Annotated in this window: 59 protein-coding genes, 1 tRNA gene and 1 pseudogene (2 of these 61 cut by a window edge); 34 read left to right on the top strand and 27 right to left on the bottom strand. The window is 63.4% G+C overall.

The features are described 5' to 3' along the window. A protein-coding gene (locus tag ACP7AX_RS09750; RefSeq protein WP_426226285.1) for an SDR family oxidoreductase crosses the window boundary here: on the bottom strand, positions 1 to 592 show its 5' portion. The gene continues 182 nt to the left of window position 1, outside the view; the window shows 592 of its 774 coding nt (coding positions 1-592); it begins with the start codon at positions 590 to 592; its stop codon lies off the left edge, out of view. Positions 593 to 633: 41 nt separating this feature from the next. Beyond that, complete coding sequence (locus tag ACP7AX_RS09745; protein WP_426226284.1) at positions 634 to 1,242, bottom strand: TetR/AcrR family transcriptional regulator; 609 nt, start codon at positions 1,240 to 1,242, stop codon at positions 634 to 636. A gap of 150 nt (positions 1,243 to 1,392) precedes the next feature. Between ACP7AX_RS09745 and ACP7AX_RS09740 the strand changes: the two genes are divergently transcribed. The 4 genes from ACP7AX_RS09740 to ACP7AX_RS09725 are packed head-to-tail and all read left to right on the top strand — an operon-like array spanning position 1,393 to position 7,779. Further along, the gene (locus tag ACP7AX_RS09740; protein WP_426226283.1) at positions 1,393 to 2,730 is read left to right on the top strand and encodes an ABC transporter substrate-binding protein; all 1,338 of its coding nucleotides are present in this window, start codon (positions 1,393 to 1,395) and stop codon (positions 2,728 to 2,730) included. After that, complete coding sequence (locus ACP7AX_RS09735) at positions 2,727 to 3,737, top strand: carbohydrate ABC transporter permease (RefSeq protein WP_426226282.1); 1,011 nt, start codon at positions 2,727 to 2,729, stop codon at positions 3,735 to 3,737. Before ACP7AX_RS09740 ends, ACP7AX_RS09735 begins: the two co-directional genes overlap by 4 nt. Next, entirely contained in the window at positions 3,734 to 4,651 is a 918-nt protein-coding gene (locus ACP7AX_RS09730; RefSeq protein ID WP_426226281.1) for a carbohydrate ABC transporter permease, read from the top strand. The genes ACP7AX_RS09735 and ACP7AX_RS09730 overlap by 4 nt, the downstream gene beginning before the upstream one ends. Then, on the top strand, positions 4,651 to 7,779 hold the full coding sequence (locus ACP7AX_RS09725; protein WP_426226280.1) for a glycoside hydrolase family 2 TIM barrel-domain containing protein: 3,129 nt from the start codon (positions 4,651 to 4,653) through the stop codon (positions 7,777 to 7,779). The genes ACP7AX_RS09730 and ACP7AX_RS09725 overlap by 1 nt, the downstream gene beginning before the upstream one ends. Before the next feature lie 109 nt (positions 7,780 to 7,888). Here ACP7AX_RS09725 and ACP7AX_RS09720 read toward each other — a convergent pair whose 3' ends face one another. The 5 genes from ACP7AX_RS09720 to ACP7AX_RS09700 are packed head-to-tail and all read right to left on the bottom strand — an operon-like array spanning position 7,889 to position 12,818. Next, a complete protein-coding gene (locus ACP7AX_RS09720; protein ID WP_426226279.1) occupies positions 7,889 to 9,220 on the bottom strand; it encodes an MFS transporter in 1,332 nt (443 codons plus the stop codon). Next, on the bottom strand, positions 9,217 to 9,762 hold the full coding sequence (locus ACP7AX_RS09715) for a winged helix-turn-helix transcriptional regulator (protein ID WP_426226278.1): 546 nt from the start codon (positions 9,760 to 9,762) through the stop codon (positions 9,217 to 9,219). Before ACP7AX_RS09715 ends, ACP7AX_RS09720 begins: the two co-directional genes overlap by 4 nt. A gap of 52 nt (positions 9,763 to 9,814) precedes the next feature. Then, entirely contained in the window at positions 9,815 to 10,975 is a 1,161-nt protein-coding gene (locus tag ACP7AX_RS09710; RefSeq protein WP_426226277.1) for a cystathionine gamma-synthase, read from the bottom strand. A 31-nt stretch (positions 10,976 to 11,006) separates the two neighbouring features. Beyond that, positions 11,007 to 12,392: a cystathionine beta-synthase gene (locus tag ACP7AX_RS09705; protein ID WP_426226276.1), complete on the bottom strand. Its 1,386-nt coding sequence runs from the start codon at positions 12,390 to 12,392 to the stop codon at positions 11,007 to 11,009. 36 nt (positions 12,393 to 12,428) lie between these two features. Next, entirely contained in the window at positions 12,429 to 12,818 is a 390-nt protein-coding gene (locus ACP7AX_RS09700; protein WP_131682952.1) for a VOC family protein, read from the bottom strand. Between the two features lie 151 nt (positions 12,819 to 12,969). Between ACP7AX_RS09700 and ACP7AX_RS09695 the strand changes: the two genes are divergently transcribed. From ACP7AX_RS09695 to ACP7AX_RS09685, 3 genes are all read left to right on the top strand, one after another. Then, positions 12,970 to 13,953, top strand: coding sequence for a DNA-3-methyladenine glycosylase family protein (locus tag ACP7AX_RS09695; RefSeq protein ID WP_426226275.1), 984 nt, complete (start codon positions 12,970 to 12,972; stop codon positions 13,951 to 13,953). 96 nt (positions 13,954 to 14,049) lie between these two features. Then, positions 14,050 to 15,018, top strand: coding sequence for an ATP-binding cassette domain-containing protein (locus ACP7AX_RS09690; RefSeq protein ID WP_131682954.1), 969 nt, complete (start codon positions 14,050 to 14,052; stop codon positions 15,016 to 15,018). Beyond that, positions 15,018 to 15,824 carry an ABC transporter permease gene (locus ACP7AX_RS09685; protein ID WP_131682955.1) on the top strand — a complete coding sequence of 269 codons (807 nt, stop codon included), beginning with the start codon at positions 15,018 to 15,020 and terminating at the stop codon, positions 15,822 to 15,824. Before ACP7AX_RS09690 ends, ACP7AX_RS09685 begins: the two co-directional genes overlap by 1 nt. A 16-nt stretch (positions 15,825 to 15,840) precedes the next feature. Here ACP7AX_RS09685 and ACP7AX_RS09680 read toward each other — a convergent pair whose 3' ends face one another. After that, positions 15,841 to 17,541: a LuxR C-terminal-related transcriptional regulator gene (locus ACP7AX_RS09680; RefSeq protein WP_131682956.1), complete on the bottom strand. Its 1,701-nt coding sequence runs from the start codon at positions 17,539 to 17,541 to the stop codon at positions 15,841 to 15,843. Positions 17,542 to 17,692: 151 nt separating this feature from the next. Here ACP7AX_RS09680 and ACP7AX_RS09675 point away from each other — a divergent pair, with 151 nt between their 5' ends. Together ACP7AX_RS09675 and ACP7AX_RS09670 are read left to right on the top strand one after the other, a co-directional pair. Next, positions 17,693 to 18,115: an ester cyclase gene (locus tag ACP7AX_RS09675; protein ID WP_426226274.1), complete on the top strand. Its 423-nt coding sequence runs from the start codon at positions 17,693 to 17,695 to the stop codon at positions 18,113 to 18,115. A gap of 65 nt (positions 18,116 to 18,180) precedes the next feature. Further along, positions 18,181 to 18,459 carry an antibiotic biosynthesis monooxygenase gene (locus ACP7AX_RS09670; protein ID WP_131682958.1) on the top strand — a complete coding sequence of 93 codons (279 nt, stop codon included), beginning with the start codon at positions 18,181 to 18,183 and terminating at the stop codon, positions 18,457 to 18,459. Between the two features lie 89 nt (positions 18,460 to 18,548). Here ACP7AX_RS09670 and ACP7AX_RS09665 read toward each other — a convergent pair whose 3' ends face one another. Both ACP7AX_RS09665 and ACP7AX_RS09660 read right to left on the bottom strand, forming a co-directional pair. Beyond that, positions 18,549 to 18,977 (bottom strand): thioredoxin domain-containing protein, encoded by a 429-nt coding sequence (locus tag ACP7AX_RS09665; protein WP_131682959.1) that lies wholly within the window; start codon positions 18,975 to 18,977, stop codon positions 18,549 to 18,551. Between the two features lie 107 nt (positions 18,978 to 19,084). Further along, a complete protein-coding gene (locus ACP7AX_RS09660) occupies positions 19,085 to 19,648 on the bottom strand; it encodes a thioesterase family protein (RefSeq protein ID WP_131682960.1) in 564 nt (187 codons plus the stop codon). A gap of 71 nt (positions 19,649 to 19,719) precedes the next feature. Here ACP7AX_RS09660 and ACP7AX_RS09655 point away from each other — a divergent pair, with 71 nt between their 5' ends. Next, positions 19,720 to 20,490 carry an ion channel gene (locus tag ACP7AX_RS09655; RefSeq protein WP_131682961.1) on the top strand — a complete coding sequence of 257 codons (771 nt, stop codon included), beginning with the start codon at positions 19,720 to 19,722 and terminating at the stop codon, positions 20,488 to 20,490. Between the two features lie 393 nt (positions 20,491 to 20,883). Next, on the top strand, positions 20,884 to 21,894 hold the full coding sequence (locus tag ACP7AX_RS09650; RefSeq protein WP_131682962.1) for a LysM peptidoglycan-binding domain-containing protein: 1,011 nt from the start codon (positions 20,884 to 20,886) through the stop codon (positions 21,892 to 21,894). A 126-nt stretch (positions 21,895 to 22,020) separates the two neighbouring features. Here ACP7AX_RS09650 and ACP7AX_RS09645 read toward each other — a convergent pair whose 3' ends face one another. From ACP7AX_RS09645 to ACP7AX_RS09635, 3 genes are all read right to left on the bottom strand, one after another. Then, a complete protein-coding gene (locus ACP7AX_RS09645) occupies positions 22,021 to 22,446 on the bottom strand; it encodes a CBS domain-containing protein (RefSeq protein WP_131682963.1) in 426 nt (141 codons plus the stop codon). Between the two features lie 188 nt (positions 22,447 to 22,634). Next, a tRNA-Tyr gene (locus ACP7AX_RS09640) sits at positions 22,635 to 22,716 on the bottom strand. Between the two features lie 180 nt (positions 22,717 to 22,896). Beyond that, positions 22,897 to 23,208, bottom strand: a complete 312-nt coding sequence (locus tag ACP7AX_RS09635; RefSeq protein ID WP_426226273.1) for a hypothetical protein — start codon at positions 23,206 to 23,208, stop codon at positions 22,897 to 22,899. A 257-nt stretch (positions 23,209 to 23,465) separates the two neighbouring features. Here ACP7AX_RS09635 and ACP7AX_RS09630 point away from each other — a divergent pair, with 257 nt between their 5' ends. Continuing rightward, positions 23,466 to 24,449 carry a DUF2599 domain-containing protein gene (locus ACP7AX_RS09630; RefSeq protein ID WP_426226272.1) on the top strand — a complete coding sequence of 328 codons (984 nt, stop codon included), beginning with the start codon at positions 23,466 to 23,468 and terminating at the stop codon, positions 24,447 to 24,449. Positions 24,450 to 24,772: 323 nt separating this feature from the next. Here the strand turns inward: ACP7AX_RS09630 and ACP7AX_RS09625 are convergent, their stop codons facing one another. The 4 genes from ACP7AX_RS09625 to ACP7AX_RS09610 form a co-directional block, all read right to left on the bottom strand. Next, positions 24,773 to 26,161 (bottom strand): tyrosine-type recombinase/integrase, encoded by a 1,389-nt coding sequence (locus ACP7AX_RS09625; protein ID WP_426226271.1) that lies wholly within the window; start codon positions 26,159 to 26,161, stop codon positions 24,773 to 24,775. Positions 26,162 to 26,274: 113 nt separating this feature from the next. Then, positions 26,275 to 26,850, bottom strand: coding sequence for a hypothetical protein (locus ACP7AX_RS09620; protein ID WP_426226270.1), 576 nt, complete (start codon positions 26,848 to 26,850; stop codon positions 26,275 to 26,277). 337 nt (positions 26,851 to 27,187) lie between these two features. Then, positions 27,188 to 27,766 carry a tyrosine-type recombinase/integrase gene (locus ACP7AX_RS09615; RefSeq protein WP_426226339.1) on the bottom strand — a complete coding sequence of 193 codons (579 nt, stop codon included), beginning with the start codon at positions 27,764 to 27,766 and terminating at the stop codon, positions 27,188 to 27,190. A 7-nt stretch (positions 27,767 to 27,773) separates the two neighbouring features. After that, positions 27,774 to 28,178, bottom strand: a complete 405-nt coding sequence (locus ACP7AX_RS09610; protein WP_426226269.1) for a hypothetical protein — start codon at positions 28,176 to 28,178, stop codon at positions 27,774 to 27,776. A gap of 420 nt (positions 28,179 to 28,598) precedes the next feature. On the opposite strand from ACP7AX_RS09610, the gene ACP7AX_RS09605 reads away from it, so the two are divergent. Beyond that, positions 28,599 to 29,786, top strand: a complete 1,188-nt coding sequence (locus tag ACP7AX_RS09605) for a hypothetical protein (protein ID WP_426226268.1) — start codon at positions 28,599 to 28,601, stop codon at positions 29,784 to 29,786. Between the two features lie 19 nt (positions 29,787 to 29,805). After that, entirely contained in the window at positions 29,806 to 30,342 is a 537-nt protein-coding gene (locus ACP7AX_RS09600; RefSeq protein ID WP_426226267.1) for a hypothetical protein, read from the top strand. A gap of 197 nt (positions 30,343 to 30,539) precedes the next feature. Here ACP7AX_RS09600 and ACP7AX_RS09595 read toward each other — a convergent pair whose 3' ends face one another. The 4 genes and pseudogenes from ACP7AX_RS09595 to ACP7AX_RS09580 form a co-directional block, all read right to left on the bottom strand. Next, positions 30,540 to 32,561, bottom strand: coding sequence for a tyrosine-type recombinase/integrase (locus ACP7AX_RS09595; RefSeq protein ID WP_426226266.1), 2,022 nt, complete (start codon positions 32,559 to 32,561; stop codon positions 30,540 to 30,542). Next, positions 32,558 to 33,679 (bottom strand): tyrosine-type recombinase/integrase, encoded by a 1,122-nt coding sequence (locus ACP7AX_RS09590; RefSeq protein WP_426226338.1) that lies wholly within the window; start codon positions 33,677 to 33,679, stop codon positions 32,558 to 32,560. Before ACP7AX_RS09590 ends, ACP7AX_RS09595 begins: the two co-directional genes overlap by 4 nt. A gap of 154 nt (positions 33,680 to 33,833) precedes the next feature. Continuing rightward, a complete protein-coding gene (locus ACP7AX_RS09585) occupies positions 33,834 to 35,051 on the bottom strand; it encodes an IS256 family transposase (RefSeq protein ID WP_426226337.1) in 1,218 nt (405 codons plus the stop codon). Between the two features lie 119 nt (positions 35,052 to 35,170). Then, positions 35,171 to 35,638: pseudogene (locus tag ACP7AX_RS09580) on the bottom strand (ParB/RepB/Spo0J family partition protein); the annotation flags it as partial. A 615-nt stretch (positions 35,639 to 36,253) separates the two neighbouring features. Here ACP7AX_RS09580 and ACP7AX_RS09575 point away from each other — a divergent pair. From ACP7AX_RS09575 to ACP7AX_RS09565, 3 genes are all read left to right on the top strand, one after another. Beyond that, a complete protein-coding gene (locus ACP7AX_RS09575) occupies positions 36,254 to 37,537 on the top strand; it encodes an IS110 family transposase (protein ID WP_426226265.1) in 1,284 nt (427 codons plus the stop codon). A 178-nt stretch (positions 37,538 to 37,715) separates the two neighbouring features. Then, a complete protein-coding gene (locus ACP7AX_RS09570; protein WP_426226264.1) occupies positions 37,716 to 38,627 on the top strand; it encodes a hypothetical protein in 912 nt (303 codons plus the stop codon). A gap of 18 nt (positions 38,628 to 38,645) precedes the next feature. Continuing rightward, positions 38,646 to 39,164, top strand: coding sequence for a hypothetical protein (locus ACP7AX_RS09565; protein ID WP_131685264.1), 519 nt, complete (start codon positions 38,646 to 38,648; stop codon positions 39,162 to 39,164). A gap of 404 nt (positions 39,165 to 39,568) precedes the next feature. Here the strand turns inward: ACP7AX_RS09565 and ACP7AX_RS09560 are convergent, their stop codons facing one another. Continuing rightward, positions 39,569 to 39,763 carry a hypothetical protein gene (locus ACP7AX_RS09560; protein ID WP_426226263.1) on the bottom strand — a complete coding sequence of 65 codons (195 nt, stop codon included), beginning with the start codon at positions 39,761 to 39,763 and terminating at the stop codon, positions 39,569 to 39,571. A gap of 342 nt (positions 39,764 to 40,105) precedes the next feature. On the opposite strand from ACP7AX_RS09560, the gene ACP7AX_RS09555 reads away from it, so the two are divergent. The 3 genes from ACP7AX_RS09555 to ACP7AX_RS09545 all read left to right on the top strand — a co-directional run bounded on the left by ACP7AX_RS09555 (position 40,106) and on the right by ACP7AX_RS09545 (position 41,472). Further along, the gene (locus ACP7AX_RS09555; RefSeq protein ID WP_426226262.1) at positions 40,106 to 40,312 is read left to right on the top strand and encodes a DUF4190 domain-containing protein; all 207 of its coding nucleotides are present in this window, start codon (positions 40,106 to 40,108) and stop codon (positions 40,310 to 40,312) included. A 152-nt stretch (positions 40,313 to 40,464) separates the two neighbouring features. Beyond that, positions 40,465 to 40,854 carry a hypothetical protein gene (locus ACP7AX_RS09550; protein ID WP_131685267.1) on the top strand — a complete coding sequence of 130 codons (390 nt, stop codon included), beginning with the start codon at positions 40,465 to 40,467 and terminating at the stop codon, positions 40,852 to 40,854. Positions 40,855 to 40,980: 126 nt separating this feature from the next. Continuing rightward, a complete protein-coding gene (locus tag ACP7AX_RS09545) occupies positions 40,981 to 41,472 on the top strand; it encodes a YajQ family cyclic di-GMP-binding protein (protein WP_056344649.1) in 492 nt (163 codons plus the stop codon). A 19-nt stretch (positions 41,473 to 41,491) separates the two neighbouring features. Here ACP7AX_RS09545 and ACP7AX_RS09540 read toward each other — a convergent pair whose 3' ends face one another. Together ACP7AX_RS09540 and ACP7AX_RS09535 are read right to left on the bottom strand one after the other, a co-directional pair. After that, positions 41,492 to 42,601, bottom strand: a complete 1,110-nt coding sequence (locus ACP7AX_RS09540; protein WP_426226261.1) for a tyrosine-type recombinase/integrase — start codon at positions 42,599 to 42,601, stop codon at positions 41,492 to 41,494. Then, positions 42,576 to 43,082 (bottom strand): helix-turn-helix transcriptional regulator, encoded by a 507-nt coding sequence (locus ACP7AX_RS09535; RefSeq protein ID WP_426226260.1) that lies wholly within the window; start codon positions 43,080 to 43,082, stop codon positions 42,576 to 42,578. The genes ACP7AX_RS09540 and ACP7AX_RS09535 overlap by 26 nt, the downstream gene beginning before the upstream one ends. A gap of 106 nt (positions 43,083 to 43,188) precedes the next feature. On the opposite strand from ACP7AX_RS09535, the gene ACP7AX_RS09530 reads away from it, so the two are divergent. The 12 genes from ACP7AX_RS09530 (at position 43,189) to ACP7AX_RS09475 (ending at position 49,149) form a co-directional block, all read left to right on the top strand. Beyond that, positions 43,189 to 43,383: a helix-turn-helix transcriptional regulator gene (locus tag ACP7AX_RS09530; protein WP_426226259.1), complete on the top strand. Its 195-nt coding sequence runs from the start codon at positions 43,189 to 43,191 to the stop codon at positions 43,381 to 43,383. After that, the gene (locus ACP7AX_RS09525; RefSeq protein ID WP_426226258.1) at positions 43,383 to 43,607 is read left to right on the top strand and encodes a hypothetical protein; all 225 of its coding nucleotides are present in this window, start codon (positions 43,383 to 43,385) and stop codon (positions 43,605 to 43,607) included. The genes ACP7AX_RS09530 and ACP7AX_RS09525 overlap by 1 nt, the downstream gene beginning before the upstream one ends. A gap of 14 nt (positions 43,608 to 43,621) precedes the next feature. Next, on the top strand, positions 43,622 to 43,963 hold the full coding sequence (locus ACP7AX_RS09520) for a hypothetical protein (protein ID WP_426226257.1): 342 nt from the start codon (positions 43,622 to 43,624) through the stop codon (positions 43,961 to 43,963). A gap of 5 nt (positions 43,964 to 43,968) precedes the next feature. Then, entirely contained in the window at positions 43,969 to 44,724 is a 756-nt protein-coding gene (locus ACP7AX_RS09515) for a hypothetical protein (protein ID WP_426226256.1), read from the top strand. 163 nt (positions 44,725 to 44,887) lie between these two features. After that, complete coding sequence (locus tag ACP7AX_RS09510) at positions 44,888 to 45,058, top strand: hypothetical protein (RefSeq protein ID WP_426226255.1); 171 nt, start codon at positions 44,888 to 44,890, stop codon at positions 45,056 to 45,058. Beyond that, positions 45,058 to 45,279, top strand: a complete 222-nt coding sequence (locus tag ACP7AX_RS09505) for a hypothetical protein (protein ID WP_426226254.1) — start codon at positions 45,058 to 45,060, stop codon at positions 45,277 to 45,279. Before ACP7AX_RS09510 ends, ACP7AX_RS09505 begins: the two co-directional genes overlap by 1 nt. After that, positions 45,276 to 45,425 (top strand): hypothetical protein, encoded by a 150-nt coding sequence (locus ACP7AX_RS09500; protein WP_426226253.1) that lies wholly within the window; start codon positions 45,276 to 45,278, stop codon positions 45,423 to 45,425. Before ACP7AX_RS09505 ends, ACP7AX_RS09500 begins: the two co-directional genes overlap by 4 nt. 14 nt (positions 45,426 to 45,439) lie before the next feature. After that, positions 45,440 to 46,213: a hypothetical protein gene (locus tag ACP7AX_RS09495; protein ID WP_426226252.1), complete on the top strand. Its 774-nt coding sequence runs from the start codon at positions 45,440 to 45,442 to the stop codon at positions 46,211 to 46,213. A 186-nt stretch (positions 46,214 to 46,399) separates the two neighbouring features. After that, positions 46,400 to 46,744 (top strand): terminase, encoded by a 345-nt coding sequence (locus tag ACP7AX_RS09490; protein WP_426226251.1) that lies wholly within the window; start codon positions 46,400 to 46,402, stop codon positions 46,742 to 46,744. Between the two features lie 259 nt (positions 46,745 to 47,003). Further along, the gene (locus ACP7AX_RS09485) at positions 47,004 to 47,180 is read left to right on the top strand and encodes a hypothetical protein (RefSeq protein ID WP_426226250.1); all 177 of its coding nucleotides are present in this window, start codon (positions 47,004 to 47,006) and stop codon (positions 47,178 to 47,180) included. Further along, the gene (locus tag ACP7AX_RS09480; protein WP_426226249.1) at positions 47,177 to 47,473 is read left to right on the top strand and encodes a hypothetical protein; all 297 of its coding nucleotides are present in this window, start codon (positions 47,177 to 47,179) and stop codon (positions 47,471 to 47,473) included. The genes ACP7AX_RS09485 and ACP7AX_RS09480 overlap by 4 nt, the downstream gene beginning before the upstream one ends. Before the next feature lie 2 nt (positions 47,474 to 47,475). Continuing rightward, positions 47,476 to 49,149 (top strand): hypothetical protein, encoded by a 1,674-nt coding sequence (locus ACP7AX_RS09475; RefSeq protein ID WP_426226248.1) that lies wholly within the window; start codon positions 47,476 to 47,478, stop codon positions 49,147 to 49,149. A 640-nt stretch (positions 49,150 to 49,789) separates the two neighbouring features. Here the strand turns inward: ACP7AX_RS09475 and ACP7AX_RS09470 are convergent. From ACP7AX_RS09470 to ACP7AX_RS09460, 3 genes are all read right to left on the bottom strand, one after another. Beyond that, positions 49,790 to 50,047 carry a hypothetical protein gene (locus tag ACP7AX_RS09470; protein ID WP_426226247.1) on the bottom strand — a complete coding sequence of 86 codons (258 nt, stop codon included), beginning with the start codon at positions 50,045 to 50,047 and terminating at the stop codon, positions 49,790 to 49,792. 230 nt (positions 50,048 to 50,277) lie between these two features. Next, positions 50,278 to 51,147 carry a zinc metalloprotease HtpX gene (gene htpX, locus ACP7AX_RS09465; RefSeq protein ID WP_426226246.1) on the bottom strand — a complete coding sequence of 290 codons (870 nt, stop codon included), beginning with the start codon at positions 51,145 to 51,147 and terminating at the stop codon, positions 50,278 to 50,280. Positions 51,148 to 51,176: 29 nt separating this feature from the next. Further along, positions 51,177 to 52,448: an MFS transporter gene (locus tag ACP7AX_RS09460; RefSeq protein WP_426226245.1), complete on the bottom strand. Its 1,272-nt coding sequence runs from the start codon at positions 52,446 to 52,448 to the stop codon at positions 51,177 to 51,179. 76 nt (positions 52,449 to 52,524) lie between these two features. On the opposite strand from ACP7AX_RS09460, the gene ACP7AX_RS09455 reads away from it, so the two are divergent. Together ACP7AX_RS09455 and ACP7AX_RS09450 are read left to right on the top strand one after the other, a co-directional pair. Continuing rightward, positions 52,525 to 53,319 carry a hypothetical protein gene (locus ACP7AX_RS09455; RefSeq protein WP_426226244.1) on the top strand — a complete coding sequence of 265 codons (795 nt, stop codon included), beginning with the start codon at positions 52,525 to 52,527 and terminating at the stop codon, positions 53,317 to 53,319. A gap of 30 nt (positions 53,320 to 53,349) precedes the next feature. After that, on the top strand, positions 53,350 to 53,688 hold the 5' portion of the coding sequence (locus tag ACP7AX_RS09450) for a Fur family transcriptional regulator (protein WP_426226243.1). It continues 147 nt past the right edge of the window; the window shows 339 of its 486 coding nt (coding positions 1-339); the start codon lies at positions 53,350 to 53,352; its stop codon lies beyond the right edge, outside the window.

Genomic DNA, 53,688 nt, shown 5'->3' with positions numbered 1-53,688 from the left:
GGTTGAGCACGTTCGCCGAAATGCCCAGCGGCCCCAGCTCGCGCGCGGCGGCGATGACGATCCGGTCCAGGGCACCCTTGGACGCGCCGTACGGAAGGTTGAACGCTGTGTGGTCACTGGTCAGCGCTACGATCGCACCGCCGTCGGCCGGTGCCTGCCGAGTGAACGCGGCGATCAGCTGCCAGCTGGCCCGGGTGTTCACGGCGAAGTGGCGCTCGAACGCCTCCAGCGTGGTGTCCAGAATCCCGGAGTCCACGGACTCAGCGTGGCTGAGCACCAGACCCTGCAGCGGCCCGGCGACGCCCGCCGCCTCGGCGAGAAGCCGGTCCGCCGTTTCCGGGTCCTCAAGGTCTGCGGCCAGGGCGTGGACCTGTGCGCCGATCGCTTCCAGTTCGGCGGTCAGGCGTACGACGTCGGCCGGTTCACTTCCCCACGGCATCCGGGCATCGTAGTCTGGCCAGTAGGCGAGGACCAAATCCCAGCCCTCCGCCGCAAGCTGACGGGCAATGCCCGCCCCGATGCCGGCCAGCCTTCCCGCTCCAGTGATGAGTGCGGTGGGCCGGGCCATACTTTCAGGTGGAGTGGATGCCATTGAATCAGCCTAGTGGTGGCGGAATGCGGTCCGTGGCGTCATTAGGGCAGCAGCACCAGTTCCAGGTATCCGCGGAGGCACCCGGCCATGTCCACGCTTCCGGGCGAGAGCAGCCATTGCGTCTGGATTCCGTCCCAGAGGGCGATCAGCGTTGCCGCGGCGGCTTCGGGTTCCACGCCGGGCCGCAGCCGCTCTTCCTCGGCCAGTTCCTTGAACCGCCGCGCGTAGCTGTGCCGGAGCCGGTCAAAACGTTCCGTGAAGTACTCCCGCCCCGGATGGCCGTCCGTGACGGATTCAGCGCACAGCACGGTGTAGAGCTCAATGACCCCGGGGATGTCCTCGTTGAAGCGCGCCTGCCGGATCACGGCGTCCACGAGCTTTTCCTCGGGGTCCGGCGGCGTAGTGCCGTCCCCGGTAATGGAGTCCCGCCAGTTGAGCACGGCAAGCAGCAGGTCGCTTTTGGACGGGAAGTAATGCAGGAGGCTGGTCTGGCTCATGCCTACGCGGTCAGCCACCTCCTGCAGCGAACCACCGCGGTACCCGCGGGCAGCGAAGACGGCGTGGGCCGCGGAGAGGATGGCCTGCCGGCGCTCCGTCGACTTCGCATAGGGTCCCCGCCGGCTGGGCTGGCCCGCCGCTTTTGTGGTCATGGCTTGCAGTGTACAGGCGCCGGCGGGCCGCAGGAATTGAAACTTGAGTGACCACTCGAATTTTGTGTTAGCGTTTCTCCTGACTGATCCCCCGCGTGCCGGACGTCACATTTGCCGGCACACGAACCCGACACGATGAGGTGAAGGCGAATGGCCCGATTCACGCGAAGACAACTTCTGCATGCCGGCCTGGGCACGGCGGCGATGGGACTACTCGCCGGTTGCGCGACCCCCGGCATACGGTCCGTGAACGCAGCTCCGGTGATCCCGCCCGCGGGCGGCGAAAAGATCACGCTGACGTACTGGTCCTGGCTCAAGGATGTCCAGAAAGTGGCGGACATCTGGAACGCCTCCCATCCGAACGTACAGGTGGAGACCGTGTGGATTCCCGGTGGCAACTCAGGTGGCTACCAGAAGCTGTACTCGGCCCTTGCAGCAGGAGGCGGCCCGGACCTCGGCCAGGTGGAGCTGCGCTCGGTCCCCGAATTCATGCTGGTGAACGGGCTGGTTGACCTGGCCCGCTATGGCGCCAACGACTTTGCCCACCTCTACGACGAGACCCTCTGGGGCCAGGTCAGCTTTACGGACGGCGTCTATGGAATTCCCCAGGACTCGGGACCCATGGCCATGTTCTATCAGCCCGCAGTCCTTGACCAGGTAGGCGGCACCAGCCCGGGATCGTGGGACGAATGGGCTGCCCTTGCCCGCGAACTTCGCCGGAAGGATATCTACCTGGACTGCTTCCCCCTGGCCGATGCCTCCGTGTTCACCGCCTTCGCTTCGCAGGCCGGTGCCAACTGGTTCCGCGCCGAAGAAGACGGCTGGGTCATCAACATGACAGATGATGCCACGTTGAAGGTGGCGCGCTTCTTCGATCAGGCCATCGATGAGGACCTGGTCCAGACCGGCTTCGGCGCCTATTCGCCCGGGTGGTTCGCTGCCGCGGCCAGGGGGACCATTGGCTCCGTGGTCAGCGGGAGCTGGGGTGACGCCCTGATCGAAGGCGTCAGCGGCGGCAGCGGAAAATGGCGGGTGGCGCCGATGCCCACCTGGGGGGATTCAGGCTTCGGCTCCACCTTCCTGGGCGGCTCCACCGCTGCTGTGCTGGCCAACAGCAAGCACCCCCGGGAAGCACTCGAATTCGCTGTCTGGATGACCACGTCCAAGGAAGGGATCGACGCCGAAATCAGCAACAGCGGCATCGGATGGTCGCCGTCGCCGGACTTCATCGGCACGCCACGGCAGGCACCCTCCGAGTTCTTCGGCGGCCAGCGCTACCACGAGGAAATTTTCGTTCCTGCGTCCCGGCAGCAGAACCAGGACTGGTCGTGGTGGCCCGTCACCCAGCAGTCCTTCAATATCCTCAGCGACGGCTTCCGGAAGAAGGCCTCCGGAACCAGCCTGGTCGATTCGATCGCCACGGCAGAGCAGCAGATCATGACGGTCTTCAAGAACAAGGGCCTCAGCATCCGAAAGGAAACGGCATGACCACGACGTCACGCCCCGCCCAAGGCGGGCAGGGTCCCAGCGGGCAGAGTCCCACCGGGCAGAGTCCCACCGGGCAGCGCCAGAACGGCAGGCGCCCCGCCGGAACCGGGAAGCACCCACGGGCGACGGGGGCCGCAGCACGGGCACCCTGGTTGCTGCTCGCTCCGTTCCTCATCCTTTTCATCCTGACGTTTATCCTGCCGATTTTCGTCGCCATCCTCTCGAGCTTCACCAAGGTCACCCGCAGCGGGCTCTTTGGCGAGGCCGGGGTGAAAAGTGAATTCGCGGGCTTCAGCAACTACGCCCAGGCCCTGGCGGACGGCAGTTTCGTTGCGTCGATCGGGCGGATGCTGCTGTTCGGCATCGTTCAGGTGCCCGTCATGATCGCCCTCTGTACGGTGCTGGCCCTGATGCTGGAATCGGCGTCGGCCAAGTGGCCTGGCTTCTTCCGGGCGGCGTACTTCCTCCCTTACGGCGTGCCCGGTGTGATTGCCACGATCCTGTGGTCGTTCCTCTACGTTCCGGGGCTCAGTCCCCTGATCGACGTCGCCGGCCTGGTGGGGCTCAAGCCCGATTTCCTCGGGGCGGACACCGTGCTGTGGTCCATCGCGAACATCGTCACCTGGAGCTACACGGGCTACAACATGCTGATCATCGTTGCCCAGCTCAAGGCCATCCCCGGCGAACTGTATGAAGCCGCGAAGGTGGACGGCGCCTCCACCTGGCGTGTGGCCCGCAGCATCCAGCTCCCCCTGATCCGGCCTGCCCTGGTCCTCACCACGGTCTTCTCCATCATCGGCACGCTGCAGCTTTTCTCCGAAGCCCAGGTCCTGAAAACTGTGGCACCGGCCATCGACAGCCAGTACACGCCCAACCTCAGCGCCTACACCACGGCGTTCGCCTACAACGACTACAACGTCGCGGCCGCCCAGGCAGTCCTGATAGCGCTGGCTGCGTTCACCCTGTCCTTCGCCTTCCTCAAATTCACGAACAGGAAGTCATCATGACCGCAACCGTGACCCCGGCGCCCGCCCCAGCTACCAAACCCGGCAAGTCCTCCACCAGGCCCAGGCGTTCCACCGCCACCAGCCGGCCCTCGGTCATCATCGTCACCTCCCTGCTGGTGGTGGTGGCCCTGTACTTCCTCATCCCGGTCTACTGGGTGGTTGTCGCTGCGACAAAATCGACCGAGGACCTGTTCTCCACCCACGGGTTCTGGTTCGCCCCCACTTTCTCGCTCTGGGACAACCTGGGCAAAGTGCTCAGCTACGACGGCGGCATCTTCATCCAGTGGTTCCTGAACTCGGTGCTGTACGCCGGTGTGGGCGCCCTGCTGGCCACGTACTTCGCCGCCGCGGGCGGCTACGCCTTGGCCAAGTACGAGTTCCGCGGCAGGAACCTTGTGTTCGGAACCATCCTGGGCGGGGTGCTGGTGCCCGGAACCGCGACGGCGCTGCCGCTCTTCCTGCTGTTCAGCCAGCTCGGCCTGGCCAACACGTACTGGAGCGTCCTCCTGCCCTCCCTGGTCTCGCCGTTCGGCCTGTTCCTGTGCCGGATCTATTCCCAGGCCACCGTGGACAGCTCACTGATCGAGGCAGCCCGGCTCGACGGCGCCAGCGAACTGCGGATCTTCCACACAATCGGGCTGCGCGTCCTCACCCCGGCCCTGGTCACCGTTTTCCTCTTCCAGCTGGTGGGCATTTGGAACAACTACTTCCTGCCGCTGGTGATGCTCTCCGATTCGGAGCTGTATCCGATCACCCTGGGCCTGAACAATTGGCTGAGCCAGGTTGACCGCCTGCCCGAGTTCTACGAACTGACCACCGGCGGCGTCCTGCTGTCGATCATCCCCCTCAGCATTGCCATGGTTGTCCTGCAGCGCTTCTGGCGCGGTGGGCTGACAGAAGGAGCAGTAAAGTAATGGCCGAGATCACGGCATCCGCACCAGCCGATTCCTCCTACATCACGGACACGGGTCCCGGGTCCGGCCGGCGGACAGCCGCCCGGTCCTGGCTGCACACCGATGCTCCCACCCAGTCACTGAACGGCAACTGGCGTTTCCGGTTGCTTCCCGGCGCCCCCGGAACCCCGGGCGGCCGCGGCGTACTGCCCGCCGGCGAGGCCATAGAGGGCATCGCCGAAGAGACCCTGGACGATTCCTCGTGGGACGAGATCGCGGTCCCTGCCCACTGGGTCCTGGAAGGTGAGGGCCGCTACGGGCGTCCCATTTACACCAACGTGCAGTTTCCTTTCCCCACCGATGCTCCCCACGTCCCCGACGAAAACCCCACCGGCGACTACCGGCGCACCTTCGAGCTGCCCGGGTCCTGGACGGAGGCCGAGCGGATCCTGCTGCGGTTCGACGGCGTCGAATCCCGTTACAAGGTATGGGTCAACGGTGTGCCCATCGGGGTGGGCACCGGAAGCCGGCTGGCCCAGGAGTTCGACGTCACCGAGGCAGTCCGCCCCGGCCCGAACGTCCTCGCGGTCCGCGTGCACCAGTGGTCGGCGTCCAGCTACGTCGAGGACCAGGACCAATGGTGGCTGCCGGGCATCTTCCGCGATGTCACGCTCCAGGCACGGCCGGCCCGTGGCATCGACGACGTCTGGCTGCGCACGTCCTTCAGCGGCTCGGGCGAGTCCGGCGCCGGCGAGATCGACGCTGAGATCACCGCACACGGGGATGCCTTCCCGGTGACGCTTTCGGTGCCCGAACTGGGCGTTGACGTCACATGGAACTCGGCCGCGGACGTTTCCCCGATCGGGATCGACGCAGTGGAACCGTGGTCCGCCGAACTGCCGCGGCTGTACGACGCCACGGTGGCCAGCGCCGGTGAGACCATCTCGCTGCGCCTGGGTTTCCGGACGGTGCAGATTGCCGGGGACCGTTTCCTCGTGAACGGCCGGCGTGTGGTCTTCCATGGCATGAACCGCCATGAGACCCACCCTGACCGGGGCCGCGTCTTCGACGAAGACTTTGCCCGCGCCGATCTGGCCCTCATGAAGCAGTTCAACGTCAACGCCATCCGCACCAGCCATTACCCGCCGCACCCGCGGCTGCTGGACCTGGCCGACGAAATGGGCTTCTGGGTGATCCTCGAGTGCGACCTCGAAACCCATGGCTTCCACGCCCAGGACTGGGCCGGCAACCCCAGCGATGATCCGGCATGGCGCGAGGCCTACGTGGACCGCATGGAACGCACCATCGAGCGGGACAAGAACCACCCGTCCATCATCATGTGGTCCCTCGGCAACGAGGCAGGCACCGGAGCGAACCTCGCAGCGATGGCAGCGTGGGCCCATGCCCGTGACACCGGACGCCCCGTCCACTACGAAGGCGATTACACCGGCGCCTACACCGACGTCTATTCACGGATGTACTCCTCCGTGCCCGAGACCGAGTCGATCGGCCGGGACGGTTCCGGCTCACTGCTCCTCGGCTGTTCAGCGGCCGAATCCGCCCGCCAGCGGACCAAACCCTTCATCCTGTGCGAGTACGTGCACGCCATGGGCAACGGCCCCGGCGCGATCGACCAGTACGAGGACCTCGTGGACCGGTACCCGCGGTTGCACGGCGGCTTCGTCTGGGAATGGCGCGACCACGGCATCCGCACCCGCACCGCGGACGGAACCGAGTTCTTCGCCTACGGCGGCGACTTCGGCGAGGTGGTCCACGACGGCAACTTCGTCATGGACGGCATGGTCCTCTCGGATTCAACACCGAGCCCGGGACTGTTTGAATACAAGCAGATCGTGGCGCCGATCCGTTTGGGCTTCGGTACCGGTTCTGCCCCGGGAACAGCGCCCGACGGCGGCACGCGCCAGTTCATCACGGTCGCCAACCTGAGGCACTCCGCGGACGCGTCCGACGTCGTCATCCAGTGGCGGACCGAGGTGGACGGCGTCCGCAGCGATTCGGGCGAACTGGCAGTAGCAGGGGCGGCCGGCGGGGCGCTCGCCGCAGGCGAATCCGTTGAGGTGGAGCTGCCGAAGGTTACGGCCTCCGCAGGCGGAGAGCACTGGCTCACGGTTGAGGCGGTCCTCCGCAAGGACACCGACTGGGCACCGGCCGGGCACGTGATTTCGGCCGCCCAGCTGGACCTTTCCGTGCCCGCACCACCCGTACAGGCGCCGCGTCCGGTGACTGCGGCCGGCCGGGGCGGCTCCGCGGCGGCAGGCACAACGGCTCTTGGACCTGCTGTCTTCGAGGAGGGCCGCCTCGTATCGCTGGGCGGCCTGCCTGCCGCCGGACCCCGCCTCGAGCTGTGGCGGGCCCCCACGGACAACGACCACGGGGCCGGCTTCGGCAGTTACGACCTCGGCGACCCGTGGCTGAACAACGGAAAGGGTGTGCCCGCTCCGTCATCGGCCGCGGTCTGGCGGAAAGCGGGCCTGGACCGCCTGACCGGCCGCGTGGAATCCGTTTCAGCGGATGCCGGGAGCGTCCTGGTCAGGACGCGGTATGCCGCCGCCGACAAAGCCGGCTCGGTGACTGTTGAGGAGCAGTGGCAGCAGGCCGACGGCGAGCTGTGGCTGCGCCTGGAAATCATCCCCAGTGCAGGTTGGGACATGGTGTTGCCGCGCATCGGCGTCCGGTTCGATTTGCCCGCCTCCGTTGACGGCGCCTCCTGGTTCGGTGCCGGGCCGCGGGAATCGTACCCGGACAGCATGCACGCTGCGCTGGTTGGCCGGTACTCCGCGGCAATCAGTGAACTCACCGTGCCGTATGCGAAGCCCCAGGAGAGCGGGCACCGCAGTGCCCTGCGTTCACTTGAGCTGAACAACGCGGGGGCGCCCTGGCTGAAGATCGACGCCGTCGCGGATGCCCGGGGACGCCGGCCCGGCTTCACGCTTACCCGCCACACGGCCCAGGAGGTCAGCGCCGCTGCCCACCCCCACGAGCTGCCGCCGAGCGGGCACAGCTACCTTTACATCGACGCCGCCCAGCACGGCCTGGGTTCGCGGGCGTGCGGCCCGGATGTCTGGCCGGACTTCGCGCTCCGCCCGGAGGCCCGCACGCTGACGCTGCGCATCGGAAGCGCCGGGTAACCCGCAGGACGGCATTTCGCGCTGGTGCTTCACAGCCGGCAGTGCCGCGAAATGCCGTCCCGGCGGGTTGGGGTCACCGGGCGCGGCGGTCCGCACGACGCACCGCGGGCTACGCGACTGTGGCGGGCACAGGCTCCTTGGCAGCCTTATCCTTGCGGATGGTGGCGCTGATCACGGCGGCGATGGTGCACATGGCGGCCGCGCCGAACCAGGCGTAGGTGTACTGGCCGGTGGCATCGCGGATGGCGCCGGCGCCCAGGGCGGCCGCGGCTGCGCCCAGCTGGTGGGCGGCAAACACCCAGCCGAACACCACGCTGCCGTCAGCGCCGAACGTCTCGCGGCAGATCGCGGCGGTGGGCGGCACGGTGGCCACCCAGTCCAGCCCGTAGATCACCACGAAGACGATCATGCTGGGCTCCACCGTGGCGCTGAGCAGCAGCGGCAGGACCAGCAGGCCGATCCCCCGGAACTGGTAGTACACGGCAAGAAGAACGCGCGGGTTGTAGCGGTCGGTGAGCCAGCCGGAGGCGATGGTTCCCACGATGTCGAAGATTCCGACGACGGCGAGCAGCCCGGCTGCGGTGGTCTGGGGCATGCCGTGGTCATGGGCGGAGGGGATGAAGTGGGTGCCGATCAGCCCGTTGGTGGTGGCCCCGCAGATCGCGAAACCCGCCACCAGCGCCCAGAACGTGCGCACCTTGCTGGCACGCTTGAGGACCTGGAGGGCCCGGACTGCGGCGTTGCTGCTCCGCCCGCTGTCCAAGGCAGCAGCCTGAACCGGCACAGGAGATCCCCCCACAGGCGCCGTTTCGCCATAGGGCAGGGCGCCGACGTCGGCCGGTGAGTTTTTGAGGAACTTCAGCACCAACGGGACCACGGCGAAGGCACCGGCGGCGATCAGCAGTGACGCCTCCCGCCAGCCGGGGTCCTGGGCCAGCATGGCGATGAAGGGCAGGAACACCAGCTGGCCGGCTGCGCTGCCGGCGGTCAGGATGCCGATCACCAGCCCCCGGCTCTTGGAAAACCAGGTGTTGGCGATGGTGGCGGCGAAGACCAGGGCCATGGAGCCTGTCCCGAGGCCGATGAGCAGGCCCCAGGTCAGCAGGATCTGCCACGACTGGTTGACCAGGACGGTGAGCGCGCTGCCCGCACCGATCAGCACCAGCGCGGTGGCGGTAACGGCGCGGATACCGAAGCGTTCCATCAGGGCCGCGGCGAACGGGGCTGTGAGGCCGAACAGGACCAGGTTGATGCTGACGGCCGCGGAAAGCACCGTGGTGGACCAGCCGAATTCCTGCTGCAGTGGCACCATCAGGACGCCGGGCGCGGCGCGGAATCCCGCAGCTCCCACCAGGGCGAGGAAGGCTACCGCTGCGACGATCCACGCGGGGTGGATCCTTTTCCGTCGTCCCGCCGGCGTGGTGGGAGCGGGAGCGCTCATGCTGCGGATCCGTTGTGGAGTGCTGGGGTGGCCTGGAGTGCTGGGGTGGCCTGCAGTGCTGCGGTGGCCAGCGGAACCGGGGCCGGCGTCCGGGTGAGGCTGTGCCAGCTGGTGTTGGCCGCGGTGAGCTGCTCCCCGCAGCCGGTGCAGGTGTCCGCGGAGCCGGTGCGCTGGCCGCAGCCGGAGTGGACCACAAACATATGGGCGGTGTCCGAGGGCGCAGGCAGGTGCTTCTCGGACCAGATGGCGACGGCGTTCAGCACCGGGAGGGTGTCCTCGCCGCTAGGGGTGAGGACGTATTCCTGGCGGGTGCGGCCGCCGTCGTCGTAGGCTCTTTTAGTGAGCAGCCCCGCCTCCACCAGGCCCGTAAGGCGTTTGGTGAGCACCGAGTCCGCCACGGCGAGCCGGGACTTCATGGCATCGAAGCGGCCGTTGCCGAAAAAGACCTCGCGGAGCACCAGGACGGACCAGGGGTCGCCCAGAATCTCGAGGCCGCGGGCCAGGCTGCAGACGCGCTGGGACCAGTCTGAACGAAGAGGCATACCGGGAACCCTAGCTAACTTTCTTGAAGAAAGCCAGAGCTCCCGGCGTGACTTACTTCAAGAAAGTGAAGGCCTTCTCCAGGTCCGCGATCAGGTCCTCCACGTCCTCGATGCCACACGAGAGCCGGAGCAGGTTCACCGGAACAGCAAGCTCCGTGCCCTGAACCGAGGCGTGGGTCATCTCGGACGGGTAGTTCATCAGCGATTCGATGCCGCCGAGTGATTCCGCCAGGGTGAACACCGAGGTGTTTTCAGCCACCGTGCGGGCCGCCGACTCGCCGCCCTTGAACTGGACGGACACCATGCCGCCGAACTTCTTCATCTGCTTTTTGGCCAGCTCGTGGCCCGGGTGGGACGGCAGGCCCGGGTACAGCACCGCTTCCACCTCCGGGCGCTGCAGCAGCCATTCGGCCACCGCCTGGCCGTTCTCGCTGTGCCGGTCCATGCGGACGCCGAGGGTCTTCAAGCCGCGGGTGGTGAGAAACGCGTCCATGGGGCCGGACACCGCGCCCACGGCGAACTGGACGAAGCCGATCTTCTCGGCGAGTTCGGCGTCGTTGACCACCACGGCGCCGCCCACCACGTCGGAGTGGCCGCCGATGTACTTGGTGGTGGAGTGCACCACGACGTCGGCACCCAGGGCGAGCGGGGTCTGCAGGTAGGGCGACGCGAAGGTGTTGTCCACCACCAGGAGGGCCCCGGCGTCGTGCGCGATCTCTGCGAGCGCGGCGATATCGGTGATCTTCATCAGCGGGTTGGAGGGGGTTTCCACCCACACGAACCGCGTCTTGTTCGCGGCCACAGCTGCGCGGACCGCAGCCAGGTCAGCCATGTCCACGGGGGTGTTCCCGATGCCCCAGTCGCCGAGGATCCGGCTGATGAGGCGGTAGGTCCCGCCGTAGGCGTCGTTGCCGAGCACAATGTGGTCCCCCGGGCGGGTGAGGGCCCGGATCAGCGAGTCCTCGGCCGCCAGGCCGGAGCTGAACGAGAAGGCAGCGCTGCCGCCCTCAAGGGCCGCGAGCTGTTCCTGCAGCGCATCCCGGGTGGGGTTGCCGCCGCGGCCGTACTCGTAGCCGCCGCGCAGGTTTCCAATGCCGTCCTGGGCAAAGGTGGAGCTGAAGTGCAGCGGCGGGACCACGGCCCCGGTGCGGGGCTCGAAGGCCTGGCCGGCGTGGACGGCGCGGGTGTTGAAGCCCTGGTTTTCTGCAGACATGGAGTTCCTTTGCAGTTAGTTGCTGAAGCAGTTAGTTGCTGAGGTACGCGAGGAGATCGTGGCGGGTCAGGATCCCCACCGGTGCGCCGACGAATGTCACCATCACGGTGTCCACGTCGGAGAGCAGTTCGCGGGCGGCCGAGATGGTCTCCAGGGAGCCGATGACCGGGAGTTTAGGTCCCATGTGCTCGGAGATCTTGTCCGTCAGTTTGGCCTCGCCCCGGAAGAGCTTGGCGGTGAGGGTCCGTTCATCAACGGCGCCGAGCACCTCGCCCATCACCACCGGCGGTTCCTGCGAGAGCACCGGGATGTGGCTGACGCCGAACTCGTTCATGATGTTGATGACATCGCGGACGGATTCGTTCGGGTGGATGTGGACCAAGTCCGGCATTTCACCGGTCTTGGACTTGATGACCTCGCCCACGGACGCTTCCTCGCCGCCGGACAGGAAACCGTAGGAGCGCATCCACTGGTCGTTGAAGATCTTGGCGAGGTAGCCGCGGCCGGAATCCGGGAGGATGACCACCACCACGGCGCTTTCCGGGAGGTCGCGGGCAACCTTCAGCGCAGCAACCACGGCCATGCCGGACGAGCCGCCCACCAGCAGCCCTTCCTCGCGGGCCAGCCTGCGGGTCATGGCGAAGGAATCGGCATCAGTGACAGCCAGGACCTGGTCCGGGACCGCTTTGTCGTAGTTGTCCGGCCACATGTCCTCGCCGACGCCTTCAACGAAGTACGGGCGCCCCGTCCCGCCGGAGTAGACCGAACCCTCGGGGTCCGCGCCGATGATCCTGACCACACCGCCGTCGGACTCCGGACGGTCCGCGGAGACTTCCTTGAGGTACCGGCCGGTCCCGGTGATGGTGCCACCCGTGCCGGCGCCGATGACGCAGTGCGTGATCCGGCCGTCCGTGTCCCGCCAGATTTCCGGGCCAGTGGTCTCGTAGTGGCTGCGCGGGGCGGCCGGGTTGGAGAACTGGTCCGGCTTGTAGGCGTTCGGAGTTTCCGTCACCAGCCGGTCCGAGACGCTGTAGTAGCTCTGCGGGCTGTCCGGGGCCACGGAGGTTGGCGTTACCACCACTTCGGCACCGTAGGCGGCAAGGACGGCCCGCTTGTCCTCGCCCACCTTGTCCGGGACCACAAAAATGCACTTGTAGCCCTTTTGCTGCGCCACCAGGGCCAGGCCCACTCCGGTGTTGCCGGACGTGGGCTCCACGATGGTCCCGCCGGGGAGCAGCTTGCCGTCGCGTTCTGCATCCTCGATCATCTTGATCGCGATGCGGTCCTTGATGGAACCGCCGGGATTCAGGTACTCCAGCTTGACCAGGACGGTGGCTTTGACGCCGTCGGTCACGTGGTTGAGTTTGATGAGCGGGGTATTGCCGATGAGGTCCAGGACGGACTGGGCGTACTTCATAGGTACAAAGTTACCGTCTCCTCACCGGCGGCCGTTTCAGGGCGCAGCCGGCAGGTTCTCCCACAGCCCCATGACGTTGCCCTCGGTGTCCCTGAAGTACGCAAAGAAGCCCATCTCCGGGATGGTGTTCTTGGGCGTCACCACCGAACCTCCCAGCTCTTCGACCGTCTTCAAGGTTGCATCGATGTCCGGCACGTCCACGGTGATGATGGGGTTCACCAGTTCCCCTTCCCTGCCCATCAGGCCGCCGTTGATGGCTCCCGGCTCGTTGGGCAGGCTGGTTTTCTCGTCGGTGGGCGTCGTGGTGACCGCGTTGTAGTTCATCTCCGGCATGGGGTTGATCTTCCACCCGAAGGCCTGGCTGTAGAAATTTCTGGCCCGCTCCTGATCGTCCGCGGGGATTTCAAAATGCACTACTCCACCCATTGCGCTCACCTGACAGCTAGAAGGGACAGCGCGGTGGCTGCCGCGCCACAGTGGGAGTCTAGTGCCGAACGGCACGCCCGTTAGGGTCTTTGGTCCCGCTTCCCGTCAAGTTCCCCGCGCCGGTGTCAGCCCCGCGTGGGATCATTGTTCCGTGACCATCACAGAGCTCCCCCCTGGCCTGGCCGCCGCGGCGGACGCCTCCCTGCGGTGGTATCCGGAGGGTCCCTACAGCCTGTCCCAGACCTTGGGGGTTCTGCTCCGGGGCACCGGTGACCCGTCGTTCTCGTCCCGCCCTGACGGGTTCTGGACTGCGTTTACGACGGCGGACGGACCGGTCACGCTGCGCCTGACCTTCACGGCGGGCGTCGCGCGGGAGGCCCACGTGGATGCCCAGGCCTGGGGTCCCGGCGCCGCGGCCGGTATTCAAGGCGTGCCCCGGCTGCTGGGCTCCGCGGATGACTGGTCCGCCTTTGACGAACCGGCCTTCCATGCCACACTCCCGCGGATGGTCCGGGAGGCCCGGCGCCGGAACCTGGCCGTCCGGCTGCCCTCCACCGGGCGGATGGTGGACTGCCTGGTGCCCACCATCCTCGAGCAGAAGGTCACCGTCATCGAAGCCCGCCGGGGTTACCGGTACCTGATGTACCGCTTCGGCTCCCGGGCCCCGGCTGCCGGCACGGCCGCGCCGGACGGGCTCCTTGTCCAGCCCACCCCCGCCCAGTGGCTTCACATCCCCTCCTGGGAGTGGCACCAGGCCGGTGTTGGCCCGCAGCGTTCGGCGACAGTCATGCGTGCGCTGCGCTCCGCCGTCGCGCTTGAACGGCTGGCGGCTTTGGCGCCGGCCGAGGCCGCAGCGAAGATGCAGGTCATTCCCGGCGTCGGTGTGTGGACCGCCGCGGAGGTGGTGCAGCGGACGCACGGGTGTCCGGACTCCATCGCCGTGGGCGATTACCACCTCGCCGCGTACGTGGGTGCGGCCCTGACCGGCCGGCGGACCGATGACGCCGGAATGCTGGCCCTGCTGGCACCCTGGAAGGGACACCGCCAGCGCGTGGTCCGCATGATCGGCCTGAGCGGCTTCCGCAAACCCGTGTTCGGGCCACGGATGACTATTCAGGATCACCGCCGGCACTGACGGTTTTTTCGTGGACTCATGCGGCCCTGTGGGTATAGCGTGGCGCCATGGAGCCCGAACCAGAGCCCCGGAAATCCGAAATCTCTGGAGTCAGCCATGATCCACACTGACAAATTGACCAAGACCTTCGTGGTTAAGAAGGAAACTGTCGAAGCCGTCAAGGGCGTCAACATCGACGTTGCGCCGGGCGAGCTTGTAGCTTTTCTTGGCCCGAACGGCGCCGGCAAATCCACCACCCTCCGGATGTTGACCACCCTGCTGAGACCCACCTCCGGCACAGCCACCGTGGCCGGCGTGGACGTGCTGGCGGACCCGGCCGGCGTGCGGGCACGCATCGGGTACATCGGCCAGGGCAACGGCGGCGGCCACAGCTTCCGGGTGCTCGACGAACTGGTGATGCAGGGCAGGTTCTACGGCATGAACACCACCGATGCCGCCGCCCGGGCACAGGAACTGCTGAAATCCCTGGACCTCGCCGACCTCGCCAAACGCACCGTCATTAAACTCTCCGGCGGGCAGCGGCGGCGGATGGACGTTGCCCTTGGCCTGATGCACTCCCCCGGGCTGCTGTTCCTCGACGAGCCCTCCACCGGCATGGACCCGCAGAACCGGGCCAATCTGTGGGAGCACATCATGAGGATGCGGGCCGAACACGGCACCACCATCGTGCTGACCACGCACTACATGGACGAGGCCGATCTGATGTCAGAACGCGTGATCGTCATCGACCACGGCGAGATCATCGCCGATGACACGGCCGCCCGGCTGAAGGCCAACCTCGCCGGCGACCTCCTGGCGGTGGAAGTGGCGGCCGAAGCAGCTGAGGGGGTCCGGGGGCTGCTGGGGCGCGCCGCCGCCGGCGGTGACATCAACGAAAACACGTACGACGGCGTGGTCCGGTTCCGCCTCCGGCTCACCGAGGGCGCCCGGCTGGCGCCGGCGCTGCTGAAGGAGATGCACGACGCCGGCGCTCCCGCCCAGTCCCTGGAGCTGAAGCCACCGACGCTGGACGACGTTTTCCTGGAACTGACCGGCCGCAACCTGCGGGAAGGAGCAGACCGCTGATGACTGTTCAAAGTACGGCAGAGGTGCTCGCGAAGCCGGGCCTCGGCCAGGTTCTCCGGGACACCAAATATGTGTTCTGGCGCGAGATGCTGCTGCCGCTCCGGGACCCGTTCTCACTGATCTTTTCGCTGCTGCAGCCGCTTGTGTTCCTGGGCCTCTTCGGGCCGTTGCTCGGCGCGGCCGTGGGCGCCCCCGCGTTCGGCGGCCAGTCCACGCTTCAGTGGTTCCTGCCCGGCGTGGTGGTGATGATCGCCCTGTTCGGTACCTCCATGACCGGGTCCAACCTGCAGTACGAGTTGATGACCGGCTCGTACGAGCGGATCCTGGCCACGCCCCTGTCCCGGTCCTCGCTGATGATCGGCCGGGCTTTGAAGGAGTGGGCGCCGCTGGTGGTGCAGGGGCTGATCATAGCGCTGGCATGCATCCCGTTCGGTTTTGTTTTCTATCCGCTGCATGTCCTGGCAGGCCTGGTGATCCTGGGGATCTTCGGCATCGGGCTGGGCGCGCTCTCGTACGCCCTGGCGCTCGTGTCACAGAGCAAGGAGTGGATCTTCTGGGCCGTGCAGCAAACCCTGCTTTTCCCGCTGATGATCCTGTCCGGGATCATGCTTCCCATCGAGGCCGGGCCCGACTGGATGAAGACGGCCAGCCTGTTCAACCCGCTGACCTACCTCGTCAACGCCGAACGGGAACTGTTCGCCGGCAGCGTGGGGACGGACACACTCCAGGGACTTCTGGCCGCGGCGGTGACCGCCGCCGTCGGCCTGGTGGTTGGGGTGCGGGCCATCAACCGCAACATCCGGTGACGCGGCTGCTCCGGTCTCAGGTCCTAAGGCCAACCTGGCGGGTGCCCAGGCGGGCAGCGTAGGCCGCGGCTTCAGCACGGTTCCGCAAACCCAGCTTGTCCAGCACGCTGCTGACGTGATGGGCCACGGTCTTCCGGCTGATATACAACTGCACCGCAATTTCATGATTCGAATAGCCCTGCACCAGCAGCCCCAGGATCTCCTGCTCCCGCCGTGTCAGAGGGCCGGTGACGCGGGGAACAGCCCGGCCCGCGGCGCCCCAGGAACGCAACAAAGCCGCGGCCACGTCCGCGTCGTGGGACGCCCCTAGTTTGTCGAACAAGGACAGCGCAGCCCTGGCCTCGGAGACGGCAAGAGAGGCCTGGCCCGCGGCCAGGACACGCGCCAGTTCCAGCCGCGTTCGCCCGGCTTCCAGCGGAAGGTCCAACTGTGCGAACCATTCGAGGGCTTGTTCGAAATGGATGGTGGCCCGCTCCAGCCGCCCCTCGGCGGCGGCAACCCGCCCACTGGCCAGCGCGGCATGGGCGGACAGTAAACGCACTCCTTCGGCGCCGCCGTCGAGCTCGGCAAGGTGCTGCGCAACGGCTGCGGCAGCCGCCGGGTGGCCGGCTGCGAGATGCGCTTCCACCAGCAGGCTCCGTGCACCCGCTGTCTCGAGGGACGTACGCTCCCCGCCGGCATGCAGCGGCGGAACGGTGCCGCCGGTGCTGCCGGTTTCAGAGCGAAGCCACCGCTCCGCCAGTGCCACGGCGGCCACGGGTTCGTTGTTCCGGAGGGCCAGGCCTGCCGCAACCAGGCTGGCCTCCGCCGGCATGCCGATGCCTTCAATGAGTGCCCTGGCCTCGTCGAGGTTGCCTTGCCGCAGGCGGAGCTCCGCGAGGCTTGCAATGGCCCGGTGGAACATGCCGGGGAAAACGCTTCTCGTGCCGGCCGCGGCCCGCCTCAGCTCCTCTTCAGCTTCGGCCCAGTTGCCCGTCAGCAGGAGGACGCGTCCGTGGACCAGGCGGCACTGGGCGTAAAGGTAGGGGCACCCGTAGGCCTGCATGTAATCGTCCGCGGCCTGCGACCACTGCCTCGCCCGTAGCAGGTCGCTGAGGAGGTCACACACCGTGAGCATGGAACAGCCCGCCATGACCACCGTGTAGAACGTCGTACCGTCGCCGGCAAGGGCACTGGCCATTGCCTCGTCCACGCAGCGAAGCCCGGCCTCAACTTCCCCGTCCTTGACCAGTACCACCCCGCGCTCTGCCAGCGCGCAGACTGAAAGGTCCGGGTCGCCCAACTCATGGGAGATGGCCAGCGCACGCTCGATCAGATCGCGGCTGCGGTGGACATCAGTAGCCAGCAGCGCCGCGCAAAAATCGATCCAGGCCCGGGATAGCGTGTCATCAGGCCCGGCCATGCTTTCAGCACGGGCAAGCCAGCCCTGCGCCGCTGCCCGGTTGCCGAGCGACATCCCGTAGACGAGGCACAGCCATACAGCGGAGTCGATCGCCTCAGGGGTTCTGCCTGTACGGCGGCTCACAGCGTAAGCCCGCTCACGGCACCGAACGCTTTCGCCGACGTCGCCGAGGAAAAAGAGGGCATCCCCCAGGCCGGCGAGCGCGTCTGCTGATCCGATGGGCACAACGGCTTCCTCAAACGCGGCCCGGGCATCGGCCCACCGCCCCGCTTCAAGTGCCTCGTAGCCTTTCGCCGTCAAATCCTCCAGCGCCACGCTTCAATTACAGCACTTCACACCATCGCTCCCCTAGGGATCCCGCTGCCACCACAAAATGGGTCAGTTGACCGATCCCCGGGGCCATGAATCCGGGCAGTCTGAAGGAGTCCGGAGAAGGGACAACAGGCACAACTACAAGGAGTAAATGATGAGCGCAAGCGCTTTTGCCAGGGCAGTGGAGGCCGTCAACGCGCACGACGCGAAGGCCTTCGCCGCAATCTACGCAGCCAACGCTGTGGTCCGCGACCCCCTCTATCCGGAGCCGCTTAAGGGCCGGGACGCAATAGAACAGGACATGGCGGAATTCCTGCGCGCGTTCCCGGATACCCGTTTCACGTTGGGGCCACTGATTCAGGACAACGCAACCGTCATCGCCGAATTCACTGTAAAAGGGACCCACCTTGGGCCGCTTGCAGTGCCAGGCGGCGAAGTACCCGCTACAGGAAGCCACATCGAGAATCGTGCAGCCGTCTTCTCAACGTTCAACGCCGACGACGAAGTTATTGAGGAGCGCCGCTACTACGATGTTGCGGCCTTGGTTGGTCAGATCGAGCTGGCCCGGGCAACCTGAGGCCGCAAGGGTCTGGACGGGGGCCGCACCAACGCGGGACGCGGCTGCCCGGTATTGTGAAATCCATGACTGCACCCATCGACCTTTTGGCAACATTCATCCCCAACGAAGGCGAGTTCTTCCGCGTGAAGCTCGCACTGGAAATCGCCATCGACGAGGTGGTGAACGAGCCCGGCTGCATCCGTTATGAGCTGACCGAGGCCACTGAAGAGAAGCTGGTCCTGACCGAGCAGTGGGCGTCCGAGGAGGAGCTGGAAAAGCACTCCAAGGGAACAGCTGTCCAGGACCTGAACGAGTCCCTGAGTGCACTGCTGGCCGAGCCGGTCAAGGTGGAGCGCATCTAGCCGCTAACCAAGTCCTGATAAAGCGAAGCGGGGCCTCTCCATTGAGAGGCCCCGCTTGGAAGTTCAGGGAGCGGTCAGCCGCCCCCGCATCACGCTCCGGGGATCTGGGTGCCGTCCTGCGGACCCGCTGGGTTACTGCCAGCAGCCGCCGCGGCTTCCTCCTGCGAGCGCGCCACGTGGGCGTGGACCTCGTCCATGTCCAGGGCCTTGACCGCATCAACAACCTGTTCGAGCTGCTGCGCGTTCAGGGCACCGGGCTGGGAGAACACCAGCACCTTTTCGCGGAACGCCATCAGCGTGGGGATGGACGTAATTCCGGCCTCGGCGGCGAGCTGCTGCTCGGCCTCGGTGTCCACCTTCGTGAACAGGACGTCGGCGTGCTTCTCCGAAACTGCCTTGTACGTGGGCCCGAACTGCTTGCACGGGCCGCACCACTCAGCCCAGAAGTCCACCAGGACAATGTCATTGCCTTCGATGGTCGATGCGAACTGTTCACCTGTGATGTCTACGGTAGCCATGGCTTCAACGGTACGCGAGCGTGCGGCGGATGTCGCGGCCAGGGGTCCGCTGTTCGCTCCCCGCGTCATCGGGAATAAGGAAGAAAGTCTAATTTGCAGGCAGGCGCTTAAGCCCTGTCTGCCACTGTTTCCCACACGTGCGGGGCCGGCGTCCGGCTGCCGGGAAGGGCGTTGGTTTCGCGCCACTCGTGGATCCAGTCGGGTAGCTCAAGGCCCGCCGGCGGCTGGCCGAACTCACGCAGGATCTCCTCCTGGCTGACGGGTTTGCCCTTGCTGACCAGGCGCGTGGCGATGTAGGCGCGGGCGTAGATTTCGCCGTCGGCCACCATGCGCTGCTCGAAATAGATGGCCTTGGCGTCCAGGCCGATGATCCTGGTTTCTATGCTGTACTTCTGCCACAGCTGCAGGGACTTCCGGAAGGCGATGGTCTCGCCCGCCGCCACCGGGCTCCAGCCGCGCCGCCGCATGGTTTTCCAGACGCCGCTGCGGACCATGAGGTCAAACCGGCCCAGGTCCATCAGGGAAAAGTACATGCCGTTGTTGACGTGCATGGCGATGTCAATGTCCGTGGGCAGGACCTTCAGCGGCAGGGACGAGGTGTCCCAGATGGTCAGCGCGGAGCGGCGGGCTGAGGTGAAGAGCATCACAAGGGTTCGCAGGAGGAGGTGCATGTCCTCATGTTACCCGCCGGTAACATTGCCGCCAACCAGAGCGCCGCGTCTGGCCGCGTAGGATTTTGGCCATGACGCAAGAACGCTACCGGGACCTGGCTGAGTGGCCGCTGATGGGCACAGCCCTGGTATTCCTGGCGGCCTACGCCTGGCAGGTGATCGGCCGCGTTGAGGGCACCGGCGCCGAATGGCTTGAAACCGTGATGTGGCTGACCTGGGGCATCTTCGCCCTGGACTACGCCGCCAACCTGTGGCTGGCCCCGGACCGCCGCCGCTGGTTCCTCTTCAACCTCCACGAGTTGCTCATTGTGGCCCTGCCGTTCTTCCGCCCGCTGAGGCTGCTCCGCCTGGTGACTCTGCTTTCCGTCCTCCACCGCACCATCGGCGAAACCCTTCGGGGCCGGGTGGTCACGTACGTTGCCGGATCAGCCGCGCTGCTGGTTTTCGTGGGGGCGTTGGCGGTGCTGGACGTTGAGCAGTCCGCCCCGGACGCGAAGATCCTGACTTTCGGCGACGCCGTCTGGTGGGCCATCACCACCATCACCACCGTGGGCTACGGCGATATGTACCCCGTTACACCGATCGGCCGGATGGTGGCCGGGGCACTCATGATGAGCGGAATCGCCGTCCTGGGTGTGGTCACCGCCTCGATAGCCTCCTGGCTGGTCCAGCGCGTGGAGGAGTCCGTTGAAGAGGCCACGGAAACTGCAGAGGAACCTGTCCGGGCAGAACTGGGTGAACTGGTGGAGGAGATCGCCTCGCTGCGGCGCGAGATCGCCGAGCTGCGCGGGACTTCAGAGCTGCGCGGGACTGCGGAGCTGAAGGAACGCCGCAGCCTCTGACCTGCAGTGACGTTCTGAATCTTTGTGCCCCGCGGGCAGGTAGTGGTGCGTGAAGAGTTGAGGTAGGAAACGGCAGCAGCGGCAAGTATCCGTGGCGAATATTCGGGTAACGCCTACTCGGGCCGCATCCCTCCCTGTTTCCTAGACTCGGAGTTCCTAGGGCCGAATAAGTTGCTGGCGCATCCTCCGAGCTGGGGTGGATGATGCCGCTTCATAGCGGAGTTTCCGTATCTTCTGGGTATGCGGGCAACTCCCATCGTGCGCATCCGTGCGCGGTCCGGTCACGGCCGGGACCGCGTCAGCGCATCTCTCCCCGATCCGTCCTGCAATGTGGCACTAAGCGGATGATAAACCGCGGTGCTGTTGGCGGGGCCGACCTGCGATGGGCCACCCATGAATCAGCTGACCGCCAATACCACCGAACCTCCCCACCGAAACTTCGAAACCGACATCCCCCGGGCAGACCTCACACCGGGCCGCAGTACCGTCAGTAACCGGCTGTGGGCCGGCATGGCCATCGCGGCCGTGGTCTCCGCCGTCGGCGTCGGAGTCCTGTCAGGACCGCCACCCACAGCCCAGGTCCCGCCGCCCGCGGAATCAATCACGACGGCGGCAGCACCAGTTGTGTCCGTCGCCCGGCCCTTGGTTGCTGTGCCGTTGGACGAAGCGGTTGCCGGCACGGTCCCGGCTGACTCTGTGCAGCCTGCGGCTCACGCAGAGGCAGCACCGCCCCCTGCTGCTCCGCCGGCCCCGGCCCCAGAACCCGCCCCTGCTCCCGAACCCGCGCCGGCAGCGGCTCCGGCGGCCGATCCGAACCTCTACACCGTGGCCGTTGGCGACACCGTGGGCGGGATCGCTTCCCGGTACGGCGTGGACATGAACGCCATGCTCGCCGCCAACGGCCTGGGCAGCTACAGCATCATCGTCCCCGGCCAGACCCTGAAGCTGACCGGGCCCGCCGTCGCAGCCCCCGCGCCCGCTCCTGCCGCTGCTGCGGCGGCACCGGCTGCTGCCGCACCCGCACCGGCACCTGCACCGGCTCCTGTCCAGGCTCCGGTGGTCCCGGCAGCACCCGCAGTCCGGACTATCTACGTGGCAGGCGCCGGCGGACAGGCCATGGTGGATGCCTGCATCGGGCCGATCCACTACACACCCAACGACGGCTACTCGCTGTTCATCACCGAGCATGATTTCTGCGGCGGCTGGGCCCGCTTCTCCGGAATCGGCGTTGGCGAAACAGTCAGCATCCCCGGCTACGGAACATACACGGCAACGGCGCGTGGCCAGGTCCCGAACCCGGGAACCACCAACGACGTCATCCGCGTTTTCGGCGGGTTCCCGCGGGCCATCCTGCAGACCTGCATCCCCGGCACCAGCCAGATGCTGCTGATTGCGCTGAACTGATCCTCCACGGACAAGACCATATTCGAACACAGACCAGCGCCACGGAGCGGACTCCGTGGCGCTGGTTTTGGTTTCGAATTGCGGTTGAAACCGGGTGATCAAACCGGGTGATTCCGAATTGCGTGGCTACATAGGATGGCGCTCGGAAATGTGCTCCACCAGCTCGCCGACCTTCTCTTCCGAGTAGTTGCGGGCGATGTCACCCTGGCTGATGATCCCCACGAGCTGGTGGTCGGCGATAACCGGCAGCCGGCGGATCTGGTACTTTTCCATAATCTCGATGGCGGCGTCAACGCTCGCGTCGGCGTCAACCCAATGCGGCTTGCCCGAGGCGAGGTCGCGGGCCATCACTTCGCGCGGGTCGCGGCCGGCAGCAACACACTTGAGCACAATGTCACGGTCAGTGATCATGCCCTTCAACTTGCCGTCATCGCCACAGATCGGCAGTGATCCGCAGTCCAGATCCTGCATCATCCTGGCGGCATCTACGAGAGACTGGTTTTCCTTGATACACCTTGCATCGGTAGTCATGAATTCACGTACAGCACTCATTGGTCCTCCTTCATCGATTGAGGTATCGACGCAGGGTACCGGGGCACATGCGCCGATGCTGCCAGCCTACGCCGGGCCCCGCGCAGATGTCGACGACGGATTCCGGGTGCGGGCGCGTGGTACGGGCGTGTGGTGTGGGGGCACAAAAAAGCTCCGGAACCTGGTGGTTCCGGAGCCTTTTCTTTGGGTGGCAGATGAGGGATTCGAACCCCCGTAGGCGTTGCCAGCTGATTTACAGTCAGCCCCCTTTGGCCGCTCGGGTAATCTGCCGAACTTCAAAAGAAGATCACCCCCGGCTGCAGTGTTCAGAACGTCCGTTTCCGGGCCGTTCCGCTTCCAGTAACCGCGGGCAAGACAACTTTACAGAACTTCTGCCGAAGAATCGAATCGGGGCAGCAGGCGGTAGGAATGGGCCGGAAAAGCCTTGGAATTCCGCGGAACAGAGGGGAATCAGGCGTCGCCCAGAATCCTTCCGGCCAGCCTGGCCTCAAACTTTACGGCCTGCTCCTCGGTGATCTGCTTGAGCTGGACCGCGCGCAGCAGGTCCTCACTTACGCCGTCCATGCGGGCAGAGGCGTCCGGGACCGGGCTGAAGATGATGGAGGCTGCGATCGCAGCAGCGGCAACGGAAGTGGCTGCGGTGGCGACGGCGCCTTCCCCTCGTATCCGCTGGCGGTTTCGGCGTGGTGGGTGATGGCGTGGACGGTGAAGTACTGCCAGCCCTTGGGTGCCTGCTTCCTGGCCAGCAGGTCTTTGACCCATTCGCGGCGGACGGTGGTAGCTTCTCTGCACTTTTCAACTCAATTTCATGCTCGGGTGCTACCTCTTCCTCCGCCCGGCCGAGCGTCGCGAAGTTAGTGCGCCTCGAATCGGGCGTTTGTATTAAAAGTTCCAGCCTGGAGCGCAGGATCGGTGGTCGTTACTCCATTTGATGGCTTTTCCCCTTAGAACCAGCTAGCGTGATGGGTATCGTACGGGGGAGCGATGAGGAGCCCCCGCGTTAAAAATGGGGGGTCAATATGAAACGTACTGCTCGGCAAGCAGGCGGAATCTCGCTTTTGCTTGCACTCAGTTTCGTAGTTGCGAATCCAAATGCCTTTGCAGGAAATGATAAGACGCTAGAAGCCCTTGAGCGAGTGAGTTTCGGTCCCGGAGCTGTTAAGAACGCACCGCTGAAAGACATTCTCACTTCCAGGCCTGGAGAACCGTCGACTGTAGGGAATCTCAAGGTCACTCTTCCGCAGAACAGCGGGCAGAAGGTAAGGGCTCAGTCGGATATGACCGAGGTCAGCGTCTCCTTACCGTTTAGCGAAGCAGCGATACCCGGCAAGCAGCTCAAGCCAGGAGTGGTCGCGTACGACAACGGCAACGGCTCCACCACGGTTCCAGTCGTGAAGAATGATGGAACCGTTCAAATCTCCACCGTTATTGAGGACCAGACCGCGCCGAGTAGGTACGCCTATGACTTTGCGCTCCCTGAGAACGCGACCATCGTTGAGGTAGAAGGGGGACTCTTCTTCCAGACTTCTGACGGAGGCGTCGCCGGCGGTGTGGCCCCCGCCTGGGCTGTTGACGCGAATGGAGCCGCCGTCCCAACCCATTATGAAGTTGATGGTTCGACCATAACGCAAGTTGTCGAACACTCCTCTGAGGTGGTCTACCCTGTGGTAGCGGATCCCCTGTGGGGTACTGATTTGATCAGTTCGGTTGGTTGGATAAGCAGGGACGGTCAGGTGTCCCTCTCCATCTATCCGACCGGATGGAATCAGTTCAACTTCGCATTCGGCCCAGCTATTATCGAGAGTTGGAACGAGACCATAGCGAAGACGCCTTACCAGTACGTGAATGGTCGTTGGTATGGACAGTACGCAGCAAACACGACCCAGATGAGGTGGCAGCATGACTGTCACCAGATAGGCGCTCCATATAAGACCCCGTGGAACATCGAGCCGTGGCGTTGGCGTGGCACTTACCAAGACTACGTATGGAATCTGTGTAATTAAGTAGACGGAGACAACATGATGCGTCAGAAACGAATGCCCGTTGTTGTGTTCTTAATCGGATCCCTACTCCTTGTAGCTGGCGTAGTTTCGCTGATATCCAACGGATATCAGGCGGACGCTCAAGGAACGACCAACAACTTTCAGCCCAGTTTGTGGATCCTGTTCGGCCTAGGCTTGATAACCACCCTTGCCGGCCTGATTTTATGGCTGGCAAACCGGACCAAACAGCGGCCATGACACCTTAGGCTGAAAGAATTTCTCAGTTCTTGAATTGGGTGGTTGCATTCATTCCCAGTGAATAAATACAACCACCCGACTCCTATTTAAGTCTGCGCCTTTCGTTGGTTGCCGATGGTCGGCCAGTTGAGACTTGTGATGCGGCGCCCGGCAAGTCGGTGTGCGTCGGCGTGTTTCTCTATGAGGAACTGGAGGGTGAGGTCGATGCCCTCGATTTCGCCCAGCCAACCTTTTGTTTGTGCGAGCTCACGTCGGGCGAGAAGGTCGGTGTTGATCTCGTCCAGGCGATCGATCATTCCGGGGTCTACTTGGAGCATGGGGCAGCGGATGCAGGCGTGTTCGTGTTCGCAGGGGGTTGCGTAAGGCCGGCCGCAGTTGCCTAGCTCAACTTTGCGTTTGTCAAAGTGCTCCTCGAATTCGGCCCACTCTGTGGGGCTCGGAGATCGGTATTCCCGGACCGGTCGCGCCGCCCGGCGCCCGGCTAAGTGGGCCTGGTAATGGCGGATGACGTTCTCCTGGAAGACGGTGACGTAGCCGTGGGTGGTCTGAACATCCAGGTGTCCAAGGAGCGCGGCTCCGATGTGGATGGGCAGGCCGTGATTGACGAGGTCTGTCGCGAACAGGCGGCGGAAATCATGCGGAGTGAATCGGCAGCCAGCAAGTTCCGGGTGTGCGGCAGCAATGGCATCGCTGAGTCTAGCCAGTTCATCTCTCAGCGACCCCGGGTTGATCACCTCGGTGCGCTGCCCGATGGTGCGCTGAAACAAGAAGGGTTGAGGCTCGCTAGTGATCCGTTCATACGGGTCAAAGCGCGTCGCTAACGGCACGTCCCGGCGATTCCGGGTGAGGCGGCGGATGATCATTGCGATCACATGGAACAAATCCGCTGTCATAGGGATGACGCGTTCGCGGTCACTCTTGGATGGGGCAACAACCAGCAACGCCACAACTTCAGCGTTAGGCCGGATGTACTGCCGAATGCTCAATTGGGACAGTTCCAGGAGTTCTTCGCAGCGCAGCCCGGTGTGCCGCAAGGTCTCTACTGCAGCCCATTGCCAGAACGTCGCATCTTCGGTGAACGTGACATTGACCTTCTTGCCGGTCGACTCATCCAATACCCGGATGTTCGCCCGGCCATGGATCTGGGCATGCCGGGCATCCCCGGCGGTGAACAGCCGCCGGTAGCGCTTTGTTCCGACGGTCATTTCCTGGTCTGGCGCGGCGTCCGTGGCCGCCTTCAGGAGGTCACGGAAGTGGTCTCGGCGGGCAGTGACCGCGGCGACGAAGTCTGGAAGGGCCGGTTGAAGCCGACGTATCCGGGCGTCCATGCGTTCTTTGGCTCTCCGGTTCGCTTTCGCCCGCGACCGGGTTTCCCTGCCGCCAATAGGGCACGGTGCCACCCACCGGGCCCAACGTTCCGGTTCCTGGGCCGCCCAGCCTTGGATGTCGAGGTAGAAGGCCCGGATGTTGGTCATGACCGCGTGCGCGCTCAGACGCGGTTGACCATCTCGCCGGACCTCCAGGACTGCCCGCCACTTTCCATAGTCTTCCGGCGTGAGCGCAAGATCCTTCTGCGCGGGGTTGACCTTTAGAACCCCCGCCCCAACTTTCCGCAAAGGTCTCCGGCGAGATCCCGCAGCGTCGTGTAGTCGACGTCATGGCTGCGGCGGGTCAGGTAGGCAACGAAGAGTGCGTGAATGTCCTGGTCAGCAATGTTGTGTCGGTCCACGAGTTCCGTGGGAGTCATGGCCGGCGCCCGCATCGCACCCCGCAACGTAGCAGGAACGTGCTTGGGGAAGTGCCCGGATTCTGCCATGATCCGCCAGGCAAGGTGACCGACATAGGACTCGTAACCGCCGCCCCAACCACCTTCGCGGGTGGCGATCGCGTAATGAAGCAGCCCTTCCGGAGTTAAATCAGCGAAAGTAATGCCCTGGGTCGTCAACGCCGCGGCGACATCGAAGCGGGCACAACGTTTGAAATGACCAGAGGTGTCGTGCTTGTCCACCAATGTCAGAAACCGCCTCAGGTCCGGGTCGTTCTGAGCGGCTTCAAAATGTTCGTGGTAGCGCACGAAGCTGTTGACCCGGAAAGCTGCCAAGGACGGTCTAATCACGCGAAGGCAGCACAGGATTAGGAGCGAATGGCCCAGTTCCCCGTCCACCTTCTGATTCCCGGTTTTCAGCTCGCGGCTCCGGCGTTTCCCGTCGTTCAGGCCAGAAGCGACCCATCGTTCCTGCCACGTCTCGCCAGGGTGCCCTTCGAGATGACCGAGCACCCAACGTAAACCGGCGCGGCGTAGAGAGCACCTGGGCTGGGACCGCGGCCAAATCTTATCGGCCAGCCCGTTGATCGTCTCCAAAGTTGCGGTGTCGAGGTCACCCTGCGGGCGTGGCGGGAGCGTAGGCGGACTCGCCGGCGCGGGGGTAATGATGCTGCGGGACCGCTTCCTGCCAGCAGATGCGGGCTCAAGTTGCCGCTGCTCCGGGCGGCGGAGCGCCCTATCCACCGAACACCACCGAGAAATCGTCGGCGTCATAACCAGGGGTCAGCGTAGGTTCCGGCCGGGGTGCAGCAAAGTGCTCCTGCACCTTCTCAAAGACTTCATCTATCCGCGGCCGCAGGTAGGGCGCCAGCGACGACACGCGCCGATGGCGGGTCACGGCCATCACCTCTGGCAACGTCAGGTTCGGATCCGACACCATCCGGTCGATCGTGGTGTGCCGCAGATCGTGCAACGACCAGTCCGTGCCAAGGATGGCATTCGCACGCTGCAGAATTCGCCGGGCTGCGTGATAGTTCAGCGGCCGCGGCTTACCGTGCAGGGCCCGCCAAATCAGCTCGCCGGGAGCCGGGGTTCCATGCTCATGGAAGTACGCTGCCAAATGCTGCAAAGACTCCGGCGAGGCGGGAACTGGTTCAAGCGTCCGGGACCCTTTTGAAACAACCCAGACACGCTGTCCGGCCCAGTCCACCTGGTCACCGTGGATGCCGAGGAGTTCGCTCGCCCGGGCACCTGATGATAGGTAAAGGCTCACGAGTGCCCTGTCACGGCTGACCTCCTCCTTTGGAGGCTGCAGCTCAGCCTCAAAGTTCAGTCAACAGGACTGACTGCATCAGTTTGTTGTTTTCGATCAGGGTCTTCCGTTCGGCCTTTTGCTCCTCGTTCATCGGGCCTTTGGGGGCCGATGAGGTGCCATAGCCGCTGTAGCGGAGGGTGTAGCCGAGCTCCTTCCATCCTGCAATGACCGGGACGGTGCTGTGCGTGCCGTTGTAGCTGGTGGTGATTGCCACGGCGTTGGCATCCTCGTCGGTGGCCGGTTCCCCGTCGGCCCGGTTCAGCGAAGAGACCCTGACGTTCTCACTGTCGGCGTCGTACCCGGCTGACTCCACAACAGTGGTTCCCGCTGTTTCCAGTTCCTCGGTGAGTGCGGCGAGTGCGGCGGCGCGGTCGCGCTTGTCGCGCAACTGCTGGGTGACGTGGGCGAGCATGTCGGGTTCGTCCTTGATGACTGATTCCAGTTCCTCGGTCGCGTCGTCGTCGGATTCGATTATGTGGACAATCGATAGCTGTCAAAGCTTCTGCTCCTCTTCTCTGCCTTCTTGCTTTCACCTGTTCCGAGAACCGCTGTCCACGGTAGTTCTAGTTGTGCCGAGCGGAATTCGCTGCCGATATCCGGACGGGAACCCTTTCCCCCGAGCCGCATGAGGAATGGATGTGACAAGCACCGAAACCGGATCCTCTGGTACATTCCGCAGTGGTCGACAAGACCATTTAACGAAAATTGGGGATTGGACTATGGGGAGTTCCAGAAAAAATAGGCTAAAAAATGGACGGCAACTTGGGCGGTGTTTGTAACGGCAGGGAGTTGCTTACTTTCGATTGGGCCAGCAAGAACCGATGAATCGGAGGTGGGAATCCTTCTCGATCTTAACCAAACAGCCCGCTTCACTGACCTGGACAAGCACCAGATCGAGATTGTCTCGGACAATGCTGACGAAGGTGAACGGACCATTTTGGGCGAGACTCGGCAAAAGTCGCCGGTCAAAATCGTCATACAAAAGGCGCCTCCGATGGATCGACCAGTTGCGAGTGACGTCAAGGGCAAACCGAAATGGGACGAGGACCGTCAGCTCAGCGCTCCACCAGAGGTTGAAGTTCAGTCGCTGAGTGCATCCCAATTGAAGTTTGATACTTCAACGATGAAGCCTGTCTCGGCTTGGGCTGTCACTCCGACTACTGCAAGCCTCGCTTGGGAGGTCCCAAACCAGGCTACGAAGTCCGAGGTCTACGTCAACGGTAGGTTCTTTGAGAGCGTCAGCCGCGGAAAGTTTTCAACGAACGAGCTGGTTCCGAATTCGGAGTACACATTTACTGTGGTCACACCGCTCAGCGCGGACCTCAGCGGAGAAGAATCGCGCAAGACCTTCACCCTCAGGACGTTACCGAAAGACGGCTTCGCCGTTGTACCGATGACTTATCAGACGTACGGAACAGCCTTCCAGTACAAGACCTTTATCCCGCCTGCACGAGTGGACGCTTCCATGTGCAATTGGGCGGACTCAAGCTACACGTTTGGCGGTGACAACCGGGGGTTCAGATCTCCGCCCGTCAACGCGCCTTGGGACGCCCCTGACTACCGGACGATGATGTGGGCCAACGTAAACTGGCAGAATCCCGACGGTGAAAAGTTAGTGCTTGCGAAGAATGTCGGCCAAAGCATTACCTATCAACACAACCAAGTTGTGGCCACTTCCTACGCGAGCACGTCTAACATGCTTTTCCAAGACGGTCAGTCTGCAGGTTCATACGCGCAGGTCAGGTTCAAACACGATGCCTCAAACCCGCACTGCAAGCTGTGGGACGTCAACTACGGGGGTGCAATCTCTTATAGCGTGCTTATCCGATTTTATCGTTCCGGGCTTGTCGAGGTAGTCGGGAACCGCCAGCAGGCGCCGGCCCATGAGGGTTGGGCCAGATTCAATACAACCGCCGGCACTGAGCAGTGGTTGAACGTGTTCCAACTCGACAATGCAGGCTTCCATTGCCTCGTCGGTCTCTGCGGAACGCAAACCATCAATCACGCCCGAGCGTACTAGTCGAAGTTAGGTGACGACGATGAGCAGTCAGAAACTGAACGGCATAAAGAATGTCGGGCTGCCGTCATTTTTGGGCGCAGTGGTCATCGCGACCTTTCTTGGTGCACTCATCGTCGTCACCGGCTCTTCGGCTTCAAGGTCTACTCCAATGACATGGGACGAAACCTTTATGGCCGTGGCTGAGGCAGGCTTCCGGGGGTCGATCGTGGCCATCGTTGCAGCAGTTCTAATCTGGTTTCCGACCTACAGGTACGTCTCTCGAAACCTGCGTTTGGCGCTACAGCTTCCTGCGATGATGATCTCCGGGGGCGCAACCGCGCTTCCAGTAGCGATCGTTGATACTGCTTTTGACCTGAATCCCGGGTTTACTGGCATCTGGGCTATCTATGCCTTCTTTGCCGGAATTTGGAGTGCGTCTTTAGCCTGGGTACAAGTCACTGTCTTTAGTAGTCGTACCAACAAACTTTCATACGTACGGTGGATCGGGTTCCTCGTCCTTGCTGTCGGCGCGGTCATGTATGGCTTTCGCACGATGGGGGCATATTTTGGGCCGTAGATGCCCAGGCTGAGGCACATCGGTGGTTTTGGTACAACCCTTGGAAGCAGCCCTTCTTGTCTTCTGCGTTCCCCGTTGTGAGCGAAATGGGCGACCGCCTAGTCAAATAAAAAATTGGTTAACCGCCAAAGTGGCTCTCATCCAAGTCGCTCAATAGCTTCTTGATGCGGCGTTGTGTTGCCTCGTGGCGTTCGACTTCACGGGACCATCCCCCGGGCCTGGGCATCGGTGATGAGGTCTTCCTCGCGGTCCAGTCGTGCCTGGAGTCTGGGGACGTACTCGCTAGTGGTGAGGAATTTTGGGCAGGAAAGCATAAGCTCGCATTCGCAAGGACCCTCAGCAGGCAGCCGGAGGCAATGGCCCAGCTCCAGTTCGGTTTTCAGGAAGTTGGTTTGCAGCCAGTGGAGGGCCTGGTCATCAAGTTTGTCATTCATTAGTGCCTCGGCCGCCGGCCCGGCCATGCGGTTGCCCGCAGTAAGGGCAGCCTCGTATTGCCGCCGAACTTCCGGGTCGGAAATGCGGCTGTAGATCATGGACATAGAAGCGCTCTTGTGGCCGAGGATCGTCATGATGGTCTGAATTCGCGCTCCGCCTTCGGCGAGCTGTGTGCCGAGGGTGTGGCGCAGCCTGTGTGCGCTGACGGTCCTGGTTCCTTTGGAGTCGACGAGGCCGCCAGCGGTGCAAGCCTTTTCAAAGGCATCATCGAAGAGGGTCGCGGATGACAGGAGTTTGCCTTTGCGGACGAAGATGTAGTTCTCAAACCGGCCTGTAGTGGGATCACGCCGCGCCACTGCCTTCATCGCTTTGGCTTGGTTGATTGTCTCCTGCAGGGCAACGGCCGCATCGGCATGCAGAGGGATCAGGCGTTCAGCATGGCCTTTGCCCACGGGGATCCGCAGCCTCGGGTGGCCGCTGGCGTAGGTGTCGAGGCAGTCCCAGGTGAGTCGCCGGATCTCGTCCCGTCTTGCACCGGACCACCGCAGCAGCAGCAGCGCGGTCCGCTGCAACGGGTCAGAGAGCCCTTCTATCGCGGTCATCAGGGCGTCCAATTCGTGCCGGGGCAGGTATCGGGGAATTGTCTCCTGCCTGCGAGGTGCGTCCCGGGTCGTGAGCAGCGGGCCGCCCGGAACGTCCTCCCAGCCCCACATGCTGGTATCGCGACAGAATGCTCCGATGGCATTGATCTCGTGCTTGCGGGTGGTCACGTGCAGCGGTTGGCCTGTGTTCTGGCTCAGGTAGGTGGGGAGCCAACGGAGGTATTCCTCAATCAAGGTCCGGTCCAGCTGGGCCAGGGATGTGACCTCTGGGTGTTCACGTCCGAGCCAGTTCACGAATCGCCGCAAGCCTTCCCTTGCGATCCTGACCGTCTGTGGGCGGTCGAACTGTGCTTCAAGGCGGGTGAGCAGATAGCGCTCAATGACGGCCCGGATCCGGGGTGGGCAGGGTTCTGGGAGCAGGTTTTCTTCCCAGCTCTTGCGGCGCTTCGTGCCAGCAAGCGGCGGGTCGGTGACCTGCCCGATGTTGAACAGCAGGACGTGCAGGCAGTGGACTTTCGCCAAGTGAGCTTTAGCGAAGCGTTCGCCGGCGTTGTCGCCAGTCATCTGCCAAGGGGACTTTTGATAGAGAGCGGCCCGTAGCTGCGCGAAGTCCTCCCGTTGGCCAAAGGACCGTACCTGTTCGGCCATATCAAACAGGTCCTCGGCGTTGATCGCCGTAATATCCGGGTCGCCGCGATGCAGCAGGAGACGGCCAGCCGCCCAGGTAAGGTTCGTACGGGATGGCTCCGGACGGTATCCCAGCTCCGTCAGCCGTGTCGTGTGAGCCTCAAAGAGGCCGAGGTCCACCCCGAGCCCCTTGCCGCCGGCCTCGATGCTGAATAGCCGGGCGTACTTTCGGACGAACAGGAACTCGTAGTCCAGCCCGACGCCGTGCACGAGGGCCAGATAGACCAGGTAGCCGCTGGCGTCGAAGGTGTCCGTGCGCCCAGTGGCGCGAAGGGGTCCGCCGACGAAGCCGGCCCGGACGAGAAGAGGCGCCCGGAACCAGTCCTCCAGGTCAGGCCACGTCTGAACAAACCGGCGGTAGGACGCCATACGCTGGTAGCGGGCCGCGTAGTGGGGGATAAACGCCTTGACCCACGCAGCGTACTCGGTCTCCGTAGCGTGGCGGCGTGCTGTAGGAACGGTTATCCGTGCAGTTGCCCGTGCAGCGGAAGTCACCGGAGAGCATCCAAGGCAGCTCGGTACTCGTCGCGGACCTGAGAATCCGAGATCCTGGTGTAAATCCGGGTGGACTCCGGTGACGCGTGACCCAGGCGTTGTTGGAGTGCCAACTCGCGCATGCCGGCTTCCCACATCAGGGTCGCGTGGGTATGACGCAAGGCATGCGGCGTCTTCTCAGGGGCCCGCAATCCGAGCCCGTTCAGCCGGCGGGCGAACATCCGAACCAGCGCGTCGTACGAAAGTGGATCACACGATCGGGTACCGCGGCCGACCAGGAAGAGAAACGGGCTCTCTGATTGGGATGGGCGTTCACGCATGACATATCTGTTGACGGCGTCCAGGGTGCGGGGTTCGAGCACATCAACAACGCGTTCTTGGCGGGATTTCCCTCTCGCTCCGCGTGGATGGTCATCGCGTTTGCGGATGGTGACGCGCCGGCGCCCGTACGATATGTCCTCAAGGTGCAGGCTCAAGACCTCCCCGGGACGCAGTCCCCCGTCAAACATCAGCAGGACCATGGCCAGATCCCGCAGGGAAGTCATGCTGTTTAGCAGGGCCTCAACTTCAGGTATGGCCAAGGGACGCGGCAGTCTCAGCGGCAGCTTGACCCTAATTTGTCGCCGCATCGGCTGCTGCCTGCTTGCACCGCCTGTAAAGGGGCGGTGCCGCTCACTCACCATGGCCAATGACTGATCAGGCTGACGGCGCATGGGATTCTCCGCGTCGAACATCTCGGCGACGATGGCCCAGTCGTAAAAGCTTGAAACGGCCGCCAGCACCCGGGCAACAGTGGCCGCGGCCAGTAGTCGCCCCTCAGGACCGGTCATGGCAAGGCCAAGCCGCTGGGCTGGTCTCCGGCTCGGCCGCCTCCTCAACCAGCCCAAGAAGTTCAGCGCCACAGCGGGCCGGAAATCTTCCCAGTCCGTGCCGGTCTCCTCGAGGAATTCAAACAAGTTCTTCAGATCGAAGCCGTAGGCAGAAGCGGTGTTCGGACTGCCTCCGGAATCCAAAATGTGTTGCAAGAACCTGCAGGCTGGAACCACCGCTGACCCGTGTGGATCCAGAAGCATCACGGCGGAAACCGTCCCGGATGACTTGGTCGTTACAACCCGCATCTGCGTCACCTTTCCAGTGCAACACCCCTTGGCCCACACGACTGAAAGGCGCGCAGTGTCCACATAAGAAAGAATTCGGCCAGAATCAGGGCTTCCTCGACGGTGTGGCCTTTGCCCAGGGTCTGTCAAGTTTTCGGTGTAACTGGATTTGGTTTTATTTCTTGCCGGCGGACAGGCGTCCGTCGAAGGTGACTTCGAAGGCGTTGAGCGCGGCCTTCCAGCGGTTGGACCAGCGTTGTCGGCCCGTCCCGGTGGGATCCAGGCTCATGACGGCCAAGTAGACGCATTTGAGCGCGGCCTGCTCTGTGGGGAAGTGTCCGCGGGCGTTGACCGCCCGTCGGATGCGCGCGTTGATGCTCTCGATGGCGTTGGTGGTGCAGATGATGGTGCGGATCTCGCGGTCGAACTGGAGGAAGGGCACGAACTCGGCCCAAGCGTTGGTCCACAGCCTGATGATCGCCGGGTAGCGCTTCTCCCACTTCTCGCTGAACTCGACAAACCGGTCCAGCGCGTCGGACTCCGACGCTGCTGTATAGACGGGCTTGAGGTCCTTCGCGATCGCGGACCAGTCCTTCTTCGAGGCATAGCGGAAAGAGTTTCGCAGGAGGTGAACAATGCAGGTTTGGGTGATCGTCCGGGGCCAGACGGTGGCGATGGCCTCGGGCAGGCCCTTGAGCCCGTCACAGACGACGATCAGGCAGTCCTGGGTGCCCCGGTTCTTGATCTCGGACAGGACCCGCAGCCAGTACTTCGCCCCCTCCCCGTCACCGTGCTCGCCGGCCCACAGCCCAAGAATCTCCCGGGTGCCCTCGCAGGTCACCGCCAGCGCCACGTAGATCGGCCGGTTCGCGACCTGCCCGTCGCGGATCTTCACGTTCACCGCGTCGATGAAGATCACCGGATACACCGGGTCCAGCGGCCGGTTCTGCCAGGCCGACATGCCCTCCAGGACCTTCTCGGTGATGGTGGAGATCGTCTGTTTGGAGACCTCCGCGCCGTAGACCTCGGCCAGATGGGCGCAGATCTCCCCGTGCGTGAGCCCCTTGGCGGACAGCGAGATAACCAGGTCATCAACCCCGGACAGGCGGCGCTGCCGCTTCCTGACCAGCTGCGGGGTGAACGAGCCGTCCCGGTCCCGCGGCACCGCGATCTGCACCGGCCCGGCCTCGGTCAACAGCTCCTTGGACCGGGTGCCGTTCCGGGAGTTCCCGCCGTCGCTGCCGGCCGGATCGTGGCGGGCGTAGCCGAGATGGTCCTCCATCTCGCCCTCCAGCGCCGACTCCACGACCATCTTCGTCAGCCGGGACAGCAGCCCGCCCTCACCGGTCAGCCGCAGGCCCTCCGCACGCGCCCGTTCGCTCAGCTGCTGCATCAGCTGCTGCTGATCCAGCGCGTCCGCCGGAGCCGGCGCAACCACGCTCTCGGCAGCAGTCGTATCACTAATCACATCAGTCACGGCAACCTCCTAATTCTCTGGAGTTACACCGTTTAAATTACAGTCCCTTTGCCCAGGGCGGCGGCTCCGGTGTCGGTGGATTTGGCTTTGAGTGCGGCCTCGATGGTGGTTTTGGTCCGTCCGGTTTTCTTGGCGATCGCGGCCGCGGAGACGCCGATCAGGGAGAGCTGGTGGTAGGCGTCGGCCTCGTCCGCTTCGGTCAGTTCGGCGCGTTGGATGTTTTCCACGACCTGCGTCACGATGCGTTCTGCTTCTTCCGGGGACTCGATGATCATCACAGGGATGAGGGGCCGGGCGGCTTCGACGGCGGCGCGGGTGCGGCGCTGGCCCATCAGGACGTGCACGGTGCCGTCCGCTTTGCGGTGCGCGATCACGGGTTCCATCACCCCGTGTTCCTTGATGCTGGCGATGAATTCAGCGGTCAGCGCCGCGTCCTTGCGGACGTTCACGTCAACGGTCAGGGTTGCCGGGTCGATCATTTCAAGCGTGGGTGTTGCGTTCATGGTGTTGCTCCTTCTTGCCGAGAAGTTCGGGTGGGTGGGGCGGCTCGTGGTGACCGGCCAGCGTCCCCTCTCCCCCCGACGCTTCTATGTCTGTCAAGCGGGCGGGATACAGGTGCGGCGCGGACCAAGTTGTCGCCTGGGGCGGTTTTGGTGACCGGCCAGCTTCCCCTCTCCCCCCGTTGTTTCGGCTGCTGGCGAAGCTTGCGGAGCTGTGGCCGACGGAGGCCTGTCTACCCGCAGGGCAAGGGGCGGGAAATTCCCGGAGGAAATCAGCGACGAAGGAGCGCCGCAGGGAAATTTCGTGCGCCGCAGGCCCCGACGAAGGAGGGGCTAGACGGGCAGGAGCGGACACGTACAATCCGTCAGGACAGCAGCCAAAACGGTAATACTAGAAAAGTCCTTGAGCCGGCGTGGCCCAGCCAAAAACTGACGTGCCTGGCGGCACTGTCTTTCCGACGATCTGTCAGCCGGCTCAAGGTCCGTCAAAGGGTGTCGAGCCAGGCGGACATGACTTCATAGGAGCCTGATTCGACCAGTCCCATTACCGTTTTGTCTGCCCACCTGGCCCGCGCCCGATCAATCAACATTCGACGCGACTGAGGGGCAATTTCCATCTTGGCAAACGAAGCAATCAAAGTCATCGCGGGTATCGACACTCACGCTGACACGCACCATGTGGCCGTGATCAACGAACACGGCAAACCCCTCGGGGACAGGGAATTCCTGGCCGTGGGCTCTGGATACCGGAAAATCGTGGACTTCATGACCAGCTACGGCATGGTCACCGCCGTCGGTGTCGAAGGAACAGGCTCCTATGGCGCCGAGATCGCCCGGACTCTCCGGGCCGCTGGGCTGACAGTGCTGGAGGTGAACCGACCGAATCGGGCCGCACGGCGGCTGAGGGGAAAGTCCGATCCTCTGGACGCCTACGAAGCCGCAAAGTCGGTGCTCGACGGCCGGTCGACGTCGGTCCCGAAGGCCAGAGACGGGCCCGTTGAATGCCTGCGGATCCTGCGCGCCGGACGTGCCTCCGCGCTCAAAGCCCGTACCGCGGCCATCAACCAGATCAAAGGCCTCCTCGTTTCAGCCCCGGACAAACTCCGGGCCAAATACCGGGCTCTGGCCACTTCCGCACTGATCGCTGCCCTGCAGCGCACGCGACCTTCGGGGCACACGGCTGACCCGGAGTACGTGACCCTCGTGACGCTGAAAGCCCTCGCCACGCGCTGCCAGGCCTTGGCCGCAGAGATCGCCGCCGCGGACGCAGCGCTCCAGGAAATCATCGACGCCTACGCCCCGATGCTGTGCGACCTGCCCGGCGTCGGCACGGACGTGGCCAGCCAGCTGCTGGTCACCGTCGGAGACAATCCGGACCGGTTGGGAAACGAGGCCCAATTCGCTTCGCTCGTCGGGGTCGCCCCCGTGCCGGCATCATCAGGCAAGACAACCCGCCACCGGCTCAGCAGGGGCGGGGACCGCAACGCCAATCACGCCCTCTATCAGGTGGTCCTGGTTCGGATGGCATCGTGCCAAAGAACCAAGGAATACGTGGCAAAACGCACCGCGGAAGGCAAGAGCAAACGGGAAATCATGCGCTGCCTCAAACGCTATGCGGCCCGGGAAATCTACCGCCAGATCACCAACCCCCAGCCGGCACCAGACAACAGCGATCTCCGGCAGACCCGCACCACACTCGGCGTCACCATCACGACCGTAGCCCGAGAACTAGGCCAATGGCCCTCGAAGATCTCCCTACTGGAGCGCGGGCTCCTCCGCAACGACACCCTGGCCGCGAACTACCGCCAGTGGCTTTCGTTGATCCTGAAGGGCACCTCAGACCAGCGAAGCGATGTCCTGACTGCCTGTGTCAGAGCAGCCGTGGATGACGTTCCTCGCTGAAAGACGGGAAAGTCACTTGACTGGATTTATTTCGGCCTTCCTGCCAGACTGCCTGCGCTGGATGAGGTCCGTTCGATGAACCTATCCAGTAGTCCGATTCACAGAATGCCATTTGGGGGAAACATTGAAGTTATCAACGCTATTAAGAGCAACGGCTGCTAGTTCCGCTGTCGCTATCATGCTTGTCGGCGGTATTCCCGTCGCTCACGCTGCGGAACTCCTAAATTCCAGTCCAGCAGTTGAATCATCCCCGTCGCAGCCATCAAGTGACAAGATCTTTGTCGTCACCGTGAATGACGGGTCTATCACCGAAGCCATCGCCCAGAAGTCGGCGACAGACGCCGATTATCGAGACAAGGCGAAACGCATCGTTAGCACATGGCAGAACAAGGTACAGGGAGGCGAGGAACTGGCCGTTGAGGGCCTTCAAGGGCAGCCGACGTCAACTGTTCTCGCGGAGCTAAACGCGCTACAGGACAAGTTGGAGCGCGACAATCCGACGACCCCGTCAAGTGAGCCTTCGCCGACGTCGTCAGCCATCACACAAGGAGGAGGAAGCGGTCTTCCCAACGTAAGTCCAACTCCTTTTAAACAAACTCAACAATCAGCGGTCGCGGCAGACCTGAATCCATCTGACCCCAACACTTTTAGGGTCAGTGGTGCGCCAGCTGGCGACCGGTCGTACTGGATCAATCTCGAGACCAAGATGGAAGGTTTCGGTTGCCTAGGCCCCAATGGATGTGAACTTGCGGACAAGTATTCCGTTAGGACAACAGTCAACCCAGGAACAACAACTTCCCGGTTGGACCACACCGCTTCCTATTTCCCAAGTACCGGACGTTTTAAGGAGGCTCACTTCCGTCAGTTTGCCGTTAACCGCGGCGCTGTCACAAACGCAGTGGACACTGCCTCCCTGCGGTTGGGTGCAAACACCACCTATCTGAACAACAACCTTGACCTCAGCGGTTCCGTCCTGACCGTTGGTCTGACATTGTGGGTAGACGCCATAGGCTACGGCTGGGTATACGAATCTGGAAAGACCGCGGACTGTGTCGGGCGGACATCGCCTGATAAGCGCTGCTTTTACTGATCATCCTGGGAGTTACGCATGACAAAAATCTATCCCGGGGCTTCCGGGGGCTCTTCTGAACCTTTCCCACGCATGGTCCTGTCCGCGCCCTTGTCCGGATACGACGTCACTCTCGCTAGAAGTGAAAAAGCTGTAATAGCCCTCCGGGCCCTGCAGGCTCTACCTGGAGCTCTCACTTTCACGCTTCAGATACTCAGCGCCCCGGGGTTGGATATACATGGCCGAAGTTCCCAAAAAGCAGCCTTCTCAGAGCCAAGGACAGGACAATTCAGTGTAGATGCCCACTTTGCAGACAGCGGAAGTCCAGGTGGTGATGTCCAACGCGTCCACGCCGAGGTCCTATCGGGAGGAGGAGGCATGGGTAGGTGGGATATCTCCTACTGGTTCAGGCTCCCCGATCCAGTGGCCGCTGAGACTGGCATAGCGGTTGAGTGGCAAGACGCAGGAATCCTGCCAACACTCCTCAACATCAGTCGTGATGACATCCTCAAGGCAGCGCCCGAAGAAATCAGCTTCCTTCAGGAGAACGCCTCATGAACACATCACGTGGGGTGATCTGACAGCTCAGGTCAGATGAGGGGGCTTCGGTAGTTGACCGAAGCCCCCTCATCTTTATGTGCAGCCCCTACCCGCTTGCCGAACACTCCGTCGCCTGCGCGCCGCGTCGGCTCTCCTTCACGTGTGGCCAACCTGCATCGCAAAGGCACTGCCTTCCGTTCTACCCCCCGCTTCAGTGAAATTGACACCTATAGGAGCATCGTCGTAGACAGAACAGGGCCAGGGCCGGCGGAGCTCTGCGGCGCCGGCACTGGACCCAACAGCCGGCCGCGCCAGCGGACGCCCTATCAGCGGTTAAAGGGCTGAGGCCGGCCCCGTGGGGCCGGCCTCAGTTTTCCCTCAGCAAAAGGAAATCAGTTCTGCAGCGTCATCGCGGCATGAAGTTATGAGTTCAGCGGGGATTTCTCCCAAGAGATATCGACGACGGGGGCACCTGGCTGCGATTTCTCCCAAGAGATATCGACGACGGGGGCACCTGGCTGCGGCATGGTCAACATCGAGAGCTCGAGGATGTCCTGGCCGTGCGTGGCATCGGCAGGTGCTGCGTCATCGTCCGTCAGGATGTACTCGTGGCTCATGTGCTGCCCCCAGGTTCTTAGTGGATCGTGTTCCTTTTCCACTGTAGTCCGGGTGTCCGGTGGTTGCCTGGTTGTGGTGCTGCGCCCGCGCCAGCGTAACCGGCGGCCGGAGGAGATGTTCCTATAGACAAGCCAAGGGGCTAAATTGTCTCTCGATCAAAAGCGGCTCCTTACCCGAGAGTGCAACGCAGATCGGTCTGAATTACATCGGCTGTATCACTCGGCGGGGAGTAAACTCAGCCGAAACGATCAAGAGTGGGGGACTCGTAAAATGTCAGCGGCAGCAGCTTCACCGGCCGTGGCCGGCTACAACCGTATGGCCATCGTGGCAGTAGCCTGTGCGTGGTTGCCGTAGTTGGATTCTTGGGGTCCTTCACCGTCCTGGCGGTCTTCGCCGTGGGAGCGGGTCACGTTGCCCTCAACCAGATCAATCGCGACGGCGGTCAGGGGCGCCAGCTTGCCCGGGCCTCCCTCGCTGTCGGTTACGCCATCGGAATCTTCGGGCTGTTCTTCACAGTCCTGACTGTGTTGGGCGGCCTCTACACCTAGGAGTTGCCGCCACTCCGGGCTAGTGTCCCTGTGTGTCCCATCTTCAGGCTCCTAACAGGCTGCGCCCGCGCCAGCGTTACGGCGGCCGGAGGAGATGTTCCTATAGACAAGCCTTAGACAGGAAACGTTTTGGGTGGTGGTTGAATAACTAGATGGTCGCCTCGTCGTTTGTGGATCCGTTGTTGCTGGGAGCGATACCCGAATCGGCAAGAGCGGATGCGAAAGTCGCCATGGGCGCACTCGGCCCTCCACGGCTCGAAACCCATCTCGCACTGATCCAGGACACCAACCACCACATTGATTTTTATCCAGACATCAGCGTTCAAGGGGAAGTGGTACGAGTTCCCTACCGGATCTACTACAAATGGCCTAGCAGGGAGCGTACGAACGGCTTCACCACGGCACAGCTGCTCGGCCGCTGCAGAGGTGGTTCGGGTGACATAACGGACGGCGTTGCGGTGCATTGCTTCCCTTTCGAACTGCTTTTCAACTCCTTCAACTCTCCCCGGCCCGGCTTCGTTCCCGCCGTGCGTCCGCTATGAGGGAACTGTGAATCCGCAACAAGGGCACATCCACCACGGCGGGGCAGCGGATCCGTATTAGGCTGGAATACAGAGATCCCCGCCCTGCAGAGGCATGCCAGGGTACCCATCAACGTAAGGAGAGTCATGGCAGGCGAGTCAACGTTCGACGTCGTAAGCAAAGTGGACAAGCAGGAAGTAGCCAACGCACTGAACCAGGCGCAGAAGGAACTGGTGCAGCGCTACGACTTCAAGGGTGTGGGTGCCGAGGTTGACTTCAGCGGCGAGAAGATCCTGATGAAGGCCAACTCCGAAGAGCGCGTGCTCGCAGTCCTGGACGTTCTCCAGTCCAAGCTGATCCGCCGCGGCATCTCGCTGAAGTCCCTGGACACCGGCGAGCCGTACCCGTCCGGCAAGGAATTCCGGCTGGAGGCCTCCATCAAGGAAGGCATCGAGCAGGACCTTGCCAAGAAGATCAACAAGCTCATCCGCGACGAGGGCCCCAAGGGCGTCAAGTCCCAGATCCAGGGCGACGAACTCCGTGTCTCGTCCAAGTCACGCGATGACCTGCAGTCCGTGATGGCGCTACTGAAGGATTTCGACGAGGCTGACCTGCAGTTCGTCAACTTCCGCAGTTAGGCACGATTCTGCCGCGTGATTACAGGGAAGTTGCTTTCCCAGTCCGCACAGAGTCCGCAGAACCCCCGAGGACCGCAGAAATCAGTCTTGATCCTGCGGTCCTCGTTTTGTCTTCGGCAGTCGGCCAAAGGTGGGAATACGTGTTCAGGGTGATTGACGGCTGTGCATGGCCCAGGGCCCGCTGCACCGTGACGACGTCGCAACCATCAGCGATGAGTCCGGAGGCGTAGAAGTGCCGGAGGTCGTGAAGCGTAAACTCGCCTATGCCGGCATCCTCGCGGACATCCCGCCAGCGGTCGGCCGCTGAATTGCGGTTGAAGTAGGTCCCGCCGGTCCCGAACAACCATTGCTCATCACCGAACACGCCGACGTCTTGCACGTGGAGCGCTAAGACCTGGATCAGTTCCTCCGCCACGTAGACCACCCGCTCGGAGCCATGCTTGGGCGGGACAACCTCAGCGCTTGCCTTGGTGTTCCCCTGGATCTGCCGGGAGACACTGATGGTCCGGCGCAGGAAATCCACGTCGCGCAACTGCAAGCCCGCTGCTTCGCCCAGGCGCAGGCCCGCGAAGGAGCAAACAGAGATGAACGCGGCGAACCAGTTCGGCGCGGCCTCCAGAGCCTCCCCTAGCTGCTCCGGCGTGGGAATGGTCATTGCTGCTTCACGGCGGCGCTCACGGGGCAGCTTCGCCCCGGCGCATGGGTTTTCGGCGATGACCTTGTCCGTAACCGCCGCGCGGAATGCGGAGCTGACGATGTTGAAGTAAACCTTCACAGTCGCCGGCGCCAGCCTCGCGGACATCCCCTTGACCCAGGCCTGTACGTGGGACGGCAGGATCGACCGGATCTGATGATCCTGGAATGTGGCGATAGCTAGAGCCTGTTCGGCTTTCAGCTTGGTCCCAGTAGCCCACACTTGGGCAGCAGACCATTGCTCGAACCATTGGGCAAACGTGATCTTCCCGCCTTTCGGGTCCACATACCGGCCCGTCACGACGGAGGCTGTTACCTCATTCAGCCAGTGCTGAGCGTCGATCTTCCGCGGGAAGTGCCTGGCGTGTTCCTTACCTGCCGCGTCGCGGTACCGGGCCCGCCAAGAGCCGTTATCCCTCTTCTGGATGCTTGCCATGAAGCCTTTCCCTCATTCCATTCTCGGCGCTAGATCGGGCGTCGATTTCAATCTTCGCCAGATACTCTCGTTCCGCTTCGGTCAGGCCCTTCACATATTCGTCCCAGTCGTCTAGCAGGGAGTCCATGGACTCCTCAGCAGCCATCAGGTCATCCAGGAGCTTGTGATAGTGATCCATTCGGCTATTGAAATTAGACAGCAAGGCTCCTAGGTGGGATTGGGTTGCCGACTCCCTATCCAAGGGTAAAAGTGCCTGAACGGGGCATCCGAACGTTGCGGCAATCACTGCCGCCTCACTGATGGAGGTAGGCCGGTCTCCGCGCTCGATCTTCGCGATCATCGTCTGCGTAGCGTTTACACCGTTCGCCGTAACTGCCTTAGCCAACCCCTCTTGCGTCCACTCGTTAGCAAGGCGGTACTTCCTCACCGATTCCCCAAAAGTGCGCCTTGCTAGGTCGGCCACGTTCTCAAAAGTCTCCATGGGAATAAAGACTACATTCCACAGCAGCTTGACACCAGTCCCAACGATGGGCCATAGTATTCATATTGGGACTAAGACAGAAAGTCCCCTGACGAATAGGAATGTCATGGCACTAGCAATCGCCTCGCTACTCACGCTCGCTGAAGCGGCCGAACGTCTCCGGAAATCTGACGCTCAACTCCGCTGGATGATTCACGCGGGCACCGCTCCCCGCTCAGCAAAGATCGGCGGGCGCAGGATGTTCCGGGCAGCGGATGTTGAGGACTACATCAACGCCGCGTTCGAGGCGGAGGCCTCCTGATGAGCGCCGTCTACACAGAGTCTGACCTGGCTGCGGCTTGGGAGTCCGGCTACTGGCATGGAACCAGCCACATGGGCCCGCTGAATGATGCCGCGGTGGCTGCGAAGAACCCCTATCGGGCCCAAGGGATCACGCCGGCTAAGGCTTGCAAGGTGTCCCTGAAGACAGAGAAAGACCGCGACGTCTCGCCAAAGTCCGTCACGGCCTCAGAACCCAACCTCTAAGAAGGAGATTCACCATGAACACTACCAAGTACGCGACCACAGTGCGAGAACCCAACACCGTGGAGCCGAGGCCGCTGGAGGGCCTCCGCTCAATCCCGAAGCCGCCCGCCGGATACGCCCCGGAATACTTCGTGAATGAATTCGCTAAGGAGCCCGTGCCTGAGTTCGTCGGTTACTCCGCCCAGGACATCGAACGGCCCGGCTACAAGATCCTGAGTAGTTGGACGCCAGAGGGTGGAGTGCAGTTGTTCATCGACCACGGAAACGACGATCCGTTCACCATGACTGAAGTCCGCGACCTCATCGCGACTTTGCAGGAAGCACTCTCCACCGCCACTGGGGCTACGGAGGGCTGACCTAAATGACCTGGACAAAACTCAGCGACGACTTTACCGACGACTGCTGGGTGCTCTCAGATGAGGCCTACCGGCTGCATTCGGACGGGCTGATATGGAGCAACCGAAAGCTGCTTGATCTGTGCGTGCCCAAGGAAGACGTCGGCAGGTTCGCCAAGAAGCCCGCGGCTGTTACTGAGCTGCTGGACCAGGGCTTCTGGTTGGACGTCGGCACCGCCTACGTGATCAGGCACCACGCCCAGTACCAACGCACCCGTGAAGCGGTGATCAAACAGCAGGAGATCAACCGACAGAACGGCGGCAAAGGTGGCAGACCCAAGGGTAAGACGCGGGAGCAGGTCCAGGACGTCACCAACCTTGGAACCCATTCGCTAACCGAATCGCTAAGCGAATCGAAAACCGAAGAGATAACCGAGGTTTTTTCGAGGGAAGAACAAAACGCCATGAAGCAGGGCAACGAAAACCCCGCCAATTCAAGGGAAAAAACCGAATCGCGTATCGAATCGCCAAGCGGAAGTGAAACCGAAAGGGACAGGACTGGCCTAGAGAAGGTAGTTGTTACTCCCAGTAGTTCAAGTGATAAACCGGGAAACGCTATCGACCCCGATTACCCGACAGATCCCAATGCAATTGGGTGGCGTCAGAAGATCGACTCCCGGGGCATCAAGTCAGAGGCCGAACTCGTTGCAGTGGCCGGCGTCACGCCGAACCAGGCGAAGAGAATGTGGATCGCCGCTTTCCCTGAATCGAGGGCCGCGTGATCTTTTCAATTCCCTGCGAGACAGACGATTGCATCGGGCTCAGTGGAGACGGCCGCCCCACTTGCGATGACTGCCACGAGCGCAACGGCTACCCCGCCGGCTATACACGGTCCATGGATGAGGCGTGGCTGAATTACACGCCATGCGACAAGATCCGGGCCGCATGAAGCCCCCGTCAGTAGCTGTCCTGAAGCTCTCAAAAGCTGAGTACATCGAACTCTGCGACACGCTCCGCGAGAGGGCGCAGGAAGCTCATCACAACGCACGGGCATGGGCCAGCCGCGCACTCGAAAGCGAAAGCCGCCTCGCCATCTACGAACCAGGAGACAACTGATGTTCATTGCAAAATCCGAGAACTACAGGGCAAACACCCGGCAGGCCGCAACGCTCACCGCACGGCCCGCGATCCTCATCACCCCGGAAGAGGGAAGAGAGCCCGCGATCCTACTCCGCAGCTCAGGCCAGATCCACGGCGTACTACCGCTTGGGGAAGGAATGAGACTGGCAACGGAAATTGCCGACATCATCGCCGCCCAACGCGAAGCCCAGCAATGAGCGATCACAGCGAGTTCCTCCGCAACCTCTTCCACCCCGACGACGAAGACCCGCCGGCAAAAGCGCAACAACCCGTTGCACCGCGCGCCACAGACGCAGCCAAAACCACCAGCTTCCTCCGCAAACTCTTCACAACAGCCGACTGAAAGGCCCCCAAATCATGACAAGCGCTCAAATTTCCCACATCCGCACAACGTTCAAGAACATCGGCGCCACGTTCCCCAGGCCCGTCGCTCAGGCCATTGCCGACCTCGACACCCTCACCGCAGCCGGGACCTCGCTGCGCGTACCCACAAGCGAAGACCTCTACGCCGCCGCCGCTGAAGCTGTCCTGTCAGACGGGGACATGCTGGAAGACAGCCACGTCATCAGGATCATCACCGCGCAGACTCTCGCCGGTCCAACAGGGCAGGCCCTCAGCTACGGACTGGCGCAGGCAGGCGCCCAGCGCATCACAGACGCATTCACCCAGCACGCGGACGCCGTACTCGCCACACTCAAAGACAAGGCCGATGCCGCGGGTCAGGTCCTCGCCAGCTCATACGACATCATCGGAGACCTGGACCTCAGCGCATCCGAGCAGATCCTCAGCAAGGGACCAGACGCAGCCATGGCATGGGCCTCTGCCAAGGTCAGTGCCCAGACCGTCAGGGAATGCAGCCAAGCATGGTTCTCCCTCGCCGAACTCACCAGACTCACCAGCACCATTGCCCCCACGCTGCGCATCGCAGACCTCGACCTCGACACCTTCGAGCAGGTAGGCCGCGCCGCTGACCCGTGGGACATCATCAGGGCCGGCGGCACCATCGACCTCGCCACCCGCACCACAGCCAAGGAACGCACAGCAGCCCACGCCGCCGCACTGCAAGCACGGCAGGCCGACCACGACGGCGCATTCACCAAGGAATACCGGAAAACACACAGCTTCATCTAACCCAACCCCCACCCCAACAGCGAAAGGAGGACGGGGAATGCAACACAACACACAAGCACCCCAGGGGGTATACCCCGACCCCCGTCCCCCTTTCGCACCCTCTGGCTATAGCGATATCTCTCCAGCGATCTGGATGAGTCGGCCTGTTTGGGGACCCCACAGCACGAATGGTGAAAGGAAATCCGCATGGAACATAAGACCCCGCCGGGTTTGAAGGCTGGTGGCCGCAAGTTATGGCGGTCCCTCACGGCAGATTATGAGCTGGGAGAGCACGAATTGAGCATCTTATTGGAGGCTTCAAGGACTGTAGATGCCCTGGACGAGCTGGAACGCATCGTCAGGGAGCAGGGCGTGACCAACGTCAGCCCTCAGGGCGTGAGGGCCCATCCGGCACTTGTGGAGGCGCGCCAGCAGCGCGTGACCCTGGCTAAGTTGGTTGCCTCTCTCAGAATCCCGATTGAAGAGGAAGAGAGCGCCAGCCGAACCCCACAGCAGCGCGTCGGAGTCCGGCAGATTTCGGCAGTCCGATGAGGCGCCGCCCCAGGCCCCAGCTAGACGCCGCCGGCAACCTTCTGGCCATCCCGGCGAACCTCACCGCGTTCGACATAACCGCGTGGCCAGGCACGAGCGATCATCACCGCTGGGAACAATGGCACGGCGCACGCCTCGCATGGGCGATCGAGAATGACGCGCCCGACGACATCATGCTGTGGACCTCCGCAAGCGAGTCACAGCCCAACCTCACCCCGGGCGACATCGCCCGACTCATCTAACCCCAAGGACATCAATCATGGCTGAAGAAACTAAGACCATCGAAAAACTGACGGTAGCCGCTAAGGCGGCTCTACTCGAAGCGATCACTAACGCCGCAGGCACCGCCTACAGGGGCCCCGAGGCCCTCGAATCCCTCGCACGGGCATATGCCGCCGTTGCGACCTCCGGGCCTCTTAAAGGGGAAGTGGGATGACCGGGAAGACGACGCAGGAACTCGCGGCAGGCTATGCGCTGCGCATGGTCCTCGCATCAGGTGAAGACGACACCGCGGAATACCAGCGGATCACGCGGGAGGTTGACCGGAGCCGAAACAAGAAGCTCGCGATGTACACCATCGCGGCGCTGACCTCCGTAGCCGTGAACGGTTTTAGGACCGCATACCCGGAGACGTGGGGCGCTGAGCTGCGACTGAGTTTGCATGACCTGGACGTGGACCCGACGCATTGGACGACGGATCAGCCAGTCAGCAAAGAAGGAAAGGAATAACCATGGCAGGTGTCGAATTAGGCAGCGCTTTTATCAGTGTCGGGCTTGGGACTAGCACCCTTGGCGGGGACATCAAGAAGCTTTTCAATGACTCGGGATCGGACGCGGAAGCCGCCGGCGGTGTGGTGGGGAAGAAGTTCTCTACCGGTGTCGGATCAATGCTGAAATCGGCAATGATCCCGGCCCTCGCGGCTGGTGGTGGGCTCCTGGCGTTCGGTAAGAACGTTGGGGACCTCGCGGCAGTGGCAGAGCAGAATGCGGGCGCGGTTGGCTCGGTATTCAAGGGCATGTCTGGGGAGGTTGCAGCATTCGCGGCATCCTCGGCAACGAACCTGGGTATCTCGTCCAGTGAGTACAACTCATTTGCTTCCCTGATTGGTTCGCAGTTCAAGAATGCGGGCGTTCCCATGGAGGAACTCGCGGGCAAGACCAATGAGCTGGTGACTAAGGGCGCGGATCTCGCGTCAATGTTCGGCGGGACGACATCGGACGCAGTGTCGGCCCTCAGCTCGGCACTGAAGGGCGAAATGGACCCGCTGGAGGCTTACGGCATCAGCCTGAACGAGGCCGCTATCAAGGGCAAAATGGCTGAGATGGGCACTACCGGGCTTACGGGCGCGGCTGAGCAGGCGGCGAAGACTCAGGCCATCCTTGCACTGGTGAACCAGCAGTCGGCAGACGCTACCGGGAACTTCGGGCGCGAGGCTACGACGGCGGCAGGGGCGCAGCAGATCGCCAATGCGCAGTGGGAGAATGCCCGCGCAACCCTTGGCGAAGCGCTCTTGCCGGTCATGGCGCAAATGTCGGGGGCCTTGTCCGGTGTAGCCGGCTGGGTGAAGGAGAACACTGGACTCGTAACAGGTCTTGCTATCGGTGTTGGTGGGCTCGCTGTTGCTGTGATCCTGGCTAACGCAGCCTCTTCAGCTTTTGCGGCCGTATCGGCTGTAGTGAAGGGCGCCGTGATGGCGTGGGCGGGTGTTCAGTGGCTCCTGAACGCCGCGATGATGGCTAATCCCATCGTGCTCGTCGTGGGACTCATTGCGGGCCTTGTAGCGGCTGTGGTGCTCGCTTACAACAAGGTTGGTTGGTTCAAGGATGGAGTCGATAGCGGATTCCGCGTGGTGTCCGAAGCCGCCCGGAACATGGCCAAGTGGGTTGGGGACGCTATCGGCAACGTCATCGGATTCTTTACCTCCTTGCCGGGGAAGATCCAAGGCGCTTTGTCTGGTGCGGGCTCCTGGCTAACGTCCGTTGGCCGCAATATCGTTCAGGGTCTCATCGACGGCGCTAAGGGCATGATCGACAATGCCGTGCGTGCAATCAAGGACGTTGGCGGCGCGATGCTCGATGGCATCAAGGGATTCCTCGGCATCCACTCACCTAGCCGGGTATTCAAGACCCAGGTGGGCATGATGATCGGTTCCGGCCTCATCGCCGGTATCGACGCCTCGAAGCAGGGCGTGAACTCCAGTATCAATGGCCTTGTGACCGTTCCCACGGTTCCCGCGTTCGGTGCAAACAGCTACTCCGCATCACTCACCGCGGCAGGTAACACGCCCGCCCCTGTGAATGTCTACATCGGTAACGAGCAGCTCGATACCCGCATGTACCGGGTAGCAGATTCGGCCATCGGTTCGGCTGATTCCAGGTCGCGGTACATGAGGGCAGGCCGCTAGAAAAAAGGACATGGCGTCAAGCGCACGGCGGGCCGTAACAATGCGGTGCCGAAGCATGGTGGGGAGCGTTCTACGGCGCATTGATCCACCAGCGCCCGCCGCCACAAAAGGGGCTTGGGACTAAAGAAAAGGAATATGCCTTTCTTCCACCAAGGCCAGGCGGCAAAAGGGACGCGGTCCCGGACTTCTTCGGAGGTTCGGGGCCGCTCTTGCTTTGGGCGGGAAACAGCACGACCCTGCTACTTCCGTTTGTGTAACGTTACGCATATCTGTAACGTTACGGATATGGAATCCACGTGCACAGCTTGCGGCAAGGTTATGACGGGGCGCGCCGACCGGAAGTTCTGCTCCGCGGCTTGCCGTCAGAAGGCCTACCGGAAGCGGGAGCCGGAGCCGCTCCAGCAGAGTGACGCTGAATTTCTTACTGACATTCGTCAAGCGCTCCGGATGATGCCCGCGGCGGCGAGGCAGCGGAACCTCAGCCCCGCCGCCCTTCAGATCGCTATCGATGACGCACGGAAGATGATCGCGGCGCTGACGGAAGACCAGGAGCGCCAGCGCATAATTAGCCGCTGACGGCACAGAAAAGCCCCGGACCTATGGCAGGTGCCAGGGCAGTTCCTAGGCGCTTAGAACGCGCTCAGGCGTACTTGGTTGCCCAGAGCACCAGCGCGGTCCCCGCGGCGAGTGCCTGAGAAGTCGTCATGCCGCCCTGCGAATAGTCGGCATTCAATTCGAGCTCGACGCCGCGCTCGTAGGTGAATGTGGTTTCGATCCGCCAGCCGTCACCATCCACGGATGGCCCATCGAAGTAATCGGCCGGCAAATCCGGTTGCATGGGGTCCATCGCCTGGACGAAGCCTGCGGGCGGTGTGGGGGAAAGTGTGGTGCCGTTCATCGTGAGACCTTGCTTCTGTTGTGGTGGTGTTGAGGGCACGCCGCCCCTCTCGGATCTAGGTTAGTCCGCAGAAAGTCCGCAAGAGGTCCGCAAGAGGGCAAATCCCCCCGAGATTGACCCACAACGGAAAGACCGGAATCTAGCGGCTAACAGCACTAGGCAACGCCACCCCATTACTAATTTGCAGTTCGTCAACTTCCGCAGCTAGCGGGCGCCAGTTCAGCGGGCGGTCAGACCAGCGGCCGGCCGGCCATCCGTTCGAGCCGGGCGATCCTGTCCTGCATGGGCGGGTGCGTGGCGAAGAGCCTGCTCATTCCTCCGCCACGGAACGGGTTGGCGATCATCAGGTGCGAGGTATTGACCAGCCTCTGCTCCTGCGGGAGTGGCACGATCCGCACGCCCTGCTCAATCTTGCGCAGGGCTGAGGCGAGTGCCAGCGGGTCCCCGGTCAGCTGCGAACCGTCTTCGTCGGCGTCGTACTCCCTGGTGCGGGTGATGGCAAGCTGGATCAGGGAGGCCGCGAACGGTGCGAGCAGGGCCATGGCCAGCATGGCCAGGGGGTTGGAGTTGCGCCGGTCGCCGCCGCCGAAGAAGAGCAGCATCTGGCCCACGGACGTGATCACACCGGCCACCGCGGCAGCCACGGACGAGGTAAGGATGTCCCGGTTGTACACGTGCATCAGCTCGTGCCCCAGGACCCCGCGGAGTTCCCGGGCATCCAGCAGCTGCAGGATCCCCTCGGTGCAGCAGACCGCGGCGTTCCTGGGGTTGCGGCCGGTGGCGAACGCGTTCGGGTTCATGGTGGGTGAGAGGTAGATGCGGGGCATCGGCTGGTTGGCCCGGACCGAAAGCTCGCGGACGATCTGGTAGAGCTGGGGCGCCTGGGCCTCCGTGACGGGATAAGCCTGCATGGACCGGATGGCGATCTTGTCGCTGTTCCAGTAGCCGTAGGCCGTGGTGGCCACGCCGATCAGGGCCATGATCCAGACGGGGGCCGAGCTGCGGGTGTTCAGCCCGATCAGGCCGCCCAGCCCAAGGAGCACTGCCCAGAGGGCGCCGAAGAGCGCCGCAGTCTTGAGGCCGTTGTAATGCTTGTGCACGTCCGCTCCTCCGCCTCGAGTGGCCGGTACTAGGGCACCGGATGATGGGCATCGTACTTCCTGAAGCCCGGTTGCAGCTGTGCGGCGAGCCATGCGAGCGCAATGCACAGAACCCCACCAAGCAGCAGCACCCAGCCCTCACTCAGAATTTTAGTCCCGGCGCCCGCGAGCAGGTCACCCACGCGCGGCCCGCCCGCCACCACCACGATGAACACTCCCTGCAGCCGTCCGCGCAGGTGGTCCGGGGTGGCAGCCTGCAGGATGGTGTGGCGGAAAACGGAACTGATGGAGTCCGCGATCCCTGCCAGGGCACAGCACAAAGCCGCAGGCACCAGCCAGAGGGTCACGCCGCCGTCGTCCGTCCTTCCGGCCAGAAGCACCACCACCCCAAAGCCGGCAATCGACGCGCCCCAGCCCATCACGGACCACACCACGGCATTCCCTTGCCACCGGACGTGGCCCAGCGGCCCGGAGAAGAGCCCGGCCAGGAACGCGCCAACAGCGGTGGAAGCGAGCAGGATTCCCACCGTGGACTCCCCGCCGCCGATCATCAGGGCACCGATGGCGGGCATCAGCGCCCGCGGCTGGGCAAGGATCATGGCCACGAGATCGATGATGAACGTCATCCGCAGGTTGGGCCTGGTGCCCAGGAACCGGAAGCCCTCAATGACCGACCTGATGCCGGGCCGCCCTGCACCCCCGGACGGGGGCATGGACGGCAGCCGGAAGACGGCCCACAGCACAAACGCGAAGCTGACGAAGTCGATGGTGTAGGTCCAGCCGAAGCCCACCCAGGCCACCAGCACCCCTGCCAGGAGCGGCCCCACCGTCATGGCGAGACCGAACGAAGCCATGCTGAGTGCGTTGGCGGCGGGCAGCAGTTCCTTGCGGATCAGGACGGGGATGATGGCGCTGCGTGCCGGCTGGTTGATGGCCTGCGCTCCGCTTTGCAGCGCCACGAGGAGGTAGAGCACCCAGACGTTTCCGAGCTGGAACCAGGACTGGAGGGCGATCAGGCCCGTGGTCAGCCACATCACGGAGGTGGCCAGGAGGATCACCGTGCGGCGGTCGTGCGAATCCGCAATGGACCCGCCCAGCAGTCCCCCCACCACCAGCGGCACGAGCGCGAAAACACCCAGCAGGCCCACATAGAAACTGTCCTGCGTAAGCCGGTAGACCTCCAGGCTGACGGCCACCAGGGTGAGCTGGCTGCCGACGGCGGAAACGGCGGAACCCAGCCAGAGCCGGCGGAAGGCCGGGCTCTCCCTGAGCGGTGTGATGTCGGCCAGCAGTTTCCCCACCCTGCCACCCTAGTGGTCACGTCCGTCACTCTTTTGTCACGCGCTTGGTATCCTCAGGCGGGGAAGGAGTTGGCTAATGAATCTGTCCAGACGGCTGCTTTACGCATCGGACATTTGGGAAGTGGCCCGCCCCCGGACTGCCCTGACCGCCGGCCATCTCCTCATCCGGCTGAGCAACCCCGCCATCGCCTTCGATCTGCGTTCGGCCGCGGACTGGCTGTTGTGTGCCAGCGCCGCCCGCCGGGCCCTTGCCGAGGTGCTGGGCGCCACCGGCTTCGCCGTGGTTTTCGCGCACCAGTGGCACCCTATCGGCGCGGCGATCGGCGAACCGGAAGTGGAATCCTCCACGCCAACCTTCCACCTCTTCGGCCGCTGGGACGGTGAGACCGTCAGCCCCGGCGAGCAGTTGCGGCTTCCGGCACAGCGCCGGCTTCCGGTGTCCGCGGCTGAACGCATGAAGTACGACGACGGCCTCCGGGCTGCGCTGCGGCGCGCGGCTTTGGAGCGGGCTGCTTTGGAGCGGGCTGCTGCCGTCCCGGAACCTGTGGCCGGACAGGAACACGCCGTCGAGCAGGCGGGGGTGCTGCCTCCGGTCCTGTCCTGGTCACCGGAACCCAACGCCGGCCCGCTGCACACCATGCTCGCAACGGATTCCGGCAGCCCGCAGATCGGGCCCGCGGACCTGCTGGCGGCCGCCGCTGCCCTGCCAGGGCTGACGGCGCGGCTGGGAGTGGGCGGGGTCAGCTGCGTAGCCGCCGACGCCGCGGGTCCCCGGCTGGAGATCCATGCCCTGGGCCGATCGGTGGGCGAACCGGTCAATCCGCTGGAACTGCTGCTCGAACTTCCGGAGGTTAGCCACGCCTTATTGTGATCAAGTCATAATAAGTGTTTCAATGGAGCCATGACGGAAAACTTTGACGGCCACGACGCATGGGCTGCTGCCCTGCGTGCCCACGGCCGCCGGGTGACCAAGCAGCGGCTCGCCGTGCTGGCCGCCGTCGAACACCACCCGCATTCCCCCGCGGAGAGCATCCTGGCCGCCGCGCGCGCCGAGCTCCCCGAACTGACTGCACAGTCCGTCTATGTTGTCCTCGGTGATCTGACGGACCTGCACATGCTGCGCCGCTTTGAGCCGCCGCATTCCCCTGCCCTGTATGAGACCCGCGTCGGCGACAACCACCACCACGCCATCTGCATCAGCTGCGGCCGCGTGGAGGACGTGGAGTGCGCCGTCGGGCAT

This window comes from Pseudarthrobacter sp. DSP2-3-2b1 (assembly GCF_049895945.1).
GTDB lineage: Bacteria > Actinomycetota > Actinomycetes > Actinomycetales > Micrococcaceae > Arthrobacter.
The sequence above is the reverse complement of the archived record's forward strand: the minus strand, read 5'-3'. Positions and strand labels throughout refer to the sequence as shown.

Excerpts from the sequence above, each read along its gene's own strand:
- ACP7AX_RS09665 (WP_131682959.1), bottom strand. The coding sequence starts at position 18,977 with ATGGCTACCGTAGACATCACAGGTGAACAGTTCGCATCGACCATCGAA.
- ACP7AX_RS09690 (WP_131682954.1), top strand. The coding sequence starts at position 14,050 with ATGATCCACACTGACAAATTGACCAAGACCTTCGTGGTTAAGAAGGAA.
- ACP7AX_RS09625 (WP_426226271.1), bottom strand. The coding sequence starts at position 26,161 with ATGACCAACATCCGGGCCTTCTACCTCGACATCCAAGGCTGGGCGGCC.
- ACP7AX_RS09735 (WP_426226282.1), top strand. The coding sequence starts at position 2,727 with ATGACCACGACGTCACGCCCCGCCCAAGGCGGGCAGGGTCCCAGCGGG.
- ACP7AX_RS09720 (WP_426226279.1), bottom strand. The coding sequence starts at position 9,220 with ATGAGCGCTCCCGCTCCCACCACGCCGGCGGGACGACGGAAAAGGATC.
- ACP7AX_RS09660 (WP_131682960.1), bottom strand. The coding sequence starts at position 19,648 with ATGCACCTCCTCCTGCGAACCCTTGTGATGCTCTTCACCTCAGCCCGC.
- ACP7AX_RS09725 (WP_426226280.1), top strand. The coding sequence starts at position 4,651 with ATGGCCGAGATCACGGCATCCGCACCAGCCGATTCCTCCTACATCACG.
- ACP7AX_RS09570 (WP_426226264.1), top strand. The coding sequence starts at position 37,716 with ATGCTTGTCGGCGGTATTCCCGTCGCTCACGCTGCGGAACTCCTAAAT.
- ACP7AX_RS09535 (WP_426226260.1), bottom strand. The coding sequence starts at position 43,082 with ATGGAGACTTTTGAGAACGTGGCCGACCTAGCAAGGCGCACTTTTGGG.
- ACP7AX_RS09495 (WP_426226252.1), top strand. The coding sequence starts at position 45,440 with ATGACAAGCGCTCAAATTTCCCACATCCGCACAACGTTCAAGAACATC.
- ACP7AX_RS09510 (WP_426226255.1), top strand. The coding sequence starts at position 44,888 with ATGAAGCCCCCGTCAGTAGCTGTCCTGAAGCTCTCAAAAGCTGAGTAC.
- ACP7AX_RS09565 (WP_131685264.1), top strand. The coding sequence starts at position 38,646 with ATGACAAAAATCTATCCCGGGGCTTCCGGGGGCTCTTCTGAACCTTTC.
- ACP7AX_RS09650 (WP_131682962.1), top strand. The coding sequence starts at position 20,884 with ATGAATCAGCTGACCGCCAATACCACCGAACCTCCCCACCGAAACTTC.
- ACP7AX_RS09470 (WP_426226247.1), bottom strand. The coding sequence starts at position 50,047 with ATGAACGGCACCACACTTTCCCCCACACCGCCCGCAGGCTTCGTCCAG.
- ACP7AX_RS09530 (WP_426226259.1), top strand. The coding sequence starts at position 43,189 with ATGGCACTAGCAATCGCCTCGCTACTCACGCTCGCTGAAGCGGCCGAA.
- ACP7AX_RS09515 (WP_426226256.1), top strand. The coding sequence starts at position 43,969 with ATGACCTGGACAAAACTCAGCGACGACTTTACCGACGACTGCTGGGTG.
- ACP7AX_RS09600 (WP_426226267.1), top strand. The coding sequence starts at position 29,806 with ATGAGCAGTCAGAAACTGAACGGCATAAAGAATGTCGGGCTGCCGTCA.
- ACP7AX_RS09730 (WP_426226281.1), top strand. The coding sequence starts at position 3,734 with ATGACCGCAACCGTGACCCCGGCGCCCGCCCCAGCTACCAAACCCGGC.
- ACP7AX_RS09455 (WP_426226244.1), top strand. The coding sequence starts at position 52,525 with ATGAATCTGTCCAGACGGCTGCTTTACGCATCGGACATTTGGGAAGTG.
- ACP7AX_RS09685 (WP_131682955.1), top strand. The coding sequence starts at position 15,018 with ATGACTGTTCAAAGTACGGCAGAGGTGCTCGCGAAGCCGGGCCTCGGC.
- ACP7AX_RS09505 (WP_426226254.1), top strand. The coding sequence starts at position 45,058 with ATGTTCATTGCAAAATCCGAGAACTACAGGGCAAACACCCGGCAGGCC.
- ACP7AX_RS09630 (WP_426226272.1), top strand. The coding sequence starts at position 23,466 with ATGAAACGTACTGCTCGGCAAGCAGGCGGAATCTCGCTTTTGCTTGCA.
- ACP7AX_RS09475 (WP_426226248.1), top strand. The coding sequence starts at position 47,476 with ATGGCAGGTGTCGAATTAGGCAGCGCTTTTATCAGTGTCGGGCTTGGG.
- ACP7AX_RS09675 (WP_426226274.1), top strand. The coding sequence starts at position 17,693 with ATGAGCGCAAGCGCTTTTGCCAGGGCAGTGGAGGCCGTCAACGCGCAC.
- ACP7AX_RS09610 (WP_426226269.1), bottom strand. The coding sequence starts at position 28,178 with ATGCTCGCCCACGTCACCCAGCAGTTGCGCGACAAGCGCGACCGCGCC.
- ACP7AX_RS09485 (WP_426226250.1), top strand. The coding sequence starts at position 47,004 with ATGGCTGAAGAAACTAAGACCATCGAAAAACTGACGGTAGCCGCTAAG.
- ACP7AX_RS09520 (WP_426226257.1), top strand. The coding sequence starts at position 43,622 with ATGAACACTACCAAGTACGCGACCACAGTGCGAGAACCCAACACCGTG.
- ACP7AX_RS09635 (WP_426226273.1), bottom strand. The coding sequence starts at position 23,208 with ATGGGTCAAAGACCTGCTGGCCAGGAAGCAGGCACCCAAGGGCTGGCA.
- ACP7AX_RS09560 (WP_426226263.1), bottom strand. The coding sequence starts at position 39,763 with ATGAGCCACGAGTACATCCTGACGGACGATGACGCAGCACCTGCCGAT.
- ACP7AX_RS09500 (WP_426226253.1), top strand. The coding sequence starts at position 45,276 with ATGAGCGATCACAGCGAGTTCCTCCGCAACCTCTTCCACCCCGACGAC.
- ACP7AX_RS09705 (WP_426226276.1), bottom strand. The coding sequence starts at position 12,392 with ATGAAGTACGCCCAGTCCGTCCTGGACCTCATCGGCAATACCCCGCTC.
- ACP7AX_RS09670 (WP_131682958.1), top strand. The coding sequence starts at position 18,181 with ATGACTGCACCCATCGACCTTTTGGCAACATTCATCCCCAACGAAGGC.
- ACP7AX_RS09645 (WP_131682963.1), bottom strand. The coding sequence starts at position 22,446 with ATGAGTGCTGTACGTGAATTCATGACTACCGATGCAAGGTGTATCAAG.
- ACP7AX_RS09540 (WP_426226261.1), bottom strand. The coding sequence starts at position 42,601 with ATGGCAAGCATCCAGAAGAGGGATAACGGCTCTTGGCGGGCCCGGTAC.
- ACP7AX_RS09525 (WP_426226258.1), top strand. The coding sequence starts at position 43,383 with ATGAGCGCCGTCTACACAGAGTCTGACCTGGCTGCGGCTTGGGAGTCC.
- ACP7AX_RS09585 (WP_426226337.1), bottom strand. The coding sequence starts at position 35,051 with ATGCAGCAGCTGAGCGAACGGGCGCGTGCGGAGGGCCTGCGGCTGACC.
- ACP7AX_RS09740 (WP_426226283.1), top strand. The coding sequence starts at position 1,393 with ATGGCCCGATTCACGCGAAGACAACTTCTGCATGCCGGCCTGGGCACG.
- ACP7AX_RS09655 (WP_131682961.1), top strand. The coding sequence starts at position 19,720 with ATGACGCAAGAACGCTACCGGGACCTGGCTGAGTGGCCGCTGATGGGC.
- ACP7AX_RS09700 (WP_131682952.1), bottom strand. The coding sequence starts at position 12,818 with ATGGGTGGAGTAGTGCATTTTGAAATCCCCGCGGACGATCAGGAGCGG.
- ACP7AX_RS09715 (WP_426226278.1), bottom strand. The coding sequence starts at position 9,762 with ATGCCTCTTCGTTCAGACTGGTCCCAGCGCGTCTGCAGCCTGGCCCGC.
- ACP7AX_RS09745 (WP_426226284.1), bottom strand. The coding sequence starts at position 1,242 with ATGACCACAAAAGCGGCGGGCCAGCCCAGCCGGCGGGGACCCTATGCG.
- ACP7AX_RS09545 (WP_056344649.1), top strand. The coding sequence starts at position 40,981 with ATGGCAGGCGAGTCAACGTTCGACGTCGTAAGCAAAGTGGACAAGCAG.
- ACP7AX_RS09480 (WP_426226249.1), top strand. The coding sequence starts at position 47,177 with ATGACCGGGAAGACGACGCAGGAACTCGCGGCAGGCTATGCGCTGCGC.
- ACP7AX_RS09590 (WP_426226338.1), bottom strand. The coding sequence starts at position 33,679 with ATGCGGGTTGTAACGACCAAGTCATCCGGGACGGTTTCCGCCGTGATG.
- ACP7AX_RS09710 (WP_426226277.1), bottom strand. The coding sequence starts at position 10,975 with ATGTCTGCAGAAAACCAGGGCTTCAACACCCGCGCCGTCCACGCCGGC.
- ACP7AX_RS09550 (WP_131685267.1), top strand. The coding sequence starts at position 40,465 with ATGGTCGCCTCGTCGTTTGTGGATCCGTTGTTGCTGGGAGCGATACCC.
- ACP7AX_RS09490 (WP_426226251.1), top strand. The coding sequence starts at position 46,400 with ATGGAACATAAGACCCCGCCGGGTTTGAAGGCTGGTGGCCGCAAGTTA.